Source organism: Paracoccus ravus (assembly GCF_004522175.1).
GTDB classification, from domain to species: domain Bacteria; phylum Pseudomonadota; class Alphaproteobacteria; order Rhodobacterales; family Rhodobacteraceae; genus Paracoccus; species Paracoccus ravus.
The window spans coordinates 53,415-109,638 of the sequence record NZ_SDEB01000012.1 but is presented as its reverse complement, the minus strand read 5'-3'; the positions used below and the strand labels follow the sequence as shown (position 1 = coordinate 109,638).

Sequence of the window (56,224 nt, the reverse complement as noted above, 5' to 3'; positions counted from 1 at the left end):
TGATCCGGTCCCAGCCCTCGGCGACCACCGGGTGGTCGTCGATGATCAGCACGCGCAACGGGGTTTTCTGCGGGACGAGAGATGTGCTCACGGGCATGCGATCCTGAATTCGGTGATGGTGCGGGCGCTTTCGCGCCGGGGCGGCAGCCAGAGCGCGCCCAAGGCGGCCGCGCGGTCGCGCATGCCCGTCTGGCCCAGCCCGCGCCGCGCTGCGCCCGAGGGACCGCGTCCATTGTCGCGAACTCGCGCGACAAGCGAGGTTTCATGGCGGGACAGTGTGACCTCGATCTCGGACGCGCCGGAATGGCGCAGCGCGTTCAGCACGCTTTCGCGGATGAAGCGATAGGTTGCGATCTGGCCGGCTGCGTCCGGCGCGGGCAGGCCTGCGGGCGCGTCGAGGCGAAACACCACTTCGGGCGCCATGTCCTGAAAGCCGATCAGCAATTCCTGGGCCATATCGGCAAGGCTCGTGCCCTCGGCAGGGCTGAGGCGCAGGTCGTCGATGGCGCTGCGCACCGATTTGCGAATGGCCGCGGAATGTCGGCCGATCGCCGCGAGGGCCTCGTCGAGTTCCTCTCCGGCCTCCTGTCGCTGGGCCTGTCCGACGGCGGCGTGAAGGGCGAAAAGCTGCGGACCGATCTCATCATGCAGATCCGAGGCGATGCGCGAGCGTTCGGTTTCTGCAAGGGTCATCATCCGGGCCTGCAAGCGGCGGATCTCGGCGCGCTCATGGCTCAGATGGGCGGCCAGGGCATTTACCCCTTCGGACAGTGCGTCAAGCTCGGACAGGCCGGTGCGATGCGCCCGGCAGTCGAGATCCCCCGCGCGCATCCGGTCAAGCGTGGCGGTCAACTGCTCGAGCCTTCGCAGCACCAGTCCGGATATCGCCATGGTCACGCCCAGAGCCGCCAGAGCCGAGACCGCCAGCAGCGGCAGCAGGATCTGAAGATCGTGCCAGATCTCGGCGATTTCGTCGCCCGGCTCGCTGCGGATTTCCAGGACACCGATCAGATTGGGATATTGTGTGATCGGCATGACGTCGCGCAGGGCCGTCGGCCGCAGCAGCGCTGCAAACCATTCCGGGGCAGGGCGGCGCGTGACCGGGCGCGGCGGCAAGTCGAGCGGCTCGCCCGCGGCATCCCGGATCTCGGCCGTGACATGGCGCTGGGCGCGGATGTCGATGGCCAGTGCCGTCGCCGCGGCCATGAGATCCTCGCGCTGGAACGCGGTCGGCAGACGCAGGGTGGCCGCGGCCTTGGCCAGCGCGAATGTCGAGGCAGTTTCTTCGCGGATCGAGACGCGCGCATTCGACAAAAGGACAGTGGCGACCATGACCAGCATCACCAGCCAGCCCAGCAGCGAGCCGCCAAGGACAAGCCGGCGCAGAGGCAGGCCGCGTCCCGGTGCCGCAATGCCATGCGTTACGCCCGCGGCGATCTGGCCGGTCGCGTTCATCTGCCTCCCCTTGCCGCCAAGGCGGCGCGCTCTCCCTGTGGAAAGACTAAGCCCGACCGCGCGGACGGGCAAGCGCCGCTAGGAATTCTTCCTGCGATCAGGCCGGCTTGCCCTCGGCTGCTGCGGTCGTCTTGCGGCCCAGAAGCCGCCAGACCAGGACGAAGAACAGCGGCACGAAGAGGATCCCCAAGAAGGTCGCCGAAAGCGTCCCGCCCAGAACCGTCGCGCCGATCGTATTGCGGCCATTCGCGCCCGCCCCGGCCGAGAGGACCAGCGGCAGAACTCCGAGCGAGAAGGCGACCGACGTCATGATGATCGGCCGGAAACGCTGCCGCGCGGCCTCGATCACCGCCTCGTAGAGGGGCTTGCCGTCCTGCTCGATCTGCTCGCGGGCGAATTCCACGATCAGGATCGCGTTCTTGCCGGTCAGGCCGATCACCGTGAGCAGTCCGACCTGGAAGAAGACGCCATTGTCGAAACCGCCGAGCCAGGCCCCGACCAGCGCGCCCAGCACCCCGATCGGCATGGCGAGCATGACGGCAAAGGGAATGGACCAGCTTTCGTAAAGCGCGGCCAGGCAGAGGAACACGACCGCCAGCGACAAGGCGTAAAGCAGCGTGGTCTGGTTGCCTGCCTCTTGTTCTTCCAGCGACAGGCCGGTCCAGGCGACCTCGTAGCCCTCGGGAAGCTGGCTGGCCAATTCCTCGATCGCCGCGATGCCCTCGCCGCTGGACAGGCCGGGGGCGGGGCTGCCCTGGATCTGCATCGCGGGCACACCGTTATAGCGGCTCAGCCCCTGCGCGCCGAATGTCCATTCCCCTTCGGAGAAGTTCGAAAACGGCACCAGTCCACCCGAGCTGTTTCGGATGCGCCATTTGTCGATATCGGTCGGGGCCGCGCGCGAGCCGGGCTCGCCTTGCACATAGACGCGTTTGATCCGGCCCCGGTCGATGAAGTCGTTGACATAGCGCCCCGCCCAGGCAACCGAGAGCAGGCTGCCGACATCGGTGGCGGATACTCCCATCGCCCCGGCCTTGCGCCAATCGATGTTGAGCCGGTATTGCGCCGCGTCCTCCAGCCCGTTCGGCCGGGCCGAGGCGATGCGCGGATCCTGCGCCGCCATGCCCAGAAGCTGGTTGCGCGCATCGAGCAATTGCTCGTGGTTCTGGCCGCCCCGCGCCTGCAGGTAGAAATCGAAGCCCGAGACATTGCCAAGCTCGATCACCGAGGGCGGCACGATCGGGAAAACCATGGCGTCGCGGATCTGCATCATCACCGGAAAGGCCCGCCCGGCAATGGCCTGCACCGATTGGTCGGGCCGGGTGCGGTCCTTCCAGTCCTTCAGCCGGACAAAGGCGATCCCCATGTTCTGGCCGCTGCCGGCGAAGCTGAAGCCCGAGACGCCGAACATGGAATCGACGTTCTCGGCCTCGGTCTTCAGGAAATGCTCCTGGATCTGGTCGATGACGGCCTCGGTGCGCGCGGTCGTGGCGCCGGTCGGGCCCTGGATCAGCACGAACATGATGCCCTGATCCTCGTCGGGCAGAAAGCCCGTCGGCGTGCGCAGGAACAGAAACACCATCGCGGCCCCGATCGCCAGATAGACCAGCATCATGCGCAGGGGACGCCGGATGATCCAACCGACGGACTTGCCATAGCCGCTCATGGTCCTGTCGAAGCCGCGGTTGAACAGGCCGAAGAAGCCGCGCGTCTTGTGGCCATGCTCATTGCGCAGGATGGTGGCGCAAAGCGCCGGCGTCAGGGTCAGCGCGACCACCACCGACAGGCCCATGGCAGAGGCGATGGTGATCGCGAATTGCTTGTAGATCACCCCGGTCGAGCCGCCGAAGAAGGCCATCGGCACGAAGACCGCCGACAGGACCAGCGCGATGCCGACCAGCGCGCCGGTGATCTGGCCCATGGATTTCCGCGTGGCCTCGAGCGGGGAGATATCCTCTTCCTCCATGATCCGCTCGACGTTCTCGACGACGACGATGGCGTCATCGACGAGAAGGCCGATGGCCAGCACCATGGCGAGCATGGTCAGCGTGTTGATGGTGAAGCCGAGCGCCGCGAGAATGCCGAATGTGCCGAGGATGACGACCGGGACCGCCAGCGTCGGGATCAGCGTCGCGCGCCAGTTCTGCAAGAAGACCAGCATCACCAGAAAGACCAGAACGATGGCCTCGACCAGCGTCTTGACCACTTCCTCGATCGAGATCAGCACGAAGGGCGTGGTGTCATAGGGGATGACGTAGCTGACGCCTTCGGGGAAGAACTTGGCGAACTCCGCCATCCGCTCCTTGACCCGGTCGGCGGTGTCGAGCGCGTTCGCACCCGAGGCGAGGCTGATCGCGATGCCGCCCGAAGGCTTGCCGTTGAACCGCGCATTGGTCGCATAGGTTTCCGCGCCGATCTCGACGCGGGCCACGTCCTTGAGCAGGATCAACCCGCCATCGGCCTCGGCGCGCAGCACGATCTGTTCGAAATCGGCGGGGGTCGAAAGCAGCGATTGCGCGGTGATCGTCGCGTTCAGCATCTGCCCCTCGGGGGCAGGCAGGGTTCCGAATGCGCCCGCCGAGATCTGCGCGTTTTCGGCCGAGACCGCCGATACCACATCGCCGGGCGTCAGCTCATAGGCCGCGAGCTTTGACGGATCGAGCCAGATCCGCATGGCATATTGCGCGCCGAAGACCTGCACCGAGCCCACGCCCTCGACACGGCTGAGATCGTTGACGAGGTTCGAGATCATGTAATCCGACAGATCGACCTGTTCGAGCGCGCCATCATCCGAGATCAGCGCGATCACCATCAGGAAGCCCGAGGAGGATTTCTCGACCGTCACGCCCTGACGCTGCACCGCCTCGGGAAGCAGATTGGTGGCCTGTGACAGCTTGTTCTGCACCTGCACCTGCGCGATGTCGGGATCGGTCCCCGTCTCGAAGGTCAGGGTGGTGGTCGAACTGCCGGCGGAACTGGAACTGGACGAGAAATAGCGCAGCCCGTCCAGGCCGGTCATCTGCTGCTCGATGATCTGCGTGACGGTATTGGCCACCGTATCGGCGGAAGCGCCGGGATAGGTCGCCTGGATCGTGACCGTGGGCGGCGCAATCTGCGGGTATTGCGCGACCGGCAGGGTCAGGACCGACAGCACGCCAAGCCCCATGATCAGGATCGAGATGACCCAGGCGAAAACCGGTCGGTCAATGAAAAAGCGCGCCATGTCAGGCTCCTGTGCTGCTTTCCTCGGACCGGATCAACCGTTCGAGCTGTCTGTTTTCGCCGCGCCTTCCGGTGGCTGCGGGCCTGGCGCCGCGGCGCCGCGTTCCTCGGGGGCGACGGTCATGCCGACGCCGATCTTTTGCAGGCCCTCGACGATCAGCCGGTCGCCCTCTTGCAGCCCTTCGCCGACGACCCAGTTATTGCCCATGTCCTGAAGAATGGTCAGGGGACGCTGCTCGACCTGATTTTCGGCATTCACCACCAGCGCGATGGGCTGGCCGCGGCGGTCGCGGGTGACCCCCTCCTGCGGGGCGAGGACCACATTCTGCGCCACGGCCTGCTGGACGACGGCCTGGACATACATCCCCGGCAGAAGCAGGCGGTCGGGATTGGCGAAGGACAGCCGCAGCGTGACCACGCCCGTTGTTTCGTTCACATAGGGTTCGGCCGCAGTCAGCTTGCCGGTGTGATCGTAATCGCTGCCATCGGCGAGTCGCAGCATGACCCGGCGGTCATCGTTCTGCGCCTCTGCCGCTTCCATCCGGCGCTTCCAGCGGATGATTTCGGCCGAGGATTGCGTGACATCGACATGCACCGGATCGAGCGTGCGGATCACGGCCAGAGGCGCGGCCTGGCTTGCCGTCACCAAGGCGCCCTGGCTGATCTGGGCCAGACCGATATCGCCGTCAAGCTCGGCCCGGATCGTGGTGCGCTCCAATTCGATCCGGGCGGTCTGAAGCTGTGCCTCGGCGACCTTGACCGCCGCCTCGGCGGCATCGCGGGTCGCGATCGCGCCCTCGCTCGTGCTTTCGCTCGCGACGCGGCGATCGCGCAATTCGCCGATGCGATCGGCCTCGCGGCGGGCGTTCTCGGCCTGCGCCCGGGCCTGAGCCACGGCCGCCTCGGCCTGCGCGACTTGCGCCTCATAGGTGGTCTGGTCGATGTGGAACAGAGGGTCGCCGACCTTCACCAGGCGACCTTCCTCGAACAGCCGCTCGGTGACGATGCCATTGACCTGGGGTCGGACCTCGGCCTCGGCCGAGGCGGTGACGCGGCCCGGCAGGGTCGTTGTCAGCGCGATATCCTCGGCATGCAGGGTGACGACCGTCACCGCGGGCGGTGGGGCCTGACCCGCGCCCGGTGCCTGGGCCCAAGCGACCGTGCCCGGCGCAAGCGAGAGGAAAAGGCAAACGGAAATCCGGCGCGAAAGCGCTGACATGATCTTGCTCCCCGGCATATGCTGAGGCGGTTATAACAACTCTTTGATGCGTCGGATCAATCCCAATTCGATGCGCCCGCCCAAGTTGTGGCCACGCAAGTGCAGGCGTCAGGCGGGATGAATGCAGAAAATGCACTTGCGGAAGCATCCTGCCAGATGCTATCCGAACGGCGCGCGGGTATGGTGAAATGGTATCACACGAGCTTCCCAAGCTCTTGGCGCGGGTTCGATTCCCGCTACCCGCTCCAGCAATCCCCTCGTAAATGAGCCGATAAATCAGCAGACAGACCCGCTGATCCTAGAGCAGTCCCATCTCGGCCAGCGCGCGCTGCATGTCGCTGGGAAGATCGGGCTCCTCGGCCCGGCCCACTGCCAGATCCCGTGGCGCATCCTCGGCGGCGAGGTAGCGCCAGCCCTGAAACGGGCGTCGGGGCAGGGCGGTGACCCGCACAAGTTCTGGATCGAGCACCAGCGCGCAGCGCCGGATGCCGTCCTCGCCCAGGGCTTCCTCCAGGGCAAGGATGCGCTGACGGGCCTGCATGACGCCCTTGAACACCCAGAAGATCGAGCCGCCGCCAAGGATCTCGGCCTCGCGCTTGGGCCACATGCGGGTGAGGTGACGCGCGGGGCCGCCCTGCCAGCGATGCCGCTGCCATTCGGCCAGTTCCGCCGGGCTGTCGCAGCCGACGCAGAGTTTCATCAGGTGAAGGGTCTTGCTCATGGGGCAGATATATCTCTCGCGCGGGAATGTGCAACGCGTGAGCCTTGCGCCACCCAAGCTACGGGCGTAGGCCGCTCTGGATTTTCATGACATACGAGGGGACCATGTCCGAACCGGCCGCAATGCCAGAACGCAGGCAATCCCAGTTCGAATTCGTCGCCATGCTGGCCGTCGTGCTGGCGGTGATCGCCTTTTCGATCGATTCGATGCTGCCCGCCCTGCCGGAGATCGCGCAGGAATTCAGTCCCGACAATGTGAACAAGGCGCAACTGGTGCTCACGGCATTCGTCGGCGGCATGGGCGTGGGGGTCTTTCTGGCCGGGCCGCTCTCGGATGCCTATGGGCGCAAGCCGATCATCACGCTGGGTTTTGGCATCTATGCGCTGGCGGCCATCGTCGCGATCTTTGCCAATTCGCTGGAAGTGCTTCTTGCCGCGCGATTCGTGCAGGGGCTGGGCGCGGCTGCGCCGCGGATCGTCTCGCAGGCCTTGGTGCGCGATCTTTACCAGGGCCGCGAGATGGCGCGGATCACCAGCTTCATCATGATGATCTTCATCCTCGTGCCGGCGGTGGCCCCCTCGCTCGGGGCGGTGGTGATCCACTTCGTCGGCTGGCACGGCATTTTCGGAGCGTTCGTCCTGCTGGCCCTGATCGGCTCGCTCTGGATCAACCTGCGCCAGCCCGAGACCCTTCCGGTCTCGCGGCGGCGTCCGCTGAACATCACCAACCTCGCCGCCTCGGCGCGCGAGGTGCTGGGCAACCGGCAGGTGCAGCTGGTCACGATCGTGATGACGCTGGGCTTTGGCCAGATGTTCGCGCTGCTGAGTTCCGCCCAGCAGCTTTTCTCAGAGACCTATCACAAGGGCGCGCAATTCCCCGTCTGGTTCGCCGCGATGGCGCTGCTTTCGGGCATGGGGACGGTGCTGAACGCGCGTTATGTCCTGCGGCTGGGGATGCGACGGATCGTGTCCTATGCCTATGCGATGCAGGTCGTGGTCTCTTCGGTCATGGCGGTGCTGGTGATCGGGGACCTCTTGCCCGAGTCCCTGCGCTTCCCGGCCTTTTTCATTTGGGCGGTCAGCGTGTTCTTCATGGCAGGCGTCACCTTCGGCAATCTGAATGCCATGGCCTTGCAGCGCATGGGCCATGTCGCGGGCATGGCGGCTTCGGTCATCGCCGCCGTCTCGACCATCGGGGCGGTCCTGATCGCCGCCCCGATCGGCCTGCTTTACGACGGCACCGCCCGACCGATCATCCTGGCGACATTGATCTGCTCGGGTCTGGCGCTGTGGATGATGCGAAAGATCGAGGATGTCTGAGACAGGGGGCGCTTCGGCGCCCCTTTTTCTCGCGGGCGGCAACATTCGCCAAGCCAGCAGGCACAGGCAAATCATGCCGGGCTGCGGGACGAACGGCCGGTCGCGCCGAGATATTTCAAAATCGCTTGGGGGAAGAAGTGGCAGCCCGTAGGGGAGTCGAACCCCTCTTTTCAGGTTGAAAACCTGACGTCCTAACCGATAGACGAACGGGCCACTTTCTGTTTCCGCTGGGCTCAACCCTGCGGCGTGGGGCGGTATCTAGGCCAGGTTCTTGGAACCCGCAAGGGCCGTTTTAACGGTTTCTGTGGGTAAGTCGGAATTTTTGAGGGGGACGCGCGATTTTCCGGTTTTTTGCCTTTTCCCAGAAAAGCGAGCGCCAGAAACGACAGCAAATCTGCCGTCGAAGGTCAGGAATGGAAAAGAAAAAACGCCGTGGATCATGGTGATCCCGGCGCGAAGTCCTGTCATGGACAGGTGAAGTGGCAGCCCGTAGGGGAGTCGAACCCCTCTTTTCAGGTTGAAAACCTGACGTCCTAACCGATAGACGAACGGGCCACTTTCTGTTCTCCGCCGGGCTATGCCCTGCGGCGTGGGGCGGTATTTAGGTCAGGTTCCGGAAGGCCGCAAGCGGAAAAAACACTTTCCATGAAAGTTTTTTCTGCCCGCCTCCCGAAGCCTCAACGCACCTCTCCGGCATCGTCCAAACGCAGGCGAACGCGCTCGCGCCCGCCCCATTGCGACAGTTCGAGCTTGCCCGCCAGATGGAAGCGTCGGCCCTTGGCTTCCAGAAGCGCGGGCCCCAGCGGGCCGGTCATCGCGCCCCAGGCCACGGCCTCGATCGGCTGGCTGCCCGCGCTGCGAAAGCGCAGCCGCAGATGGCTGTCGCCCATGGTCGAGACGCTTTCGACCAATTGGTCGGCAAAGGCGAAGCGCGGGGCAGGGGCGGCCTGTCCGAAGGGACCGGCCTTTTCCAGCATCTGCATCAACTCGATGGTCGCGCCTGCGGGATCGAGAAGTCCCGAAATACGCAACTCGCCCGCGCCGGGACGATCCTCCATCTCGCGCGAGAGCAACTCGGCAAGACGCGCCATCGCGGCAGGGATCTTGGCCTCCTCGACGGTCAGGCCCGCCGCCATGGCATGGCCGCCACCTTTGAGCAGCAGCCCCTCGGCGGCGAGGCGCTGGATGGCGCGACCCAGATCGACGCCGGGCACCGAGCGGGCCGATCCCTTGCCGATACCGTTCTCGACCCCGATCACGACCGAGGGCAGGTTCATCGCCTCCTTGACGCGGGCGGCGACGATGCCGACGACGCCCGGATGCCAGCCCTCTCCTGCCGCCCAAGCGATCACGCTGTCGCTGCCGCGGGCCTCGACCTGCGCCAAGGCGGCTTCGCGCACGGCGGCCTCGATGCTGCGGCGGTCGCGGTTCAATTCGTCAAGCTGGGCGGCCAGCCGTTCGGCCTGCGAGGGGTCGGTGCAGGACAGGCACAGGGCTCCCAGATCGGCCTTGCCGACGCGCCCGCCCGCGTTGATGCGCGGCCCGAGCAGGAAGCCCAGATGGAAGGCATTGGGGGCACTGTCGAGCCGCGCCACGTCGGACAGGGCGACAAGGCCGGGGCGCTCGCGCCGGGCCATGACGACCAGCCCCTGCCGCACGAAGGCGCGGTTCACGCCCAGCAGCGGCGCGACATCCGCGACGGTCGCAAGCGCCACGAGGTCGAGCAGCCCGATCAGGTCGGGCTGCGGGCGGCCCTGCTCGCGCAAAAGCCGATTGCATTGCACCAAGGTCAGGAACACCACACCCGCCGCGCAGAGATGCCCCAGCGCGCCATCCTCATCGGCGCGGTTGGGGTTCACCACGGCCAGGACCGGGGGCAGGGTCTCGCCGCCCTGATGGTGGTCCAGAACGATCACATCGCGGGGTGCGGCGGCGGCCAGAGCCTCATGGCTCAGCGTGCCGCAATCGACGCAGATGATCAGGTCGTGATTCTGCGCCAGCCCCGAGATCGCGGGAACGTTCGGGCCATAACCCTCGTCGATGCGGTCTGGGATATAGAGAGTCGCGGCCAGCCCCTGCTGGCGCAGCCAGTCGATCAACAGCGCGGCGGAGGAACCGCCATCGACATCGTAATCGGCGAAGATCGCAATCCGCTCGCGGCGCGTGACGGCGGCGACGATGCGATCTGCGGCCTTGGCCATATCGCGCATGGTCAAGGGATCGGGCATCAGGTCACGCAGCTTCGGGTCGAGGAAGCTCTGCGCCTCGGGCGCGTTGATGCCGCGCGCGGCAAGGATGCGCGTGACCGGCAAAGGCAGGCGGCTGTCTTGCGCCAAGGCCTCGGCGGCGCGGTCAAGCTGGGCATCAGGGCCGCGCCAGAAGCGGCCGGTGAGCGAAGATTCTACAGAAAGAAAGGCGGTCATGGGGTGTTGTCTCCCATGACCGCCCGCTGTTCAAGTGCGACCCGAGATTACTTGATCGGGTTGCGATAGATCATGCGGCGGACCGAGCCGGTTTTCGAGCGCATGAGGATCGTTTCGGTTTGCAGGAAGCCCGGCTCGCGCTTGACGCCCGCCACGATCGAACCGTTGGTGACGCCGGTCGCGGCGAAGATCACATCGGCGGTGACCAGCTCGTCACGCGAATAGATGCGGTCGAGATCGGTGATTCCGGCCTTGGCCGCGCGGCCTTTCTCGTCGTCATTGCGGAACAAGAGCTTGCCCCACATCTGGCCGCCCATGCATTTCAGCGCCGAGGCCGCCAGCACGCCCTCGGGGGCGCCGCCCGAACCCATATACATGTCGATGCCGGTCAGTTCGGCCTCGGCGCAATGGATGACTCCAGCCACGTCACCATCGGTGATCAGGCGGATCGCCGCGCCGGTCGAGCGCACTTCGGCGATCAGGTCCTCATGGCGCGGACGCTCGAGGATGCAGACGGTGATGTCGCTGTCCTTGACGCCGCGGGCCTTTGCCAGCGCACGGACGCGCTCGGCGGGCGACATCTCGAGGCTGACCACGTCCTTGGCATAGCCCGGACCGATCGCCAGCTTCTCCATATAGACATCGGGGGCGTGCAGCAGCGTGCCGCGCGGGGCCATGGCGATGACGGTCAGCGCGTTCGGCATGTCCTTGGCGGTCAGCGTGGTGCCTTCCAGCGGGTCGAGCGCGATATCGACCTCGGGGCCTTCGCCGCTGCCGACTTCCTCGCCGATATAGAGCATCGGCGCCTCGTCGCGCTCGCCTTCGCCGATGACGACGACGCCCTTGATGTCCAGCATGTTCAACTGCTCGCGCATGGCGTTGACGGCGGCCTGGTCGGCGGCCTTCTCGTCACCGCGGCCGATCAGCCGGGCCGAGGCATGGGCCGCGGCCTCGCTGACGCGGGCCAGGCCCAGCGACAGCATCCGATCGTTGAAATCCTTGGGCGGGGTCATGCTGAAAATCCTTCTGATTACGCTTGGCCGCTTCTACGCGGCGCATTGTAACGGCTGCAAGGCTGGGGGCGCTAACGGCTCAGCTTTCCGACAATTCCAGCGCCAGAGCGTGGATTCTGGGCACGATATCGCCAAGCGTGCGATGCACGAGGCGATGACGCGCAACGAGGCTCAGACCGGCAAAGCGCGGGCTGGCCATGCGGATCCGAAAATGCGACTCTCCACCCTCGCGATAGCCGCCATGGCCGCGATGTTGCTCGCTTTCATCGATTATCTCGAGCCGGGAGGGTTCGATCTCACATAGGCGTTCCCGCATCTCGTCGGCAATCATCCGTTATGCCCTTTCATGTCGCGTCAAATAATCTAAACTGCCCGCCTCGATCAGAACAAGGCAGGTAAATGAGCAACAGCGACCCCTTCGGCTTCGACATTTCCGCAGCCTCGGACAAGAAAAAGCGGTCCAAGGGGCGCCGTGGCATGTCCGGAGCCTTTGAGACTTCGACGCGTCGCTGCGATAAGGACGGCTGCAAGGAGCCGGGCCAGTATCGCGCGCCGAAATCGCCCCGCAACCTCGATGACTATTTCTGGTTCTGCAAGGACCATGTCCGCGAATACAACCTGAACTGGAATTATTTCCAGGGCCAGTCCGAGGCCGAGTTCCAGGAATTCCTAGACAATGCGACGGTCTGGGAGCGCCCGACCAAGCCTTTCGGCCGCTCGACGCAGGAACAGAAATGGGCCCGCCACGGCATCGACGATCCGCTGGAGATCCTCGGCGCGAACGGGACCAATCCCGAGGTCCGCACCAAGGCGACCCGCAAGCTGCCGCCCACCGAGCGTAAGGCGCTGGAAATCCTTGAAGCCAAGGACAGCTGGACCCGCGCCGAGATCCGCAAGCAATACAAGTCGCTGGTCAAGGATCTGCATCCCGACATGAATGGCGGCGACCGCTCTGACGAGGACCGCCTGCAGGAAGTGGTCTGGGCCTGGGATCAGATCAAGGACAGCCGCAGCTTCAAGGATTGAAGAGGGGGCTTTGCCCCCGCGCGTCCCGCGCTCCCCCAGGATATTTGAGCAAGAAAGAAGGCCCGAGGTGATCAAACCTCGGGCCTTGTTCTGTCAGACATGTCCTGCGGGTGAGGCTTGGCTGGACGGGGGCGCAAAGCCCCCGGTCCGGGGATTACAACTCGCGCTGCAGCGCCTCGGCAAGATCCGTGCGCTCCCAGGAGAAACCGCCATCGGCCTCGGGCGCGCGACCGAAATGGCCGTAAGCTGCCGTGCGGCGATAAATCGGGCGGCAGAGGTCCAAATGCTCGCGGATGCCTCGCGGCGTCAGATCCATCGCGCGGGCGATGGCGCGTTCGATCTCGGCCTCGGGGACCTCGCTCGTGCCGAAAGTATCGGCATAGATCGAGAGCGGCTTGGCCACGCCGATCGCGTAGCTGAGCTGGATCACGCATTTGCGCGCGAGTCCGGCGGCGACCACGTTCTTGGCGAGATAGCGCGCGGCATAGGCGGCCGAGCGGTCGACCTTGGTCGGATCCTTGCCGGAGAAGGCCCCGCCGCCGTGCGGCGCAGCCCCACCATAGGTGTCGACGATGATCTTGCGTCCGGTCAGGCCAGCGTCGCCATCGGGGCCCCCGATCACGAAAGTGCCGGTCGGGTTGACCCACCATTCGGTGTTTTCGGTCAGCCATTCGGCGGGCAGGACCTCGCGGATATAGGGCTCGACGATGGCGCGGATGTCGTCCGAGGTCTGGGCTTCGTCCTTGTGCTGATGCGACAGGACGAGGCTGGTGACTTCGACCGGCTTGCCATTTTCATAGCGCAGGCTGATCTGGGATTTGGCGTCGGGGCCCAGCATCGGCTCGGCACCGGATTTGCGGGCCTCGGCGAGGCGGCGCAGGATCGCATGCGAATATTGGATCGGGGCGGGCATCAGCTCGGGCGTCTCGTCGACGGCAAAGCCGAACATGATGCCCTGGTCGCCCGCGCCGTCGCGATCGACGCCCTGGCTGATATGGGCGGATTGCTCGTGCAGGTAATTGTGGACGTGGCAGGTGTTCCAGTGGAACTTTTCCTGCTCATAGCCGATGTCGCGGATCGTATCGCGGGCGATCTGGCTGATCCGGCCCATATATTCGCCCAGTTTCTTCTGGTCGGTCAGGCCGATCTCGCCGCCGATCACGACGGTGCCGGTGGTGGCGAAGGTTTCGCAGGCCACACGGGCAGCCGGATCCTCGGCCAGCAGCGCATCGAGCACCGCATCCGAGATCTGGTCGCACAATTTGTCGGGATGCCCCTCGGAGACCGATTCCGAGGTGAACACATAATTCTGTCTGGCCATTGAAATGCTCCGTTAGAGAAGACGCCGCCACGCCAGGAAGCCGTTGTGACGGTCAAGCGCGATCGTTAGTTCAGCGCCTCCGGGCAGTCAACATGCGATGCGACAGCGCGCCGGCAATGCATGCCAGTGCTGCAAGCACCGCAGGCCAATCGCCCCAGCGCGACCATGGCGTCGGCGGCAGGGCCGAGGGCAGGGCGGCGTCGATCCGGCCCGTGACGCCCAGACCAAGCTGCGCGCGGATGCGCCCATGCCCGTCCAACACGGCGGAGACGCCGGTATTCGCCGCGCGCATGAGCGGCAGGCCCGATTCGATCGCCCTGAGTTGCGCCTGCGCGAGATGTTGCCACGGTCCCGAGAGCTGACCGAACCAGCCGTCATTCGTGACCTGCAAGAGCCATTCGGGCCGGTTCGGTCCGGAAATGAGATGCCGCGAGAACACGGCCTCGTAGCAGATCAGGGGCTGCACCGGGGGCAATGCGGAAAAGCGCAGGATCCTGGGTGCGGGACCGGGAGAGTAGCCAAACCCATGCTGGGCGGCAAAGGCGCGGATGCCAAAGGCGGAGAGCTGATCTCCCCAAGGCGTGTATTCACCGAAGGGAACGAGGTGAAACTTGTCGTAGATCTCGCCGATGCCATTTCTGGAGAATTCGGTCAGGCTGTTGAAATAGCGCGATCCTTCGCCGCGCTGAATGCCCAGGATGACCGGCGCTCCGACATGGTTGGCGATGTCTTGAGGCGCGCTGCCCGATTGCTCGAGCAGGAAACTGACCGCGGTTTCGGGCCAGATCACCGCATCCGGACCGGGGCGGCCAGGATCGCGGGCGGCCGAGAGCTCGAGCAGGCGCCGGAAGAAGATCTCCGACCAATAGGGGTCCCATTTCAGCGCCTGTGTCGCATTGGGCTGGATCAGGCGAAGCTGGATGGGCCTGTCAGGCGGCACCGGCTGTGCCAGGCGCGCAAGCCCCGCGCTCCAGACCGTGGCGATCACCAGCGCCGAGAGGATCGCGCCGGGAAGAGCGGTGCGCGGCCCCCGATCCTGGCGCAGGAAAATCACCGGAAGAACCGCGGTAAGCATGGTCAGGGCGGAAAGTCCGATCGCGCCGAAAGAGGCGGCGAGCTGGTCTGCGGGGGTTCCGATCCAGATATGTCCGGTCAGGCTCCAGGGGAGGCCGGTAAAGATCCAGCCGCGCAGCCAGTCGGAAAGAACCATGAAAGCGGCGAAGGCGGCCCCGCGCGCCGCGAGACCCGATTCAAGACGGGCCGATAGCCAGCCGGGCAGGGCCCAGAACAGCGCGCCACCGCTCGCCGTAAGGACCAGCGCGAATGGCGCCATCCAGCCGTAACGCTCGGGTTCGACGAGGAAAGGCTCGACGATCCAGGACATGGCGATGGCGAACTGGCCGAAACCCGCGGCCAGGGCATGCCAGAATGCCTGGCGCGGATCTCGTGCCCGGGCGATGCGCCAGCACAGCAGAGCAAGCGCGGCTAGGGCAAGGAACCACAGATTCCACGGGGCCTGCCCCAAGGCGGCAAGCGCGCCGAGTGCGAGGTCAAATGCCAAGGACCGAAGCCGCGTCAGACGGCTTCGGTCCCTGGAGGTCGTCGGTGCCGTGACAGGCATGACCGGTGATCAGGCCTCGGCGGCGGAATCATCCGCGACCACGGCCGGAGTCTCGGTCGCGCTGTCGGTTGCCGGGGCGCTGTCCTGGGCCGTCTTGGTCTTGCGGCTGCGCGAGGCGGCGGGCTTTGCCGCGGTCTTGCGCGCCGTGGTCTTGCGCTTGGGTTTTTCGGCCACGGCTTCGGGGACCGCGACGGGCTCCGCGCTGTCCGAAGGCGCGGCCTCGGCAGGGGCTTCAGCAGTTACGGCTTCGGCCTTGGGCTTAGTGGTCCGGGGCTTGCGGCTGCGCGTCGGTTTTTTCGCGGGCGCTGCCTCTGCGGCGGATGCGACGACCGTCTCGGCGGCAATCTCTGCCGCGGGGGCTTGAGCGGGTGCTTCGGCCTCGGCAATCGCGGCTTGCGCCGGCTCGGCTTCGGTCACCGGCGCGACCGGCGCTTTCGCGGCTGTCTTGCGCGAACGGCTGCGCTTGGGCTTGGGCGTCGGCTCGGCAGAGCCGGGCTCGACCGAGCTGGGTTCGGCGGAGATCGGCGCGGCGACAGAGGCGGGCGCAGCGATAGACGAGACGGCAGGCGCGGCGTCATGCGCGCCATGCTCCGGCCGGGCAGGAGCCTTGGCCGGTGCGGGCTGGGATGCCGAAGCGGTGTCCTCGTGAAGCTCGCGGAACGAAGGGCGGAAACTGCGGGTCAGGAATTCGGGGACGTGATCGCCCATGCCCATGACGGGATGGCGGTCGCCACGGCGATCCTCGCGCCTTTCGCCGCTGCGATGATCATGGCCACGGTGATCATTGCCACGCTGATCGTGGCCGCGTTCCCGCCTTTCGTCACGACGTTCTTCACGGCGCTCCTCCCGACGATCTTCCCGGCGATCATCTCGGGGGCTGGTTTCGACCGGCTTGGCGTCGGGCTGCTGGCTGCGCTGCTCGCTGTCATCGCGGCGGCCATGGCGGCTGCGGTCGCGGCTGCGTTCGCGCCGGCCATTCTCGCGCGGCGGGCGTGGGGCGTCCTTGGCAGCGGCCGACAAGGCGAATCCCTCGGGCGTTTCGGCACGCGGCAGGCTTTGCTTGACCAGCGTTTCAATGGCAGTGAGGTATTTTTCGTCCATGGGTGTCGCAAGCGAAATGGCCGTGCCAAGACGTCCCGCCCGACCGGTGCGGCCGATGCGGTGAACGTAATCCTCGGCGTGAGAGGGCAGGTCGAAGTTGAAGACATGGCTGACCGCGGGGATATCGAGCCCGCGGGCGGCCACGTCCGAGGCCACGAGGAAGCGCAGCTTGCCCTCGCGGAAATCGTCCAGCGTCGCCATGCGGTGGCGCTGATCCAGATCCCCGTGGATGGGCGCCGCGTCGAAACCATGCGCTTTCAGGGATTTGGCGACGATATCCACATCGGTCTTGCGGTTGCAGAAGATGATCGCGTTTTTCAGATCCTCGCCCTCGGCCCGGATCACCGCGCGCAGCAGCTCACGCTTCTGCTTGGCGGTCTGGTCCTTGCGGGTCGGGGTGATCTCGACCAGCCTTTGGGTGATCGTCTCGCTGGTGGTGGCCTGACGCGCGACCTCGATGCGCTCGGGTGCGTGCAGGAAGGTGTCGGTGATGCGCTCGATCTCGGGGGCCATGGTGGCCGAGAAGAACAGCGTCTGACGGGTAAAGGGCGTCAGTTGGAAGATGCGCTCGATATCCGGGATGAACCCCATGTCGAGCATCCGGTCAGCCTCATCGACGACCATGATCTGAACGCCGGTCAGCAGAAGCTTGCCGCGCTCGAAATGGTCGAGCAGGCGACCGGGGGTCGCGATCAGCACATCGACGCCGCGGTCGATCAGCTTGTCCTGCTCATTGAAGCTGACGCCGCCGATCAAGAGCGCCTTGGTCAGTTTGGTATGCTTGGCATAGATGTCGAAATTCTCGGCGACCTGTGCGGCCAGTTCGCGCGTCGGGCACAGCACGAGGCTGCGCGGCATCCGCGCACGCGCCCGGCCACGCCCCAGAAGCGTGATCATCGGCAAAGTGAAGCTGGCGGTCTTGCCGGTTCCGGTCTGAGCGATGCCCAGCACGTCACGCCCCTCGAGCGCGGGGGGAATCGCGCCCGCCTGAATCGGCGTTGGGGTTTCGTACCCCGCCTCGGCGATGGCTTTCAGAACCTTGGGGTCCAGTTTCAGGTCGGTAAATTTGGTCATCAGGGACTTTCGTTTATTCGCGCAGAATCACTGCTGCGCTGGTCTTGCGTCGATCGCCGTGACCGGGCCTGCCATTCGGTTCAAAGGGCCGGAAACGGCGGTTCGGGACGCAATCGCCGCACGCCCCTCGCCTTGCCTGCCGGATGCAGACGGAGAGGGGCCTAACCGAAAACATGCACCGCGTCAATCTGATCGCGAAATTTAGCGTTTCCGCCAGAAGCCGGCCCCGCAGCCCAAGACCCCAGCCGATGCCCCAAGCCAGGACCGCCGCCCGGGCACGGGCGCTGCGCATTTGCCGGTGACCTGCCGCGCGGAATGGGTGGCAATTTCATCACGCTGCGGGCCGCCAGAATTTCCGTGACTGTCCGGGGCTGGCAGAACATTCTGACACATATGGCCCGCAGGGTGCGTGACGGCGAGGGTGATCTATCGTGAATGAATTTGGCGGGCTTGGCCCGATGGAGGCTTTTGCAATCGTCGGCGTCGCGGGCATCGGCGCGCAATGGCTGGCATGGCGTTTTCGGATGCCCGGCATCGTCCTGATGCTGATCGCGGGGCTGCTGCTCGGCCCGGTGACGGGCATATTCGTCCCGGGACGCGAACTCGGCCCATTGCTTGAGCCGCTGATCTCATTGGCGGTGGCGATCATTCTGTTCGAGGGCGGCCTCACGCTGAATTTTCGCGAATTGCGCGATGCGCGGGCGGCGGTCAAGCGGCTGGTCTATATCGGTGCGCCGCTGGGCTGGGCCCTCTCGGCCTTGGCGCTGAACCTGGTCGCCGGGCTGGAATGGCCGGCGGCGATCGTCTTTGGCGGGATCATGATCGTGACCGGCCCGACCGTCATCGCGCCTTTGCTGCGGCAGGCGCGGCTGCGCTCGCGCCCGGCCCAAGCCCTGCAATGGGAGGCCATCGTCAACGACCCGCTGGGCGCGCTTGCGGGGGTTCTGGCCCTGCTCGTCGTGATGGTCCGTTTCCAGAATATGGGCACGATCGAGGCGGTCTGGCACCTGCTGTTCGGCCTTGCCTTTGCGCTGGTTCTGGGCGTGGCGGTCGGGGCGGGAATCGTGGCCGCGTTTCGCCGCAATCTGGTGCCGGAATACATGAAGGTACCGCTGCTTTTCGTCACGGTGCTTGGGGTTTTCACCTCGGCCAATGCCGTGCTGCATGAAAGCGGGCTGCTCACGGTGACGGTGATGGGGCTCTTGATCGCGAATGCCAAGCTGCCGAGCTATGCCGAGATCCACCGTTTCAAGGAAACCGCGACCATCCTTCTGGTGTCCGGGGTCTTTATCCTGCTCGGAGCCGATTTCCGCTTCGAGACATTGTCGATGCTGGACTGGCGGGCAGTTGCCTTCGTTCTCTCGGTCGTGCTGATCGTGCGGCCGCTGACGGTCTTTGTGTCGCTTCTGGGCACCGATCTGCCTTGGCAGGAAAAATTCCTGATCGCCTTTACCGGACCGCGCGGCGTGGTGCTGGTCGCGGTCTCGGGGATCTTTGCGGAGCGGCTCGTCAGCGAGGGGATCTCGGACGGGGCGCTGCTGGTGCCTCTGGCTTTCGTGCTGGTGGTGGCGACGGTGGTGCTGCATGGTTTCACCCTCGCGCCCATGGCGCAGGCGCTCGGCCTGACCTCGGGCGAGAAGCCGGGGCTTCTGATCGTGGGTGGCTCGGAATTCGCGACGGGGCTCGCCAAGGCGATGGAAAAGGCGGGGGTGCGCGTGCTGATCGCCGATCCGAACCGCGTCCATCTGCGATCGGCCCGGGCCGAGGGGATTCCCTGCTACGATGGCGACATCCTGTCCGAAGGGGCGGAACTCAATGTCGAGTTCATCGACTATAACACGCTGCTCGCCGCTTCGGATAATGATGCCTATAACACGCTGGTCGCGACCGATCTGGCCCCGGATTTCGGCAGGAACGCGATCTGGCAGGTCACCCGCCACAAAGAAGAGGTCGCGCGCTACGCGCTGCCCAGCCAGCTTGGGGGCAGGGGGATCGGCGGCAGCCGGACGCTGACGCAGTATCTCGATCTGCTGGAACGGGGCTGGCGTTTCAGCACCACGCGCCTGAGCAGCGAATACACGCTGGAGGATTGGCGCGACGGCCGCGCGGACGCCATTCCTCTGGCGGTGGTCGATCGCGGCAGGATGAGTTTCGTCGCCGATCCGGCGAAGTTCGAGGCCCGGCCCGACAGCCGGATCATCTCGCTCGTGCCGCCCGATGCGCAGGCCCAGCCCGAGCCTGCCGAGAGCGAAGAGGAGGATAGCCGACCGAGCCGTCTAGAGGACGCGGACCATGCCGTGATGCTTCGGCCCGGAGTGTTTCCGCCGCGCCGGCTGCATTGATGCCTGCGGCCATTCACCTCGATCGCCACAGTTGACCTTTCCCAAGCGCAGGCGTTATCCCGCCACCGACCTTAGGATGGAAGCCATGAACCTCTTTTCGGATATCCGCGCGCTGGTGATCGATGCGCTGGCCCAGATGGAACAGGCGGGTGAACTGCCTGCAGGACTGGAAACCTCGGCCGTGACCGTCGAGCCGCCGCGCGACGCCGCGCATGGCGACATGGCGACCAATGCCGCGATGGTGCTGGCCAAGCCCGCCGGAAAGAAGCCGCGCGAGATCGCCGAGGCGCTGGCCGCCCGCCTTGCCGCCGATCCGCGCATCACGGCCGCTGATGTGGCGGGGCCGGGCTTTCTGAACCTGCGTCTGGCACCCGGCCAATGGCAGGGCGTCGTCCGTGCCGCGCTGGCGGGCGGGGCGGAATTCGGCCGCTCGGTCATGGGCGAGGGCACCAAGATCAATGTCGAATTCGTCAGCGCCAACCCGACCGGGCCGATGCATGTCGGCCATACCCGGGGCGCGGTCTTTGGCGATGCGCTGGCAGCACTTCTGGATTTCGCGGGCTATGACGTCACGCGCGAATATTACATCAATGACGGCGGTGCGCAGGTCGATGTGCTGGCCCGCTCGGCCTATGAGCGCTACCGCGAGGCGAACGGGCTTGAGCCCGAGATCCGCGAGGGTCTTTATCCCGGCGATTACCTGATCCCGGTCGGCGAGGCGCTTAAGGCGAAATACGGCGCGAGCCTGCTCGACAAGCCGGAATCCGACTGGCTGGAAGAGGTCCGCGACTTCGCGACCGCGGCGATGATGGAGATGATCCGTGAGGATCTGGCGCTGCTCAACGTCCATATGGATGTGTTTTCCAGCGAAAAGGCGCTCTACGGCACCGGCCGGATCGAGGCCGCCATCGACCGCCTGCGCGCCGCCGGTCTGATCTATGAAGGTGTGCTCGAGCCGCCCAAGGGCAAGACCCCCGAGGATTGGGAGCCGCGCGAACAGACCCTGTTCCGTTCGAGCGCGCATGGCGACGACGTGGATCGGCCGGTCAAGAAATCCGACGGAGCCTGGACCTATTTCGCGCCCGACATCGCCTATCACTGGGACAAGATCGACCGCGGCTTCGACCAGTTGATCGACGTCTTCGGCGCGGATCACGGCGGTTATGTCAAGCGCATGACCGCTGCCGTCTCTGCCCTGTCGAATGGCCGCGTGCCGCTGGACGTCAAGCTGATCCAGCTGGTCAAGCTGTTCAAGAACGGCGAGCCCTTCAAAATGTCGAAGCGCGCCGGGACCTTCGTCACGCTGCGCGACGTGGTCGAGCAGGCGGGGGCCGATGTCACCCGCTTCCACATGCTGACCCGCAAGAACGACGCGGCGCTGGATTTCGACTTTGACAAGGTGCTGGAACAGTCCAAGGACAATCCGGTCTGGTACGTCCAATATGCCAGTGCCCGGATCAATTCGGTCCTCAAGAAGGCGGCCGAAACCGGCGTTGCGGTCGATGACGCGACGCTTGGCGATGCCGATCTCACGCTTCTCGCCCATCCGGCCGAACTTGCCATGGCGCAAAAAGTTGCCGAATGGCCACGCATCGTCGAGATCGCCGCCCGCGCCCATGAACCGCACAGGATTGCGTTCTATCTCTATGATATCGCGTCTGAACTGCATTCGCTGTGGAATCGTGGCAATGACGAGTTGTCGCTGCGCTTCGTGCAGGATGGCGATCCTGCCGCAACGTCGGCGAAAATCGCGCTGGCGCGGTCCGTTGGCGTTGTCATTTCGGCGGGGCTTGCTATCTTGGGCGTGACCCCGGCCAAAGAGATGCGCTGAAAACAGCGCCCTGCCGGTGTCGAGCAGTGCAACGGCAGACACCGGTCGAACCGGCAGGCAGGCAGGAATGGCAATCGTAGACTTCCGCTCTGGCGGGTTTCAGGACGCGCAGTCGACTCGACATGCGCAGGATTATTCCTATGGGCGTGCAGGCTCCGAGTCCCATGATGACTGGAGCACGGATGACTGGGACGAGCAGCGTTATGATCAGGCCGACGGCTATGCCAATGCCGGGCCGGTTCCCTTGCTGGTCAGGCTTTCGCGCCTGACACATTATTTCGGCGCGCTGGTTTCGGTCGGGCTGGTGGTCATCTTGATGGTCTGGGGCTTCAAGCTGGTGGTGCGGGATGTCTCGGGGGTTCCGGTCATCCGCGCCGTTCAGGGCGATGCCCGGACTGCCCCCGCCGATCCGGGCGGCGAGCTGACTGACCGGATGGGCCTGGCCGTGAATTCGGTCGCTGCCGGCAATTCCGCCAGAGTGGCCGATGAGATCGCCATTGCGCCGAAGCCGGTCCAGCTGGATGACGCTCAGGATGTGCCGATGGGGGATCTGGGCGCGGTCGCGCAGGCCCCGGCCCATCCGATCGACCTGCCGCTGATCGACGAAACCGCGCCTGTCCTGCCGCTTTCGGACAATGAGGCCGCAGCGCTGGCAGCGGCCGCCATGGAAACCAGCGTCGAGCCGGACAGCGTCGTTGAGGCGATCGCGGATGCGCCGGCCGCCGAGGCTCCGGTGAACGAGGCTCTGACCGATCTGCAGGGCCGCGAGGCGCAGAACGACGCGATCAATCTTGCCTTGGCCGAGGCCCAATTGGCGGCCGCAGCGCCGACCCTTCAGGCCGCACGTCCGGCGCCCCGACCGCAGCGCCGCGTGGCTGCGGCGCAGAATGTCGCCAGCGACGCCGCCCCCGCAACGCCGGCCGGCCGCCCCGCCGCCGCGCCTGCGGAACCCGCACCGGCCAAGGTCGCATCGGGCTCTGCCATGGTCCAGATCGGGGCCTTTGACAGCGACGCCATCGCCAAGAGCGAATGGGCCCGCGTCTCGGGCAAGTTCGGCGGTCTTTTCGACGGCAAGTCTCGCGTCGTGCAAGAGGCCGAGAGCGGCGGGCGGACCTTCTGGCGGCTGCGGGCCGCAGGCTTTGGATCCCGCGACGAGGCGCGCAAATTCTGCGCTGCGCTGATTGCCGGCGGCATCGACTGCATTCCCGCGACGGCGAAATAATCCATGATCAATGCGACGATTCTGGGCGGCATTGCCGGTCCCGATCTTTCGGCCGATGAGAAGGCCTTTTTCCGTGCCGCCGATCCTTGGGGCTTCATCTTGTTCGGGCGCAATATCGACACGCCCGAGCGTCTGCACCGGCTGACCTCGGATCTGCGCGAGGCGATTGGCCGGGACGCTCCGGTGCTGATCGACCAAGAGGGGGGGCGGGTCCAGCGGATGCGCGCCCCGCATTGGACGGACTGGCCCGCGCCGCTGGATCAGGCGGCGAATGGCGAGCGGGCGATCTGGCTGCATCACCACCTGATGGGCTGCGAACTGCGCGAGATGGGGGTGGACGCGGATTGCGCGCCGGTCCTTGATATCGCGCGCGCGGATACCCATCCCTTCCTGCGCAATCGTTGCCTTGGCACGGATGCGGAAAGCGTGATCCGACTGGGCCGGATCGCCGCAGACGCCCTGCTGGCGGCTGGCGTGCTGCCGGTCATCAAGCATCTGCCGGGTCATGGCCGGGCGCGGGTGGACAGCCACAAGGATCTGCCCGTGGTCGAGGCCACGATCGAGGAACTCGACCGGACCGATTTCGCGCCCTTCCGCGCGCTTTCGGACCTGCCGATGGCGATGACCGCGCATATCCGCTTTACCGCCATTGATGACGCCCCGGCCACCGCCTCGGCCCCGGTCATCGCCATTATCCGGCAACGGATCGGCTTTGACGGGTTGCTGATGTCGGACGATATCGGCATGGAGGCGCTGTCGGGGACACCTGCCGAGCGGGCCGCCGCCACCATCGCGGCGGGATGCGATCTGGTGCTCTCCTGCAACGAGACGCTGGCGCAGATGGAAGGCATCGTCGCAGCCGCAGGCCCGGCCTCGGCCGAGACCCTGCGCCGCGGCGCGCGGGCGCTCGCGCTGCGCCGCCCCGCCGAGCCGGTCGAAACCGCCGAATTGCGGGCCGAGCTGCGCGCCTTGGGCGGGCTTGCCGCATAAGATTGACTTGCCGGCCCCCATGCAGGATTCTTGGCCGGTCCAACCGGCCCGAGTGACGATGACCAAGGTTCCCTATCTGACACCCGTCGCCGCCGACGAGACGCAAGCCTCGTTCGGCACCGCCGACGTTTCCCCAGAGGTTTCTCCGGAACTCTCCCCGGAGGTGACCGGGGATGTCGCCCAGCGGCAGGCCGACGAGATGCTCCGCGTGGACGTCTCAGGGTTCGAGGGGCCGCTCGACCTTTTGCTCACGCTGTCGCGGATGCAGAAGGTGGATCTGATGCAGGTCTCGGTCCTGGATCTGGCCGACCAGTATCTGGCCTTTGTCGAGCAAGCGCGGGCCCTCAGGATCGAGTTGGCCGCAGATTACCTTGTCATGGCGGCATGGCTCGCCTTCCTGAAATCCCGCCTGCTGCTGCCGCCCGATCCCGAAACCGAGGGCCCCTCGGCCGAGGACATGGCCGCGCATCTGGCGTTTCAACTCGAACGGCTTCAGGCCATGCGCGATGCCGCGGCGCGGCTCATGGCGCGCGACCGGCTGGGGCATCAGCGCTTTGCGCGCGGCGCGCCGGAAGCCATCACGCGCAACCGCAAGGTGGCATGGCGGTCGAGCCTGATCGACCTGATGCGGGCCTATGCAAGGCTGCGCACCCGCGAGGAATTTCGGCCCTATGCCTTTGACCGCAAGGATGTCTTCACCATGGAGCAGGCGTTGGAGCGTGTCCGAGGCATGATCGGCTATGCCGGAGACTGGACCATGCTCGCGACCTTCCTGCCCGAGGGCTGGGACGGCGATCCCTCGCGGCTGCGCTCGGCCACGGCGGCGACCTTTGCCGCAACGCTGGAACTGGCGCGTCAGGGCCGGATCGAATTGCGCCAGACCGAGACCTTCGCCCCCATCACCATCCGCAGGCGCAAAGAATGACGACCCCCGATACCCTCGCCCCGCTTTCGCTTTCCGCCACCGAGCGCATGATCGAGGCCGTGCTTTTCGCCAGCGCCGAGCCGCTGGGCCTGCGCGAGATCGCCGCGCGCCTGCCCGAGGGCTGCAATGTGACCGAGGCGCTGGAAAGCCTGCGCGCCCGCTACGAGGGACGGGGCGTACAACTTTCGCGTATGGGTGAGGGCTGGGCCTTCCGCACCTCGCCGGATCTGGCCTTCCTGATGAAGGAATCCACCGTCGAGAATCGCGGGTTGTCGCGCGCCGCGACCGAGACCCTGGCGATCATCGCCTATCACCAGCCCGTCACCCGCACCGAGATCGAGGAAATCCGTGGCGTCGCCGTCAGCCGCGGCACATTGGATCACCTGATCGAATTGGATTGGGTGCGGGTCGGCCGCCGGCGGCAGACACCGGGCCGCCCGGTGACTTTCGTCGTGACCGAGACCTTCCTCGATCATTTCGGGCTGGAATCGGCCCGCGATCTGCCGGGGCTGGCCGAGTTGCGCGCGGCGGGGCTGCTTGATTCGCGTCCTCCGGCCGAGGCCGCGCCCTTGCCGCTTATGGATGAGGATGAGCCAGAGGAAGAAAGCGCCAGCACCGTCCCCGAAGCACTCTTCGAGGATGAATAGGGAGTAAGAGCATGAGCCTGAACCAGTTCTTCAACATGCTGAGCCGCATGGTGACCAACCGGCTGATGAATTGGGGGATCAACAAGGGCATCCGCCAGATGAACTCGACCGGCGGCAAGCAGACGGCGCAGCAGCGCCAGCGCGAGAAATCGGCGCGGCAGATGGTGAAGCGCGCCCGTCAGGCGGCGCGCATCACCCGTCGCTTGGGGCGTTAATCCGTCCGGAACTGCTTGGCCAGTTTCAGGCCTTGTCCCTGATAATTCGAGGCGATGCCCGTGCCGTAAAGCCGCTCGGGCCGCGCCGCCATGCGTTCATAGACGAGGCGGCCGACGACCTGCCCATGTTCGAGCGCAAAGGGGGCCTCGTGGCAGCGCACTTCCAGCACGCCGCGCGCGCCATGGCCCGCCGAACCATGGCCGAAGCCGGGGTCGAAGAAGCCCGCGTAATGCACCCGGAACTCGCCGACCATGGCGAGATAGGGGGCCATCTCGGCGGCGTAATCGGGCGGGATTGCCACCGCTTCGCGGCTGACAAGGATATAGAAGGCGCCGGGATCGAGAATCAGCTGCCCCTCGCGGGTGCGCAATTCATCCCAGAAATCCGAGGCGTGATAGGCCCCGATCCGGTCGAGATCGATGACCCCGCTATGCGGTCGGGCGCGGTAGCCGACCAGATCGCCGGTCTCGGGCCGCAGATCGACCGAGAAGCCCAGGCCCTCGTCGATCAGCGCCTCGTCTGTGACCAGTGGCTCGCGGGCATGCAGGGCACGCAGGTCGTCATCGGACAGCACGGCCTGTCCCTCGCGCAGCCGCAGTTGGTTGAGCCGCATCCCGGGCCGCACCAGGACCGAGAAGCTGCGGGGGCAAATCTCGGCATAGATCGGGCCGTCATAGCCCTCGGGCAGGCGGTCAAATTCCGTGCCCTCATCGGTCACAAGGCGGGTCAGCAGGTCCAGCCGCCCGGTCGAGCTTTTCGCATTGGCGACGGCATCGAGGCCCATCGGCAGGGACAGACGTTCCATCAGCGGCACGAGATAGACGCAGCCCTTCTCCAGCACCGCGCCTTCGGTCAGGTCCATGCGATGCATCTCGAAATCGGCGAGGCGCTCGCTGACCTTGCGGCCGCGCCCGGCAAGGAAGGAGGCGCGCAGACGCCATGCCGTGGTGCCAAGGCGCAGATCGAGGCTGGCGGGTTGGACCTGTTCGGGGAGGATCGGACGCTCGGCCGAAATGGCCCCCGTCTCGATCAGCTGGCGCAGGGCAAGGTCGGGCAGAACACCGTTCAAGGAAAAATTCCTCTAGAAAAGGGGAAACGCCCATCTCTGGAAAGAGATGGGCGTTTTCGGAATGGTCGGGCCGGAGAGATTCGAACTCTCGGCCTTCCGCCCCCCAGACGGACGCGCTAACCAGGCTGCGCCACGGCCCGACGAGGGGCATATAGAGGGAAGCGCGAGTCGAGCGCAAGGGGGCAGGGCAGAAAAAATGCCATTTAAGTCAATCGGGGGATGACGCCGGTCACCAAGGCGAAAATCGCGTGGTTTCAAACCGCTGCAAGGGCACGGCCAAGCCGCAGATGCAAGGCCGCAAGGCCCTCGGCGGGGGCCGCGCCGGTGTCTTCCATCTGACGCAGCGCCGCAGCGAGCGATGCCAGCCGGGCGAACCAAGGATCGGGTGCGGCACCTGCCTCGGGCGGTGTGAAAACCGGGCCCGATTCGGCTCGGGGCAGAGGCTCTGTGCTGCTTTCGACGGCAGCGGCCGGCAATGTCGGGGTCTCGTCGCGAGGGTTCAGATGTTCACCCATCGCATCGCCCAGCCGTGTCTCGCCGATGCGGCGCAGGGACAGGCCGCGATCCGCTGAAATCATGCGCTTGGCGCCGCGTATGCTCAGCCCTTCCTCGCGCATGACCTGACACAGGCCGGCGACGAGGCGGACGTCATCGGGGCGGTAATAGCGCCGACCATCCCCGCGCTTGACGGGGGAAAGCTGAGTGAACTGGGTCTCCCAATAGCGCAGGACATGGGGCGCGACGCCGACCAGACGGGCCACCTCACCAATGGACCTGAACGCATCGGGGGACTTGTCCATCAGCTACCGGGTTTGTTGCCTGCGGCGACCCGGTCCTTCATCAGATGTGACGGACGAAAGGACAGCACGCGCCGCGGCGTGATCGGAACTTCTTCGCCGGTCTTGGGATTGCGACCGACGCGCTCGTTCTTGCTGCGCACCGAGAAGGTGCCAAAGGACGAAATCTTGACCTGCTCGCCGCGCACCAGCGCATCCGAGATATGGCTCAGAACGCTTTCGACCAGCTGGGCGGATTCGTGGCGGGATAGGCCCACCTCACGGAACACGGCCTCGGCCAGGTCCATGCGGGTCAGGGTGGAGTCGCTCATCGGGGTAACCTCGCTCATGTTCCGAAGGATGATTTTTTTGTTAACTGCTGTCAACCAGCACGGCGGCTTGCGGGTTCCAGAGAATTGATTTCCCGCCGGATATTCGCGCGGTATCATTGACGGGACAGGGGCAGCGCAAGGAGAAAGGGTGATGGCCGGAGGCTGGACGCGCGACGATGCGGTGAATGACCAGATCGATGTCTCGACCCGAGAGGCGATCGAGCGGATGCGGGCACGCAATGCCCGCCGCTCGGATGCGGAAAGCGCAGAATTTTGCGATGAATGCGGCGAAGACATTCCCGCGCGGCGACGTGTTGCGATCCCCGGCGTGCGACTTTGCGTCACCTGCCAGTCGCAGCACGACAAGCGGTTCCGGCCAAGCGCCGGGATCAACCGTCGTGGATCGAAGGATTCGCAGCTGCGCTGATTACCAGCGCAGCACCACCGAACCCCAGGCCAGGCCGCCGCCGATGGCCTCGGCAACGAGGACCTGACCGGGCTGGAACTTGCCTTGCCCATTCGCCACCGACAGCGCCAGCGGGATCGAGGCCGCCGACGTATTGCCGTGATCGGCAACGGTCAGCACGACTTTTTCCATCGGAAGTTGCATGCGCTTGGCCGTGGCCTCGATAATGCGCAGATTGGCCTGATGCGGGACCAGCCAATCGACATCTTCGGGCGTCAGCCCGGCCTTGTCGATCGCGTGATGCGCGGTATTGGCGAGTTTCTCGACCGCGTGGCGGAAGACGAGATTGCCTTGCATCCGAAGATGGCCCGCCGTGCCGGTCGAGGCGACGCCGCCATCGACATATAGCAATTCGCGATATTTGCCGTCGCTGTTCAGATCGGTGGCAAGAATGCCGCGATCATCGCTCGTGCCCTCGCCCTCGACCGCTTCCAGTACCAGCGCGCCCGCCCCGTCACCGAACAGCACGCAGGTGCCGCGATCGGTCCAGTCCATGATGCGGCTGAAGGTTTCGGCCCCGATCACCAGAACGCGCTCGGCCTGACCGGAGCGGATCATCGCATCGGCATTGGCCAGGGCAAAGACGAAACCGGCACAGACGGCCTGCACGTCAAAGGCAAAGCCCCGCGTCATGCCGATCCCGGCCTGGATCATCGTCGCAACCGAGGGAAAGGTGAAATCCGGCGTCGAGGTCGCCACGATCACCGCGTCGATCTGATCGGCGGTGAATCCGGCATTGTCGAGCGCGGCTTGGGCGGCGGCGATGCCCAGATCGCTGGTGCGTTGCTCTTCGGCCGCGAAATGGCGGCGTTCGATGCCCGTGCGGGTGCGGATCCATTCATCAGAGGTCTCGACCCGGCCTTCGAACCAGCTGTTCTCGACCACGCGCTCGGGCAGGTAATGACCCGTGCCCCGGACTACCGCACGCCGCATCAGGACGTCCCCTTGTGTATTGCGCCGGCCGTGCCGGCAGATTCCGGCGCAAGCGACTGCGCCACGCGCGCCGCGAGGCGGTCGTGGAAGCCCGATTGCGCAAGTTGGAAGGCAAGCTTGATCGCGGCGGATACGCCGGTCTCGTCGGCCGAGCCGTGGGATTTCACCACGATGCCGTTCAGGCCCAGAAAGACCCCGCCATTGACGCGGCGCGGGTCGATCCGCTTCTGCAGGCGCTTGAGCGAGGTCATCGCCAAAAGCGCCGCGAATTTCGACATGATGGAATTGCCGAAGGCTTCCTTGAGGAAATCGCCGACCAGCTTGGCGGTGCCTTCGCCGGTCTTCAGCGCGATATTGCCGGTGAAGCCGTCGGTCACGATGACATCGACGCGCGCCGAGGGCAGATCGCCGCCTTCGACGAAACCGACATAGTCGAATTGTCCGGCATCGGCCTTCTCGCCGATCAGCTCATGCGCCTGCTTGAGTTCGGCGCGGCCCTTGTGCTCTTCGGTGCCCACGTTCAAGAGCCCCACCCGCGGACGGGCAAGGCCAAGCCCGTTGCGGGCATAGGATGCGCCCATGAGCGCATAGGTCAACAGGTCTTGCGCATCGGCGCGGATATCGGCGCCGACGTCGAGCATGACGTTGAAACCCTGCGGATTGCGCGAGGGCCAGAGGCAGGCGATGGCGGGACGGTTGACGCCGGGCAGCTTGCGCAGACGCAGCATCGACAACGCCATGAGCGCGCCGGTATTGCCGCAAGAGACGGCAACGGTCGCTTCGCCCTTGCGGACCGATTCCACGGCAGACCACATCGAGGTGCCTTCGCCCTTGCGAAGCACCTGGCTGGGCTTGTCCTCCATCGTGACGATTCCGGCCGCGTCGCGAATGTCGCAACGCGGAGCCAGCCCGCTTTTCAGCGAGATCAGCCGATCGAGTTCAGCCTTGGGGCCGTGGACGATGAAACGGATGTCGGGATTTTTCTCGGCGCTTTGCGCAATCCCCGCGACGACAGCGGATGGGCCGCGGTCGCCGCCCATCGCGTCAACGGAAATCACCACGCCGCCCTTGAAGTCCGGGCCGTGCGCGATGACCGAATTATCCGCCGAAGTCATGTCCTCGGTCGGTCCGTTCAGGCCGCGTCGTCGTCCAGATCGACTTCGTTGGCCTGCGCCACGACCTCGCGGTCGGCGTAATGGCCGCAGGACGGGCAGACGTGATGCGGGCGCTTCAGCTCGCCGCAGTTCGAGCATTCGTTCGGGTTGCCGGCAACCAGTGCATCATGCGAGCGACGCATGTTGCGGCGGGACCGGGTAACTCGGTTCTGAGGGACGGCCATGTCACAACCTCAAGTGGTTCGGGGGGCGGCCTCACGGCGGCCCCGGATTCTGATATCGGGTCTGGGCGGGGCATAGGCCAATGACGCGTCTTCCGCAAGGCGCGATCCGAAGTTTCACGCAGGGGAGCTCGGTCTGGGTCTCCCCCGCCGGTCGAATGAACGCGGCAAAATAGCGATTTCGCGTGATTGCGCAAGTCCGAACTTGCCGGGGGCGAAAAAATCCCCGCCGAGCCCGCGCGCCGGCTCCCTAGCGCCCCAGCTTGACGTGAACTTCCTCGATATCGACGGCCGATTTTGGGAACTTGTTGTCGGGATCGTCGAAGTCATATTTGAACAGCTGGAAATCCTTCTTGTAGATCTCCCAGACCAGATGGCGCGACAGATCGTCGAAATAGTCGCTGACCTTGTGCTTGCGCTTCGGGCCGTGACCTTCCGATTCGTTGAACTTGGGGACGTCGGCCAGGTTCAGCTTGTGGGTGACCGGTGCCGCGTCCAGCACCTTCTGCATCCCCTCGTCGAATTTCTCGGTGAAGAAAATCTGGTCATAGCGCCCTCCATTCACGATGAAGGTGGCGATATGGCCGGACATGGCCGACCAGTGGATGTCGGGCTCCATCGGGCGACGCCAGCGGATGGTGTCGCGGGCAAAGAGCAAAAAGCGCCTGAAACTGGCGATCTGGTCGAAATCGAAATCATTCTCGGGGCTGCCGACATCAATGCCATAACGCTGGATCAGCTGCGGCACGAGATTGCCGCGATAGCGCTTGCCGTTGCGCTGGATGCCCGCGATCTTGTCAAAGAACGACGACAGGATGCGCGAATAGGGGTTGCGCACGCAGGTAAAGGTCAATGCGCCGTGGTTTTTGACCTTCTCCTCGATCACGCGCTGGCTGGCATCCTGATTCCACTTGTGCAGCCCGCTGGTCGAATCATGGATGTCGCCGTCGAAATAACGCCCATGATCGGAATAAAACATGATCTGGCCGATTGTTGAGCAGGCGCATTTCGGGACGACGCGATAGACCATGCTTTCGCTTTCCGTCATCCAGGTTCCGGGAAATCCCATTGCCACATTTCCTTGTTCGAGGCGCGGCCGGGTTGCCGACCTTGCCAAAATCGTTAGACACAGAATGCAAATCGTTTCGAGACTTTCAACCGCGTGCAGGTTTCGCCAAGGGCGATGGATGGATTGAACACATAAATGGCGCGAATTGCCTTTATTCTGCTCTGCCACAAGGATCCTCAGGGAATTATCGCCCAGGCCCGCCGCCTGGCAGCTTCGGGGGATTACGTATCGATCCATTTCGATGCGCGGGCGAGTCAGCGCGATTACGACGTGATCCGTACCGAACTCGGCGACAATCCGGCCGTGGTCTTTGCCGCGCGCCGCTGGAAATGCGGCTGGGGCGAATGGACGCTTGTCGCGGCGACCCTCGAGGCGGTCCGGGCGGCGGTGGCGGCCTTTCCTGCGGCCAGCCATTTCTACATGCTTTCAGGCGATTGCATGCCGATCAAATCGGCCGAATATGCCCATGCCTTTCTGGATGCCGAGGATTGTGACTACATCGAATCATTCGATTTCTTCAAATCCGACTGGATCAAGACGGGGATGCGCGAAGAGCGGCTGATCTACCGCCACTGGTTCAACGAGCGGACCCAGCCCAAGCGATTCTATGCCAGCTATGCGTTGCAAAGGCGCTTCCGTCTGACCCGCAGGATTCCTGCGGATATTCAGGTGATGATTGGCTCGCAATGGTGGTGCCTGCGCCGCCAGACCATCGAGCGGGTGCTGGAATTCTGCGATTCGCGCCCGGATGTGATGCGGTTTTTCGCGACGACCTGGATCCCGGATGAAACCTTTTTCCAGACCGTTGTGCGCCATGTCGTGCCGCGCAAGCAATTGCGCACCCGCACTCTGACCTATCTGGTCTTTACCGATTACGGCATGCCGCTGACCTTCTATAACGATCATTACGATCTGCTGATGGGCCAGAACTATCTCTTTGCCCGCAAGATCAGCCCCGAGGCGCTGCGCCTGCGCGAGCGCCTCGGCGCGCTTTGGGCCGCGACCGGGGTGCATTTCCCGATCTCGAACGAGGGCACCGGGCTATTCAAGTTCCTGACCGCGCGCGGACGCGTCGGCCGCCGATTCGCGCCACGCTTCTGGCTGACCGAGGGAAGCCTGGGTCGTGAGAATTCGCTGCGCGTGGTCGTGGCCAAGAAATGGCATGTCGCCAAGCGCCTGACCGAGGCGATTCGCAAGAATACCGACATCCCGGCCGTCGATTACCTGTTCAACGAGCGTGAGGCGGGGCTTCCCGATCTCGGCGGGGTCGAGACCACGGTCGCCAAGCGCGAGCGCCACCGACGCGCCCTGCTGCGCCTGCTTTTCGAGCAGTTCGAATCGAACCGGCTGGTGATCTGCCTTGATCCCTCGGCCCTGGACCTGATCCAGGACCTGCTGGGCGACAAGGCGGACACCCGGATCCTGCTGATCGACGCGCAATTCGACGATGAGTATGTACGCGGGCATATCGGCCGCGTCGGCCTGGCCGGGCCGCAAACTCCGCCCGAGGTCATCGACCGGCTGATCTCGACCGTCCGGGCCGATCTCGAGCACGAGGCCGAGCGCCTGCGCGATCTCGAGCTTGCGCATTTCCATTCGATCGCGCCCTGGCGCAGCGTCGAGGACAATGCCGTGCAGATCGCCGGATTCCTCGACATCATGCCGCAGCAGGCCAAGCGGCTCGCGGCGATCGAACATCTCTTCAGCGACTAGACGACAGGAGGGGCTGATGCCGGCCTATGACGACACGAATATCTTTGCGCGGATCCTGCGGGGCGAGATTCCGAATCGCACGGTTCTGGAAACCGAGCACACATTGGCTTTTCACGACATCATGCCGAAAGCGCCGGTTCATGTGCTGCTGATCCCCAAGGGCGCCTATGTCAGCTATGACGATTTCGCGGCCAATGCCTCGGATGCCGAGATCCTCGACTTCACCCGTGCAGTGGCCCGGCTGACCCGCGAACTGGGCGTCGATCTGGACAAGGGGCAGGGCTACCGCGCGATCACCAATGCCGGGGAACATGGTGTGCAGGAAGTGCCGCATTTCCACCTGCACATTCTGGGTGGCCGCAATATCGGCCGCATGGTCGAGCCGGCCTAAGCCCTAGCGGGGGGCGGGGCGCGAGGTCAGCTGGACAAAGACGTCCTCCAGATCCGGCGCTTCGACCGCCACATCGCGGATCGCCAGCCCCTCGGCCCGGATGGCGTCGATCAGGGCGTCGGTCGGCACGCGTGACGGAGGGTAGCTCATCGCCAGACGTCCGTCGGCGCGCCGCTGGGCCTGGACGCCCTGGGGCAGGGCCGGGATGGCGCGGGCAGGGCCGGTATCCACCACCAAGGTCTTGGAATCCGCCCGACACAGCAGCGCGGCGGTATCTTCGCAAAGCAGCAGTTCGCCCCGGTCGATGATCGCGATCCGGTCGCACATCTGCTCGGCTTCCTCCAGATAATGCGTGGTCAGGATGATCGTCATGCCCTGCTCGTTCAGCCGTCGCACATTGCGCCACAGCATCTCGCGCAGCTGGATGTCCACGCCCGCCGTCGGTTCGTCGAGGACAAGGATCTGCGGGCGGTGGACCAGCGCCTTGGCCAGCAACAACCGCCGCTTCATGCCGCCCGAAAGGTGGCGGGCATAGCTTTCGGCCTGATCGGTCAGGCCGACCAGTTCCAGAAGCTCGTCGGTCCAGCGCTCGCGGCGGGGGACGCCGTAAAGCCCGGCCTGCACCTCGAGGCTGGCGCGCGGCGACAGGAAGGGGTCGATGTTCAGTTCCTGCGGCATCACCCCGATCGCGGCGCGGGACTGGCGCGGATTGACGTCCTGGTCGAAGCCCCAGATCGTGACCTTGCCCGCACTCTTGCGCACCAGCCCGGCCAGAATATTGATCGTCGTCGATTTGCCCGCGCCATTCGGCCCCAGCAGGCCAAAGACCGAGCCGGCGGGAATCGCCAGATCCAGCCCCTTGAGGGCCTGTTTCGGCGCGGCCTGACCAGAGGCGGCATAGGTCTTGGTCAGTCCGCTGATCTCGATTGCGTTTCCGGCGCCGTTCGGCTCTTGGGGGGCTGGCATCGCCTTGCTCCAGACATTATGATCCGTACCGCTTTAAACCCTACCGTCGTCAAAGCTCAAGGAAACGCCATGACACTTCCGGCCCCCGAGACCCAGATCGTCACCTCCTGGAAGGTCGCCTGCGAAGGGGATGAATCGCTGGGCCTTGGCCATCCCCGCGTCTGGCTGGCGATCCCGCATGACAGCGGCGAGGTCGAATGCGGCTATTGTGACAAGCGCTTCGTGATCGACCGCGACCACGCCCACGACGACCACTGACGCGCGGTCCCGGCCGCAGTTAGTTCCCCGCCCGGTCTTGGCCCCCGGCTGCCTTCGTGGCAGAAGGGAGGCCAGAATTTGCGCGAGACGGGGGCATATATGACTGAGGCATTCGGCAAGGGCCACCATCTGCATCTGATCGATGGGTCCGCCTTCATCTTCCGGGCCTATCACGCGCTGCCGCCGCTGACGCGCAAATCCGACGGTCTGCCGATCGGCGCGGTGGCGGGCTTTTGCAACATGCTGTGGAAATACATCCAGGGCGGCAAACCCTCGGACCAGCCGACCCATGTCGCGGTGATCTTTGACCATTCGTCCAAGACCTTCCGCAATGACATCTACCCGCTCTACAAGGCGAACCGCCCACCGCCGCCCGAGGATCTGCGCCCGCAATTCCCGCTGACCCGCGAGGCGACGCGGGCCTATAACATCGCCTGCATCGAGACCGAGGGTTTCGAGGCCGATGACATCATCGCCGCGCTGTCCTGCAAGGCAAGGGACGCGGGCGGCCGTGTCACCATCATCAGTTCCGACAAGGATCTGATGCAGCTTGTCGGCAATGGCGTCGAGATGATGGACCCGATCAAGGGCAAGCAAATTGGCCCCGATGAGGTTTTCGAGAAATTCGGCGTCGGTCCCGACCGCGTGGTGGACGTGCAGGCTCTGGCCGGGGATTCGGTCGACAACGTGCCCGGCGCACCTGGAATCGGCATCAAGACCGCCGCGCAACTCATTCAGGAATATGGCGATCTTGAAGCGCTTCTGGAACGCGCCGCCGAGATCAAGCAGCCCAAGCGCCGCCAGACCCTGATCGATTTCGCCGAGCAGATCCGCATCTCGAAACGGCTGGTCGAACTGGATTGCGACACGCCGATCGATTTCGGGCTGGAAACGCTGGAGGTGCGTGCACCCGATTCCGACGCGCTGCTCGAGTTTCTGACCCGGATGGAGTTCCGCACCCTGACGCAGCGCGTCGCCGAGCGTTTCGGCACCGAAGCGCCGGTGATCGCCGAGGCGGCCTCGGTCGCGCCAGCCGCGCTTGCCGGACGCGCTCTGGTCGAACTGCCGCCGATCGACCGCAGTTCCTATGTCATCATTCGCGACGAGGCCACGCTGGCCGAATGGCTGGCCGAAATCTCGGAAAAGGGGGTCGTCGCCTTTGACACCGAGACGACCGGCCTTGACGATATGCGGGCGGAACTGGTCGGCATCTCGCTCTGCACCGGCCCGGGTCGCGCGGCCTATCTGCCGCTTGCCCATGTCGGCGAGGGGGCGGCGGGAGACCTTTTTGGCGGGCCGGTTTTGGCCGCAGGTCAGATGCCCTTGGGCCGCGCGCTCGATCTGCTCAAGCCCATGCTCGAGGATGACGCCGTTCTGAAGATCGGCCAGAACGTCAAATATGATTGCAAGATCATGGCGCGACTGGGCATTCGCGTGGCTCCGGTCGATGACACGATGCTGATGTCCTATGCCCTGAACGCGGGCGCGCATAATCACGGCATGGATGAGCTTGCCGAAACCTATCTGGGCCATAAATGCGTGCCGATCAAGGATCTGATTGGCTCGGGCAAGACTCAGATTGGCTTCGCCCAGGTGCCGGTCGAGAAGGCGGCGGAATATGCCGCCGAGGATGCCGAGGTGACCTGGCGGCTCTGGCATCATTTCCGCCCACTTCTGGGCCGCGAGCATGTCGCGACGGCCTATGAACTGCTGGAGCGCCCGATGGTCCCGGTTCTGGCTGGGATGGAGATGGCGGGCATCCGCATCGACGCCGACCACCTGCGCCGCATGTCGAGCGCCTTTGCCCAGAAGATGGCCGCGCTGGAAGAGGAAATCCACGGCCTTGCCGGCGGTCCCTTCAATGTCGGCAGCCCCAAGCAGCTTGGCGAGATCCTGTTCGAGCGGATGGGCCTCTCGGGCGGCAAGCAGGGCAAGACCGGGGCCTTCTCGACCAATGCCGAGGTGCTCGAAGACCTCGCCGCCGAAGGCCATGACCTGCCCGCGCGGGTGCTGGACTGGCGCGGCATCTCGAAGCTGAAATCGACCTATACCGATGCGCTGCCGACCCATGTGAATGCCGAGACGGGCCGCGTCCATACCTGCTATTCCATCGCGGGCGCGCAGACCGGGCGTCTGGCCTCGACCGAGCCTAACCTGCAGAACATTCCCGTCCGCACCGATGAGGGCCGCCGCATCCGCGAGGCGTTCGTCGCGGGGCCGGGGATGCGGATCGTCAGCCTCGATTACAGCCAGATCGAGCTGCGCATCTTGGCCCATGTCGCCGCGATCCCGGCGCTGAAACAGGCCTTCCGCGACGGCATCGACATTCACGCCATGACCGCAAGCCAGATGTTCGGCGTCCCGGTCGAAGGCATGGACCCGATGATCCGCCGCCGCGCCAAGGCGATCAATTTCGGCGTGATCTATGGCATTTCGGGCTTCGGCCTTGCGCGCAACCTGCGCATCCCGCGCGCCGAGGCCCAGGCCTTCATCGACACCTATTTCGAGCGTTTTCCCGAGATTCGCGCCTATATGGACCGCACCGTCGCAGAGGCGAAGCAGGACGGTTTCGTGCGCACGCTCTTCGGTCGGCGCATCAAGACGCCGGGGATCAATCAAAGCGGTCCCGCTGCAGGGGGCGCGCGCCGCGCGGCGATCAATGCCCCGATCCAAGGGGCAGCCGCCGACATTATCCGCCGCGCCATGATCCGGATGCCCGAAGCGATCCGCGACCTGCCTGCCAAGATGCTCTTGCAGGTGCATGACGAACTGGTCTTCGAGGTCGAGGAAAGCGCGGTGGAGGATCTGATCCGCAGCGCCCGTCAAGTGATGGAGAATGCGGCCGAACCCGCGATCAGGCTGGACGTGCCGCTGATCGTCGACGCGGGCGTGGGTGCGAACTGGGCCGAGGCGCACTGAGCCTTTCCTTGCCGCGGGTTTCGTGAAACGAAGAAGCGGGCAGGTTTCTGCCCGCTTCTTCCGTATCAGGCAGGGGGTCACATGGCGCATCATCACCACGATCACGGCGGGCATGGTCACAGCCATCTGCCCGCAGGGGCGGGGGATGGCACGATCATCGCGGCGGTGGCAATCAATTTCGCCCTGACTGTCGCGCAGGTCGCAGGGGGCTATCTGGCCGATTCGACGGCGCTCATCGCGGATGGGGTGCATAACCTGTCGGATGCGCTCGCGCTGGTCCTGGCCTTTGGGGCGCGCAGGCTTGCGCGGCGACCGCCCAGCCCCGAGATGAGCTTCGGTTGGAGTCGGGCCGAGATCGTCGCGGCCTTCGTCAATTACATCGCCCTGATCGCGGTTTCGGTCTGGCTGGCGATCGAAGCCCTGGGCCGTCTTGTCGAGCCGCCGCAGGTGCAGGCGGGGCTGGTCATGGCCCTGGCGGCGCTGGCCCTTGTGATCGACCTCGCGACGGCGGCGCTGGTCTGGCGCGCGGCGCGCAACAGCGTGAATATCCGTGCGGCCTTTTTGCACAATCTCGCCGATGCAGGCGTCTCGGTCGCGGTCATCCTGGGCGGTCTGATGATCTGGGCCTTTGGCTGGAACATCGCGGACCCGATCCTGACGCTGCTCATATCGGGGGTGATCCTGTGGCATGTCGTGCGCGAGATCAGCCCGATCATGCGGATGCTGATGCTGGGCGCTCCGCCGGGCACGGATCACGGCGCGGTCGAGGCAGCCCTGCGCGGCGTCTCGGGCGTCGAGGATGTCCATCACATCCATCTGTGGCAGATCGACGAGCATCGCATCGCGCTTTCCGCGCATCTGGTCATGCGTCCCCAGTCAGACGCATCCGCCGCCATTCGCGGGGCCAAGGCGATGTTGCGGCGCGAATTTTCGGTGGATCACGTCACGATCGAAAGCGAATGGCTGGGCGAGCCCTGCGGCGATCTATGCCATGAGCACGGCCATTAAACCTTAGATCGCCGAGGAATGGCCCGATGCCGCCATTTCATAGGCATCGAATCTTTGCGCCACCATCCGGGTCAGCGCCCGGCAATGCGGCGGGATGCGCAGCCCCTGCGCATCATGTTCGACCATATCTCCGAATTCGCGGGCGACAGGGGCCAGCAACGCCGCGAGCCCGGACGGCGTGAACCCATGTTCTTCGATGAATTCCTTGGCCCGGATCTCGAAATCGCACATCAGCGCCTCGATCATGCGGGCGCGCCAATGATCCTCGGGCGAGAAGGCATGACCGCGCATGGTCGAGAAGCGCCCGTCGCGGATCGCCGCGACATGGGCCCCGGTCGCGGGCGTGTTCTGCGCATAGCCCTGCGGGAAACGCGAGATCGACGAGGCGCCCAGCCCGATCAAGACGCCCGCCTGATCGTCGGTATAGCCTTGGAAATTGCGCCTCAGGCGCCCCTCGGACTGGGCGCGGGCGAGCCCGTCGCAGGGACGGGCGAAATGATCTATCCCGATCTCGGCATAGCCTTCGGCGGTGAACATGTCGCGCGCGACCTCGAACAGCCTCAGCCGTTCCTGCGGGCCGGGCAGCTTTTCCTCGGGGATCATGACCTGACGCTTGGCCATCCAGGGCACATGCGCATAGCCGTAAAGCGCGACGCGGTCGGGATCGAGTGTGATCAACTGCCCGACGGTGCGGGCGATTCGGTCCGGATCCTGATCGGGCAGGCCATAAAGGATATCGGCATTGAGGCTGGCAATGCCGCGATCTCGGATCATGTCCACGGCGCGGCGGGTAAGCTCATAGCTCTGCTCGCGGCCGATCACGCGCTGAATATCGGGATCGAAATCCTGTACCCCGATTGAGGCGCGGTTCAGCCCTGCCTCGGCCAGAGCATCCATGCGCGGCACGTCGATTTCATTGGGGTCGATCTCGACCGAGAATTCGCCGCCCTCGGCCAGGGGAAAGGCCGAGAACACCGCTTCCGCAACCCTGCGGATCGTCTCGGCGGGCATCAAGGTCGGGGTGCCTCCGCCCCAATGCAGGCGCGACAGCCGCACGCCCGGCGCGATGGCGGTTTTCAGCAAGGCGATCTCATCCAGGATCGTCTGCGCATAAGCCCGGACCGGATCTTCAGACTGCGTGCCCTGGGTGCGGCAGGCGCAGAACCAGCACAGCCTGCGACAGAATGGCACATGGATGTAAAGCGAGATCGCGTCCCCCGCGGGGATCGCGGAAATCCAGTCGCGGAAATGCGAAGGCCCGATATTCCTGGTGAATTGCGGTGCCGTCGGGTAGCTGGTGTATCGGGGCACACGGGCGTCGAACAATCCGAGCCGCCGAAGTTGCGATTGCTGTTCCATGTGATTATTCTTAACGGCACCCCTCGTTTCCTACCTTGATGCAGATCAACACATGCCGCACGAAATGGCTCACCTGTCGTCGCAGCAGGCCTGCGATGTTTGCCCGATCCGCACGCGGGCGGTTTGCGCGCATTGCGAAACCGACGAGCTGGCCGAGCTTGAGGGCATCAAATATTACCGCAGCTTCGAGGCAGGGCAGGTGATCGTCTGGGCTGGCGATCAGATGGATTTCGTGGGCTCGGTCGTCTCGGGCATGGCCGGGCTGACGCAGCAGCTCGAGGACGGGCGCACACAGATGGTGGGCCTGCTCTTGCCAAGCGATTTTCTGGGCCGTCCGGGACGTCGCGTCGCAGCCTATACCGTCACCGCCACCAGCGAGATCGTGCTGTGCTGCTTTCGGCGCAAGCCGTTCGAGGCCTTGCTGGCGCAATCGCCGCATCTGTCGGGGCGCTTGCTGGAAATGACGCTGGACGAGCTTGATGCCGCGCGGGACTGGCTGCTTTTGCTGGGCCGCAAATCCGCCCGCGAAAAGATCGCGTCGCTCCTGGTGATTCTGGCGCGCCGCGAGGCGGCCCTGTCCCGACAGCGCCCCAAGGGACGTTTTGCGATTGCCCTGCCGCTCACGCGCGAGGCCATGGCCGATTACCTTGGTCTGACGCTGGAAACGGTGAGCCGACAGATCAACGCGCTCAATCGCGAAGGGGTAATCACGCTGGAAGGCAAACGCCGGGTCATCATCCCCGATTTCGAGGCGCTGGTCCTTGAAAGCGGCGATGACAGCGACGGTGGCTTGCCCGCCTGACTCCGCGACGTGCTCTAGCGCGCCATAAAGATTGGCATCGATGCCTTTTCCAGCATGTTCCGCGTGGCCCCGCCCAGAATCGCCTGGCGGAAGCGGGAATGCCCATAGGCCCCCATCACGATCATATCCGCGCCGATCTCGGTCGCGCGGCGGTTGATGATATCGCTGATCTGGGGAAGGGTGCGGGCCAGGACGGCGATCTCGGCCCTGACGCCCTGACGCGTCAGCATCTGGCACAGCGCGCCGCCGGGATCCGAGCGTTCGGGACCGTTCGGGGAGGGATCGACCACGGTGATCTCGACCTGATCGGCGGCTTGCAGCAAGGGCATCGCACGGCGGACGGCGACCATCGCCTCGCTGGACTGGTTCCATGCGATCAGGATCTTGCGACCAAAGGGTTCATGCAGTGTTCCCGGCACGATCAGCAAGGGGGCAGAGCCCTCGAACAGCGCGGCCTCGGTGATCGCTTCGGCATCGGGCGGCGCACCCTTGCCATAGGGCTGGCCCATGACCACGAGGTCCGAATAACGCGCCCGCATCCCGACCAATGTCGAGAGCCCGCCCATCTGGGCCACCGCCGAATCGACGCCCCAGCGGATATCCTCGGCATGAAGCCGGTCGCGGATGCTGTTTTCCAGATCGGCCGCCGCGGCCATCGCCTGGTCGATCGATTCCTGGAACACATAGGCCGAAGCCCCGGCGTAATAATATCCGCTTTGGGTATGGTCGATGCCAAGGCAGAACACATCAAGATGCCCTTCCTCGCGGCGTGTCATGGCGATGGCGGATTCCAGTTGCTCGTGCTGGCTGTCGCTGGTGATGACGGTCAAGATGGATTTATACGGCATGGTCGCTCTTTACCTCCGCGGATGACGTTGCGTTCGGTCGGGCCGGGCCGGTGTTCCCTTCCGGAAATCCTGTCCGGCATTTCTCCAAGTTTACACGGCTTTGTCCGGAGCAAGGTTGACGCAGATCAAAGAGCCGTGAGAGCCTTTGCAGGTAGCCTTATTCCGTCAGGCCCGTCGGAAGAACGCAAGAGCGCGTGCAATGGACGCCCCTGACCAAGCAGGAAGGGACACGATTCGCATGTTGGACTCCATCAAGCTTATAATGTTGGGAGTGATTGCGGTACTGGCCGCCATCGCCGCCAACTGGGCGCGCCCGGATGATCCGGCCTATACGGTCAATGCCGTGATCATCATGCTGGTTGCAGGGTTCATGTTCATCCGCGTGCTGCGGCAGATGGGCAATGAACAGCCCGCGCTGGAGCCCCATCCCGAGACGGAATATTTCGACGGCGTGGTTCGGGCCGGGGTGATCGCCACGGCCTTCTGGGGGGTCGTCGGTTTTCTGGTCGGCGTGGTCATTGCCTTTCAGCTGGCATTCCCGGCGCTGAACCTGAGCGAAGTGACGCAGGGCTACACGAACTTCGGCAAGCTGCGCCCGCTTCATACCTCGGCCGTCATCTTCGCCTTCGGCGGCAACGCCCTGATCGCCACCTCGTTCTATGTCGTGCAGCGCACCTCGGCGGCGCGGCTCTGGGGCGGCAATCTGGGTTGGTTCGTGTTCTGGGGTTACCAGCTTTTCATCGTGCTGGCGGCGACAGGTTATATTCTGGGCGCGACGCAATCCAAGGAGTATGCCGAGCCGGAATGGTATGTGGACTGGTGGCTGACGCTGGTCTGGGTCGCCTATCTGGCCGTGTTCCTGGGCACGATCCTGAAACGGAAAGAGCCCCATATCTATGTCGCGAACTGGTTCTACCTTTCGTTCATCGTGACGATCGCCATGCTGCATATCGTCAACAACCTGTCGGTTCCGGTCAGTTTCCTCGGTTCGAAATCGGTGCAGCTTTTTTCGGGCGTGCAGGATGCGATGACGCAATGGTGGTATGGGCATAATGCGGTCGGTTTCTTCCTGACCGCCGGGTTCCTTGGGATGATGTATTACTTCATCCCGAAACAGGCCGAGCGCCCGGTCTATAGCTACAAGCTGTCGATCATCCATTTCTGGGCGCTGATCTTCCTGTATATCTGGGCGGGTCCGCACCATCTGCATTATACGGCGCTGCCCGACTGGGCATCGACGCTGGGTATGGTGTTTTCGATCATGCTGTGGATGCCCTCATGGGGCGGCATGATCAACGGGCTCATGACGCTCTCGGGGGCATGGGACAAGCTGCGCACGGACCCGGTGCTGCGCATGATGGTCGTGGCCGTGGGCTTCTATGGCATGGCGACCTTCGAGGGGCCGATGATGTCGATCAAGGCCGTCAACTCGCTGTCGCATTACACCGACTGGACCATCGGCCATGTGCATTCCGGCGCGCTGGGCTGGAACGGCATGATCACCTTTGGCGCGCTTTACTACCTGACGCCACGACTTTGGGGTCGTGACCGGCTTTATTCGAACGCGCTGGTGAGCTGGCATTTCTGGCTCGCGACCATTGGCCTGGTTCTCTACGCCGCCTCGATGTGGGTGTCGGGGATCATGGAGGGGCTGATGTGGCGCGAGGTCGATGCCCAGGGCTTCCTGGTCAACGCCTTCGCCGACACCGTCGCGGCGAAATTCCCGATGAACGTGGTGCGCGCACTGGGAGGTGTCCTCTACCTGACCGGCGGGGTGATCATGTGCTACAACCTTTGGGCCACGGTCAACCGTCAGCCCAAGACGCAGGCGACGACCATCGCCGTCCCCGCCGAGTGAGGAGCGATCATGGCAATCCTTGAGAAACACAAGATCCTTGAGAAAAACGCCACGCTTCTGCTGGTCTTTTCCTTCGTCGTGGTCACGATCGGCGGCATCGTCGAGATCGCGCCGCTGTTCTACCTTCAGAATACGATCGAAAAGGTCGAGGGCGTGCGCCCCTACACCCCCTTGGAACTGAAAGGCCGCGACATCTATGTCCGCGAGGGCTGCTATGTCTGCCACAGCCAGATGATCCGCCCGATGCGCGACGAGGTCGAGCGCTACGGCCATTACAGCCTTGCCGCCGAGTCGATGTATGACCATCCGTTCCAATGGGGGTCGAAACGCACCGGGCCGGATCTGGCGCGGGTCGGCGGTCGCTATTCCGACGAATGGCATATCGACCACCTGACCAATCCGCAGGCCGTCGTCCCGGAATCGATCATGCCGGCCTATGGCTTCCTGCATGACCGTCGGATCGATCCGTCGAACATGAGCGACCGACTTGCGACGGATGCGATCGTCGGCGTGCCCTATTCCGAAGAAATGGTCGAGGCCGCGATCACCGATTTCCGTGCCCAGGCGGATCCCGATGCCGATGCCACGGGGCTGGAAGAACGCTATCCCGGCGCGCAGCAGCGCAATTTCGACCGCCGACCCGGCGTGTCCGAGATGGACGCCCTGATCGCCTATCTTCAGGTTCTGGGCACGATGGTCGATTTCTCGACCTTCGAGCCGGATGCAAAGCGGTAGGGCGGCGCAATGGACCGCTATTCATTCCTTCGGGAACTCGCGGACAGCTGGGTCCTGCTGACGCTGGTGCTGTTCTTTGTGGGCACCATCATCTTTGCCTGGCGTCCGGGATCGCGTCCGCTGCATCGCGACGCCGCCGAAAGCATCTTCCGAAACGAGAAACGCCCGGCAACCCAGGGTGAAGAGGAGGTCGAGTGATGGCCGACGAGAAAGACGAGCACACGAGCCCCCAGAACCCCGACAACAGGATCGAGTTGGAACGCATGGCCGCGGATGAGGAAAACAAGGCCCAGATCCTTGCCCACCCCCCCGAAGGCCCCGATGGCGAGCCGCTGCACAAGCCGGGCAGCACCCGTGTGGTGCGCGACCGCAAGGGGCTGCGGCATGTGGTCGAGGTGCCCTCGACCGGGCATAGCTGGGACGGGATCGAGGAATATGATAATCCGCTGCCGCGCTGGTGGCTCTGGACCTTCTACGCTACCGTCATCTGGGCGGTTGGCTATGTCATCGCCTATCCCGCCATTCCCCTGATCGGACAGGCGACCCAGGGGCTGCTGGGCACGAATTACCGCTCCGAGGTCGCGCAAGAGATCCGCAGCTTTGCCGAGGCCAATGCGCCTATCCAGGCAAAGCTTGTGGAAACCCCGTTGGACCAGATCGCCGCGGATCCGGAACTCGCCAACTACACCGCCAATGCCGGGGGCGCGATCTTTCGGACATGGTGCGCGCAATGCCACGGATCGGGGGCGGGCGGGGCCGTCGGTTATCCCTCGCTTCTGGACAATGACTGGCTCTGGGGCGGTTCACTGGACGAGATCCACACCACCGTTCAACACGGCATCCGCGACCCCAAGGACAGCGAGACCCGCTATTCCGAGATGCCGCGCTTCGGCACGGACGAGCTGCTCGACAATGGCCAGATCCGGCAGATCGTGAACCACGTTCTCGCGCTGCGCGACAAGCCGCATGACCCGGCGCTGGCCTCGGAAGGCGCGACATTATTTGCCGACAATTGCTCTTCCTGCCATGCCGAGGACGGCACGGGCGACCGCGCGCAGGGCGCACCGGACCTGACCGACGCGGTCTGGCTCTACGGCTCGGACGCCGCGACAATTACCCGCATTGTCCATGACGGCCCGTATGGCGTCATGCCGGCATGGGCCGACCGTCTGTCAGAAGCCGATATCCGCGCCGTGGCCGCCTATGTCCACGCCTTGGGCGGCGGCGAGTGAACACCGACCCCCGCCTCCTTGGCGGGGAGACACCGGCCCCGGCATCACGCGCTTCATCCCGGGGTCGGTGTCGAAACCGAAACTGCTGCGCCCGGCCGGGCGCGGATCACGGCGAGCCAAGCGGGGCAGGTCCCGAACGGCCCGCCACAGGAGCCAGACATGTCGCAATCCGACATTGACCCGCCACGCCTCTATGCCGCCCGCGAACCGATCTTTCCCCGGCGCGTCCAAGGCTGGTTCCGCAATCTGAAATGGATCATCATGGCGGTGACGCTGGGGATCTATTACGTCACGCCCTGGATCAGATGGGATCGCGGCCCCAGCCTGCCGGATCAGGCGGTTCTGGTGGATCTGGCGAACCGCCGCTTTTTCTTTTTCTGGATCGAGATCTGGCCGCATGAATTCTATTTCGTGGCCGGCCTTCTCGTCATGGCGGGGCTTGGTCTTTTCCTCTTCACATCCGCATTCGGCCGGGTCTGGTGCGGCTATACCTGTCCGCAGACTGTCTGGACCGATCTTTTCATCCTGACCGAACGCTGGGTGGACGGCGACCGCAATGCCCGCATCCGCCTGTGGAACGCGCCCTGGGACGCGCGCAAGCTGCGCCTGAGGCTGACCAAATGGACAGTCTGGCTGCTGATCGCGGTGATGACCGGGGGCGCGTGGATATTCTACTTCACCGATGCGCCGACGCTGCTGCGCAACCTCTTCACGGGTCAGGCCCATCCCGTCGCCTATATCACCATGGCGGTGATGACGGCGACGACCTTCATCTTTGGCGGCTTCGCCCGCGAGCAGATCTGCATCTATGCCTGCCCCTGGCCGCGCATCCAGGCCGCGATGATGGACGAGGACACGCTGACCGTCGCCTATCGCGACTGGCGCGGCGAACCGCGCGGCAAGATCCGCAAGGATGAGCCGACACGCTCGGATGGCGGGGAAAAGGGCGATTGCATCGACTGCCTCGCCTGCGTGAATGTCTGTCCGATGGGCATCGACATCCGCGAGGGCCAGCAGATGGAATGCATCACCTGCGCGCTTTGCATTGATGCCTGCGACGATGTCATGGCCAAGATCGGCAAGCCCCGCGGCCTGATCGACTATATGGCGCTGAAGGACGAGACGGCCGAACGCGCGGGCGAAAAGCCGAAACCGGTCATCCGTCACATGCTGCGGCCCAGGACCTTGCTTTACTTCACGCTCTGGGCCGGGATCGGCATCGCAATGATTTTTGCGCTGTTCATGCGCTCGCCCTTTGATCTGAACGTGACGCCGGTCCGCAACCCGCTTTTCGTGACCATGTCGGATGGGGCAATCCGCAATACCTATGAATTGCGGCTGCGCAACAAGCAGGGGGATCGACACGAGTTCCGCCTCCGGGTCACCGATTCCACGGGCGCAGTCCTTCCCGGCACGGAATTGCAACTCGAAGGGGTGGCGACGACCACGATCCCGGTGGCGGCCGATGCGACCCACGGCCAGAGGCTTTACGTGACGGCCGCCCCGGATTCCGTCCTGGCGCAGGGCGGGCAGGCGGAACTGATCCTCTGGGTCGAGGATCTCGGGGATGGCGTGACCGCGCAGATTGAAACCGTTTTCCACGGAAGGGGCGAGTGATGCGCGGACAACTCAGAGGCAGGCATGTGCTGGCGATCACGCTGACCGCCTTTGGAACGATCATCGCCGTCAACCTCTTCATGGCGATCAAGGCTGTGGGCACCTTTCCCGGCCTCGAAACGGCCAACAGCTATGTCGCCTCGCAGCGTTTCGACCGCGACAGACAGTCCCAGCAGGCGCTCGGCTGGCGGGTCGATGCAAGCTATGACGGTGCCGAAATGACCCTTGCGATTCGCGATGCACAGGGCTTTCCCGTCCGGGTCAGGTCGCTTGACGTGACCGTGGGACGGCCGACTTATGTCCGCGACGATCTGCATCCCGAATTCGTCGCTCGCGGCGGGCTGTTCGTCACAGCCCTTGATCTCGCGCCCGGGGTCTGGAACATCCATCTGCGCGCGACGGCGCTGGACGGGACCGAGTTCCGGCAGCGCATAGATCATTATCACGGCAGCCGGGTGAAATGAGATGAGCGACGCGAGCCTGCATGATGCCCGCCTCTCGGCTTGCCCGGCCTGTGACGCGGCCCCTCTGGCGCAAAGGATCGCCGAAAAGACGGGACCAGCGGATCTGATCCTGTCCTTGCCGACGATCCATTGCGCGACCTGCATCTCGGATGTCGAGCGCGCGCTGACGGCCCATCCGGGGGTGCGCCATGCCCGGGTGAACCTGACGCTGCGCCGCGCCCTGATTGACGCGCCCGGACTCGCGGCCCAGGACCTGATCCCGGTGGTCGAGGCGGTAGGCTACGAGGCGCATGAGCTCGACCCGGCAGCGTTGGCCGCCTCGACCAGCGACCGGCAGGGCCGCGATATCCTGATGCGGATCGGCGTGTCGGGCTTTGCCATGATGAATATCATGATCCTCTCGGTCGCCGTGTGGTCCGGGGCCGAGCATGCCACGCGCGACCTTTTTCACCTCATTTCCGGCGCGATCGCCCTGCCCACCGTCGCTTTCGCGGGCCAGCCCTTTTTCGCCAGCGCATGGCGGGCACTGCGGGCGGGACGGTTGGGCATGGATGTCCCGATCTCGCTGGCTTTGCTGCTGGCGAGTGCGATCTCGGTTTATGAGACGCTGCATTCCGGGCAGCATGCCTATTTCGATGCGGCGGTCATGTTGTGCTTCTTTCTGCTGGTCGGCCGCTATCTGGACTATCGGACCCGCGCCGTGGCGCGCTCTGCCGCCGAAGAACTGACCGCGCTGGAGGTGCCACGGGCTTTTCGCCTGACGCAAGGCGCGGATGAGGTCGTGCCGGTCGCAGAGCTTCTCCCCGGCGATCTGATCCGGATCCGGCCCGGCGCGCGCGTTCCCGCCGATGGCGAGATCGCCGTGGGCGAAAGCGAGATCGACCGCGGCCTTCTGACCGGGGAAAGCCTGCCGGTCGCGGTCCGGCCCGGCATTGCGCTTTCGACCGGAGAGGTGAACCTGACCGGACCGCTGGTGCTGCGGGTGACTGCTGCGGGTCGGGACAGCTCCCTCGCGCGGCTCGCCGCGCTGGTGGCCGCGGCGGAATCGGCACGGGGGCGATATACTTCCTTGGCCGAAAGGGCGTCGCGGCTTTACTCGCCCGCGGTCCATCTGCTGGCACTCTCCAGCTTTCTGGGATGGTTCTGGGCCAGCGGCGACCTGCGCCATGCGGTGAATATCGCGGCGGCGGTTCTGATCATCACCTGCCCCTGCGCCCTGGGTCTGGCGGTTCCGGCCGTCATTACCGCAGCCTCGGGACGGCTGTTTCGCCGGGGCATGTTGATCAAGGACGGCACGGCACTCGAGCGGCTGGCAGAGGTCGATACGGTCGTTTTCGACAAGACCGGCACGCTGACGCAGGGACTTCCGCAACTGGTGTCGCTGGACCCTCTGCCCGAGGCATGGCGTCCCATGGCGCTGGGGCTGGCGCAGGCATCGTCCCATCCGCTCGCCCAGGCCCTGGCGCGCGCGCTTGGTGATGCCGGGGTCCTGCCGGCGGCGGTTGCCGAGATCGCGGAACGTCCGGGGCTGGGCATCGAGGGCAGATTCGCGCATCGCCGGCTTCGTCTGGGGCGAGCCGAATGGAGCGGCGGCGAGGATGGCGCGACCGCGCGCTCGGCGAGCTGGTTCCGGCTGGGTGCCGGCGCGCCGGTCCGGCTGGAATTCACCGACCGGTTGCGGCCCGGCGCAGAGGAATGCGTCGCCGCGATCCGCGAGTCCGGACGCCGCGTCCTGCTGCTTTCCGGCGACCGCGCGTCCGTCGTGGCCGATATCGCCGCAAGACTGGGCATCGAGGAATGGCAGGCTGGGATGCGGCCCGAGGACAAGGCCGCGCGGGTGGAGGATTTGTCGCAAGGCGTCTCGCGGGTGCTGATGGTCGGAGATGGCCTCAATGACACCGCGGCGCTCAGCATGGCGCATGTCTCGATCTCGCCTGCCTCGGCTCTGGATGCGGCCCGTGTCGCATCGGATATCGTGATGCTCGGCAGCGGCCTTGGTCCGGTTAGCGAGGCGCTGGAGCTGTCCCGCAAGGCGCGCCGCCGGATCAAGGAGAATTTCGCCATCTCGATTGTTTACAATATCGTCGCGGTGCCCTTTGCGATCGCGGGCTTTGCGACACCGCTGATGGCGGCGCTGGCCATGTCGCTGAGTTCAGTCAGCGTCACGCTGAACGCGCTGCGCCTGCGATAGGAGGAGATGATGGAGATACTCGCGATCCTCATTCCTGTTTCGCTGGGCCTGGGGGCTCTTGGGCTGGGGGCGTTTCTATGGGCCTTGCGCGGGCGGCAGTTCGAGGATCCCAAGGGTGATGCGGAACGCATCCTCAGCAAGGATTGGGATGACCGACCCCGGCCCTGAAAGCGCATGGCTTGGCCTAACGGCCGGGATAGCCCTGCGGCTTGTGCTGAATCTCCGCGGAAATCAGGGCGTATCGACCGTGCAGCTCAGATGACGCGCGGCGAGCCGGTCACAGGCGATCCGCGCCATTTCCGGCGAAAGCCCGGCGAAACGCGCCTCATATCCCTGGCGCGTCTCGTCGATATGGCTGGCCGCGTGACCCAGAGAGGCGCTTTCCTGCAGACCCGCGCGCAGCAGCACCTGCTCGGCCTCCGTGCGCGAGGCAAAGCGACCGAGAGAAATCGCGTGATCGGCCCCGCCGGTTGCATCCCGGCGAATGACGCGCATCGCCTCGGGCGTGGCCGGATCATCGGCATCCGCAGTGGTCAGGATAATGCCGTTTTCACTGGCGGGCGGCGCCGCGCTCAAAAGAAAGAGCGATGCGGTCGCGGGCCTGGCCAGGCTGGCCGACTGATCGCGACGGGGCGCCGGCACCGGCCGGGAGACCGATCCGGTATCGCTTGCCGCGTCCCCCTCGGGGCGGGTCGCGGGGCGGGTGCTCGGGCTTCCCAGATCGTCGCTGCCCTTGGTCGAGGCCGTGGTCAGCGGCACGCCGGGTTTGCGGATCGGGCGCGCGCCCGTGTCGCTACCGGACTGGCGGGCGGTGGCCTGCGCCTTGGTGACCGCGGCGGCAATCGCTGCAGGCGTGACCAGAACCGTCGCGCTGGAGGCGCGGCTGACCGGCCGGGCCGAGGTCGAAAGCTGCGCCGCCGAAGCGGCGGCGGGCACAACCTTTTCGCTTCGCGCCACCTGGACGCGGCGGGCCACCTGACGATCGACCATCAGCAGATCCGGCGTCGCAGGTCTGACCTCGCGGACATTCTTGGGCGCGCTGCCGAAGCCGGCATCGAGAAGCTGCGCCATCACGCTATTGCGATGCGCGGTCGAAGTCCCGCCAAGGACAGTCGCGATGATGCGTTTCGAACCGCGTTTCGCCGAGGCCGTCAGGTTGAAGCCTGCCGCGCGGGTATAACCGGTCTTGATCCCGTCCGCGCCCTCATAGGCGTCGAGAAAGCGCTTGTTCGTGCTGGAGACCGTTGCAATCCCGGCATCGGCCGAGCGGCGGGAAAAGATCGAGTAATATTGCGGGAAATCATAGAACAGCCTGCGGCCCAGCAGGCTCATGTCGCGGGCGCTGGAATAATGCCCCTCGGCGGTCAGGCCATTGGCATTGCGGAAATTCGTGTTGCGCATCCCCAATGCGCGGGCCATCGCGGTCATCTGCGCCGCGAATTTGGGCTCTGAGCCGGCAAGCCCCTCACCGATGGCGGTAGCGGCGTCATTGGCGGATTTCACGGCTGCAGCGCGGATCAGGTAGCGCAGTTCGATCCTCTGACCCGGCTTCAGCCCCAGTTTAGAGGGCGGCTGGCCCGCGGCATGATTGGTGACGGTGAATTTGGAATCGAGCCGCACCTGGCCCCGCTCGATCGCGGTGAAGGCCATATAGAGCGTCATCATCTTGGTCAGCGAGGCAGGATGCAGGCGCGTATCCGCGTTCTGCGCATAGATTTCCTTACCGCTGCGCGCGTCCATTACGAAAGCGGCAAAGGGGGCCGCAGCAACCGACATGGGAAGCGCCCATGCCAATAGCACGATCAGTCCGAGTCGGACTCGATTTGTGATTCTGCTCACTGTCCCGGTCTCTTCTGCCTGTAACGGTCGGTTCAGCTTGCCGACCTTTGATTAACAACCGGACAATATCACGCCTGTCACAGTGAGAAAACCTTAACTTTAGGGCGATTCCGGCGACTGCCTGCACGCTGGGCAGGTTTCGCATTGCGAACTGGGGCTTACATCGGCCAGGAAATTTCCTATATTCGGGATCTGATCCGAACCACCCCGTTTGCAGCCGAAGTGACAGATCCGTTCATGTCCAATCTTCCCCATGACCGTGAGGATGTCGATCTTGCGGTCAAGACAAAGCCGCGCACGCAGCGCCCTCCGATGTATAAGGTGCTGCTGCTGAACGATGATTTCACCCCGATGGAGTTCGTCGTTCATGTGCTCGAACGGCTTTTCAACATGACCCACGCCCAGGCGATCGAGATCATGCTGACCGTGCATCGCAAGGGGGTGGCCGTTGTCGGTGTCTTCTCGCATGAAATCGCCGAAACCAAGGTGGCGCAAGTGATGGAGCTTGCCCGCCGCCAGCAGCATCCGCTGCAATGTACCATGGAAAAAGAGTAGAACGTGGCAGGTTCCCGACTGGAGCTCGTGTTCGGCGGCGTGCCGCCCGAGGGCCGTCTGTTGCTGATTGGCGCAGGCGCGACGAGCGATTTGAATTTTCTTGATCCGGCGCGTGTGCAGGCCGTGCAGCGCTTGTATCCCGATGTCGTGGCGCTGAAGGCGCAGGGCTTTGCGCCGGTGACCGAGGTCGAGGGCCAGTTCGATCTGGGTCTCGTCTTCCTGCCCCGCGCCAAGGCCGAGGCGCATGCCCGGATCGCCGAGGCGGCGGCGCATCTGCCGTCCGGGGCCTCGCTCTGGATCGACGGACAAAAGACCGACGGTATCGATGCGATCCTGAAGGAATTGCGCGCCTTGGCCCCGGTCGATGAGGTGCAATCCCGCGCGCATGGCAAGATCTTTCGCGTGACCCTGCCCGATGCGGGCTGGGTTCCGGAAAACTGGGCGGCACGTGACATCGAGGCCGCGCCCGGATTCGTGACCCGCGCGGGCGTGTTTTCGGCGGATGGCCCCGATCCTGCCTCGCAGGCCCTGGCCGCGCATTTGCCTGAAAAGCTGCCGAGCCGCGTGGTGGATCTCGGCGCGGGCTGGGGCTGGCTTTCGGCCCAGATCCTGCAACGTCCGGGCGTCGGTGTCCTGCATCTGGTCGAGGCCGATGCCGTCGCGCTGGATTGCGCGCGGCGCAACGTCACCGATCCGCGCGCCCAGTTCCATTGGGCTGATGCTCGCGACTTCAAGCTGCCCGAGCCGGTGAATGGAGTGGTGATGAATCCGCCCTTCCATGAGGGGCGGGCCGCAGATCCGCGCCTTGGTGCGGATTTTATCCGTGCCGCCGCACGCCTGCTGACGGGGGCAGGGCGGCTCTGGATGGTGGCAAACCGCCATCTTCCCTATGAGCAGACCCTGCGCGAAGTCTTTGCCGATGTGGCCGAGCTGGGCGGCGATTCCCGCTTCAAGATCCTGACCGCGACCGGGGCGCAGCGTCCTGGCGCGCGCAAACCCATGCCAAGGGGACGCAAGAGATGAGCCTTTCCGTTCAGGGAAAGACGGCGATCGTGACCGGTGCGGGGCGTGGTCTTGGCCTCGCCATTGCCCGCCATCTGGCCGCAGCCGGGGCGAATGTCATGTTCGCCGACAGTGACGAGGCCGCGCTCGAGGCCGAGCTGGGCGACGAGTCGCGCTCGGATGGGCCGATACGTGCCTTTGCCGGAGATCTGTCACAGAAACTGACACATGCAAATCTGGTTTCGGCGACGATCGACGCCTTTGATCGGATCGACGTGTTGGTGAACGCCCATCGTGTCGTGCAATCCTGTGATCCGCTTGCGGTGGATGACGAATTGCTGGGCGCGATGATGCGCGAAAACATGACCGCGGGCCTGAAGCTGTCGCAAATGGTCGCAAAACGCATGGTGGCGCAGGCCGAGAGCGAATCGGATGCGCAGGCCTTGCAGAACGGTGCCATCATCAACCTCACCTCGCTGGTCACGGATCTGGCGCAGCCGCAAATGCTGGCCTATTCGATTGCCAGCGCCGCACAGGCGCAGGCGACCAGATCTCTTGCCATGGCGTTGGCGCATAAGCGCATCCGGGTGAATGGCGTGGCTTTTGGCTCGATCATGTCGAATCATCTGCAATTGAACCTGCGCGAAGACCCCAAGCTGCGCGACAAGCTGGTCGCGGCGACCCCTCTGGGCCGGATCGCGGGCGTGGACGAGTTGGGCGCGACGGTGCAATTTCTCGCCAGCGAAGGCGCGGCCTTCATCACCGGCCAGATCCTGCGCGTCGATGGCGGACGCAGCCTGGGGGATCCGATGGCGCCGGGGGTGTTCTAGCCTTCCTCGGGATAGGCGGCCTTGCAGGCATCGACCGCCTGTCGGGCCGAGGCGGTCAACGCGCGTTTGCGCTCGGCCAGATTGTCCCTTTTGCGCTCTTCGGCGGCCGGGTCGATCGGAACACGGTAGCGTTCGGTATCGGTCACATCGCGCAGGCATGGCCGATACGAGATGTAACGGTCTCCATCGCGGTCATAGACGACATAGCGGCAGTCGGTCCAGATCGTATGCGTGACCTCGCGTTCTGCCCAGGCATAGCCGCGGGCGAGATTGCCCTCGACCTCGGCCAAAAGACTAGATACCGCCCGGTATTCGCTGGTGTTGCGGCTGATGCAGCGCTCCTGGGGGGTGCCACAGGCCGCAAGCGCCAGCGCAGGTAGCAGGCCAAGGATCAGGTTGCGAGACATGGGGTCTATCTCTAGTTGTTTGCAGCAAGGATATGGCCGGGCAGGAAATCCGGCAACTCACGAATGCAAGGAAATCGGGCGATGCAGATGCAGGCGGAACGTGACATGGCGGCCTCGTGGTTTCGGGCATTGCGCGATCGGATCGTCACGGCCTTTGAGTCGCTGGAAGAACGCGCCCCGGGTGACGCCGCGCCCGGCCGCTTCGAGATCCGCGAGACCAGCCGCGCCGAAGGCGGTGGCGGAGGGCTGATGTCAGTCATGCGCGAGGGCCGCGCCTTTGAAAAGGTAGGGGTGAACTGGTCGGCGGTTCACGGCGAATTGGCGCCCCCGGCCCGGGCGGCGATGGCCGCTCGCGGTGTGCCGGGGATTGACGAGGATCCGCGCTTCTGGGCCTCGGGGGTCAGCCTTGTGGCGCATATGCGCAACCCGCATGCGCCGGCGGTTCATATGAACACGCGGATGTTCTGGACGCCGGGCGCGTGGTGGTTCGGGGGTGGAACCGACCTGAACCCTTGCCTTGAATATGCTGAGGATACTCAATATTTCCACGCCACGCTTCGCGATTGCTGCGCGCCGCACGGGGCCGATTACTATGATCGTTTCAAGGCTTGGGCGGATGAGTATTTCTTTATCCCGCATCGTGGCCGCGCGCGGGGCGTGGGCGGGATCTTTTACGATGACCTGAACAGCGGTGACTGGCAGGCGGATTTTGCCTTTACCAAAGCGGTGGGTGAGGCGTTCCTGCCCGCGTTCCTGCCGCTGGCCGAGCGTCGGATGGCGCAGGGCTGGAGCCCCGCCGAGCGCGAGGCGCAGCTGATCCATCGCGGTCTCTATGCCGAATATAATCTCGTTTATGATCGCGGAACGAAATTCGGACTGGCAACCGGCCATGACCCCGAGGCTGTGCTGATGAGCCTGCCGCCGCTGGCGAAATGGGCGTAACGAGAAAAGCCGCGCCCGGAATCCCGGCGCGGCAAAGGCTTATTCGGCCTGCTTGACGATGCGGGCCGGGTTTCCGGCGACCGTGGCTCCCGGCGGAACGTCATGGGTCACGACCGAGCCCGCGCCGATGATCGCGCCATTTCCGACGGTGATGCCGGGCAGGATGATCGCGCCGCCGCCGACCCAGACATCGTCTCCGATCGTGATGGGCGCGCCATATTCGATCCCGCGCCGACGCTTGTCCGCGTCACGCGGATGATCGGGCGTCAGAACCTGGACCATCGGTCCGAACTGGCAGCGCGCGCCGATGCGGATTTCGCAGACATCGAGAAAGACGCAGCCGTAATTCACAAAGCAGTCGGGTCCGAAATGGATATGCTTGCCGTAGTCAACCGCAAACGGCACGCGGATGACCGCGCCATTCCAGGTTCCCAGAAGCTGGGTCAGCGTGCGCGCCCGGGTCTTGTCGCCGACAATGGTCTGATTGTAATCCCGCATCAGCCCCTGCGCAGTCTTGCGCATGGTGACCAACTCACCATCGCCGGGCTCATAGGGATGCCCGGCCAGCATATCCTCGCGCGCGGTCAAATGAATCCAAGCTCCAGCCGCGCTTCGTCGG

Annotated in this window: 52 protein-coding genes, 4 tRNA genes, 1 pseudogene and 1 riboswitch (2 of these 58 only partly in view); of the genes and pseudogenes, 29 read left to right on the top strand and 28 right to left on the bottom strand. The window is 64.8% G+C overall.

The features are described from left to right. The 4 genes from ESZ60_RS11675 to ESZ60_RS11660 form a co-directional block, all read right to left on the bottom strand. A protein-coding gene (locus ESZ60_RS11675; RefSeq protein WP_245155673.1) for a response regulator transcription factor crosses the window boundary here: on the bottom strand, positions 1–91 show its 5' end (the start). It extends 584 nt beyond the left edge of the window; only the first 91 of its 675 coding nucleotides appear in the window; its start codon is at positions 89–91; its stop codon lies beyond the left edge, outside the window. Next, the gene (locus ESZ60_RS11670) at positions 88–1,455 is read right to left on the bottom strand and encodes a LapD/MoxY N-terminal periplasmic domain-containing protein (protein WP_134680757.1); all 1,368 of its coding nucleotides are present in this window, start codon (positions 1,453–1,455) and stop codon (positions 88–90) included. Before ESZ60_RS11670 ends, ESZ60_RS11675 begins: the two co-directional genes overlap by 4 nt. Positions 1,456–1,552: 97 nt before the next feature. Next, positions 1,553–4,678, bottom strand: coding sequence for an efflux RND transporter permease subunit (locus tag ESZ60_RS11665; RefSeq protein WP_134680756.1), 3,126 nt, complete (start codon positions 4,676–4,678; stop codon positions 1,553–1,555). A 33-nt stretch (positions 4,679–4,711) separates the two neighbouring features. Next, positions 4,712–5,896, bottom strand: a complete 1,185-nt coding sequence (locus ESZ60_RS11660) for an efflux RND transporter periplasmic adaptor subunit (protein WP_134680755.1) — start codon at positions 5,894–5,896, stop codon at positions 4,712–4,714. 174 nt (positions 5,897–6,070) lie between these two features. Here ESZ60_RS11660 and ESZ60_RS11655 point away from each other — a divergent pair. Then, positions 6,071–6,144 (top strand) — tRNA-Gly (locus ESZ60_RS11655). Positions 6,145–6,194: 50 nt separating this feature from the next. On the opposite strand, the gene ESZ60_RS11650 is transcribed toward ESZ60_RS11655, so the two are convergent. After that, positions 6,195–6,617, bottom strand: coding sequence for a DUF1489 family protein (locus ESZ60_RS11650; protein ID WP_134680754.1), 423 nt, complete (start codon positions 6,615–6,617; stop codon positions 6,195–6,197). 104 nt (positions 6,618–6,721) lie between these two features. Between ESZ60_RS11650 and ESZ60_RS11645 the strand changes: the two genes are divergently transcribed. Further along, positions 6,722–7,936, top strand: coding sequence for a multidrug effflux MFS transporter (locus ESZ60_RS11645; protein ID WP_134680753.1), 1,215 nt, complete (start codon positions 6,722–6,724; stop codon positions 7,934–7,936). 138 nt (positions 7,937–8,074) lie between these two features. Here ESZ60_RS11645 and ESZ60_RS11640 read toward each other — a convergent pair. From ESZ60_RS11640 to ESZ60_RS11620, 5 genes are all read right to left on the bottom strand, one after another. Next, positions 8,075–8,149 (bottom strand) — tRNA-Glu (locus ESZ60_RS11640). 267 nt (positions 8,150–8,416) lie between these two features. Further along, positions 8,417–8,491 (bottom strand) — tRNA-Glu (locus ESZ60_RS11635). A 122-nt stretch (positions 8,492–8,613) separates the two neighbouring features. Then, positions 8,614–10,359 carry a single-stranded-DNA-specific exonuclease RecJ gene (recJ, locus tag ESZ60_RS11630; RefSeq protein ID WP_134680752.1) on the bottom strand — a complete coding sequence of 582 codons (1,746 nt, stop codon included), beginning with the start codon at positions 10,357–10,359 and terminating at the stop codon, positions 8,614–8,616. A gap of 47 nt (positions 10,360–10,406) precedes the next feature. After that, positions 10,407–11,372: a class II fructose-bisphosphatase gene (glpX, locus tag ESZ60_RS11625; protein WP_134680751.1), complete on the bottom strand. Its 966-nt coding sequence runs from the start codon at positions 11,370–11,372 to the stop codon at positions 10,407–10,409. 79 nt (positions 11,373–11,451) lie between these two features. After that, complete coding sequence (locus ESZ60_RS11620) at positions 11,452–11,703, bottom strand: BolA family protein (RefSeq protein ID WP_134680750.1); 252 nt, start codon at positions 11,701–11,703, stop codon at positions 11,452–11,454. Positions 11,704–11,771: 68 nt separating this feature from the next. On the opposite strand from ESZ60_RS11620, the gene ESZ60_RS11615 reads away from it, so the two are divergent. Beyond that, complete coding sequence (locus tag ESZ60_RS11615) at positions 11,772–12,398, top strand: J domain-containing protein (protein ID WP_134680749.1); 627 nt, start codon at positions 11,772–11,774, stop codon at positions 12,396–12,398. Between the two features lie 154 nt (positions 12,399–12,552). Here the strand turns inward: ESZ60_RS11615 and metK are convergent, their stop codons facing one another. The 3 genes and pseudogenes from metK to ESZ60_RS11600 all read right to left on the bottom strand — a co-directional run. Next, positions 12,553–13,719: a methionine adenosyltransferase gene (gene metK / locus ESZ60_RS11610; RefSeq protein WP_134680748.1), complete on the bottom strand. Its 1,167-nt coding sequence runs from the start codon at positions 13,717–13,719 to the stop codon at positions 12,553–12,555. A gap of 5 nt (positions 13,720–13,724) precedes the next feature. Then, positions 13,725–13,774, bottom strand: a riboswitch (SAM-SAH riboswitch). 15 nt (positions 13,775–13,789) lie between these two features. Continuing rightward, the gene (gene lnt, locus ESZ60_RS11605; protein ID WP_245155672.1) at positions 13,790–15,280 is read right to left on the bottom strand and encodes an apolipoprotein N-acyltransferase; all 1,491 of its coding nucleotides are present in this window, start codon (positions 15,278–15,280) and stop codon (positions 13,790–13,792) included. A 699-nt stretch (positions 15,281–15,979) separates the two neighbouring features. Continuing rightward, positions 15,980–17,515, bottom strand: a pseudogene (locus tag ESZ60_RS11600) (DEAD/DEAH box helicase); the annotation flags it as partial. Between the two features lie 431 nt (positions 17,516–17,946). On the opposite strand from ESZ60_RS11600, the gene ESZ60_RS11595 reads away from it, so the two are divergent. From ESZ60_RS11595 to ESZ60_RS11565, 7 genes are all read left to right on the top strand, one after another. Further along, on the top strand, positions 17,947–19,857 hold the full coding sequence (locus tag ESZ60_RS11595; protein ID WP_245155671.1) for a cation:proton antiporter: 1,911 nt from the start codon (positions 17,947–17,949) through the stop codon (positions 19,855–19,857). A gap of 85 nt (positions 19,858–19,942) precedes the next feature. Further along, the gene (gene argS, locus ESZ60_RS11590; protein ID WP_134680745.1) at positions 19,943–21,688 is read left to right on the top strand and encodes an arginine--tRNA ligase; all 1,746 of its coding nucleotides are present in this window, start codon (positions 19,943–19,945) and stop codon (positions 21,686–21,688) included. A gap of 67 nt (positions 21,689–21,755) precedes the next feature. After that, positions 21,756–22,910 (top strand): SPOR domain-containing protein, encoded by a 1,155-nt coding sequence (locus ESZ60_RS11585; protein ID WP_134680744.1) that lies wholly within the window; start codon positions 21,756–21,758, stop codon positions 22,908–22,910. Between the two features lie 3 nt (positions 22,911–22,913). Continuing rightward, positions 22,914–23,900, top strand: a complete 987-nt coding sequence (locus tag ESZ60_RS11580; RefSeq protein ID WP_134680743.1) for a glycoside hydrolase family 3 N-terminal domain-containing protein — start codon at positions 22,914–22,916, stop codon at positions 23,898–23,900. A gap of 199 nt (positions 23,901–24,099) precedes the next feature. Next, positions 24,100–24,825, top strand: coding sequence for a segregation and condensation protein A (locus tag ESZ60_RS11575; RefSeq protein WP_245155675.1), 726 nt, complete (start codon positions 24,100–24,102; stop codon positions 24,823–24,825). Continuing rightward, a complete protein-coding gene (scpB, locus tag ESZ60_RS11570) occupies positions 24,822–25,472 on the top strand; it encodes an SMC-Scp complex subunit ScpB (protein WP_245155670.1) in 651 nt (216 codons plus the stop codon). The genes ESZ60_RS11575 and scpB overlap by 4 nt, the downstream gene beginning before the upstream one ends. 11 nt (positions 25,473–25,483) lie before the next feature. After that, a complete protein-coding gene (locus ESZ60_RS11565) occupies positions 25,484–25,687 on the top strand; it encodes a hypothetical protein (RefSeq protein WP_134680741.1) in 204 nt (67 codons plus the stop codon). Here ESZ60_RS11565 and ESZ60_RS11560 read toward each other — a convergent pair. The 4 genes from ESZ60_RS11560 to ihfA all read right to left on the bottom strand — a co-directional run bounded on the left by ESZ60_RS11560 (position 25,684) and on the right by ihfA (position 27,865). Further along, positions 25,684–26,757: a 2'-deoxycytidine 5'-triphosphate deaminase gene (locus ESZ60_RS11560; protein WP_134680740.1), complete on the bottom strand. Its 1,074-nt coding sequence runs from the start codon at positions 26,755–26,757 to the stop codon at positions 25,684–25,686. The genes ESZ60_RS11565 and ESZ60_RS11560 overlap by 4 nt on opposite strands. Before the next feature lie 62 nt (positions 26,758–26,819). Beyond that, a tRNA-Pro gene (locus ESZ60_RS11555) sits at positions 26,820–26,897 on the bottom strand. Positions 26,898–27,011: 114 nt separating this feature from the next. Beyond that, positions 27,012–27,557 (bottom strand): MerR family transcriptional regulator, encoded by a 546-nt coding sequence (locus ESZ60_RS11550; protein ID WP_134680739.1) that lies wholly within the window; start codon positions 27,555–27,557, stop codon positions 27,012–27,014. Continuing rightward, positions 27,557–27,865 (bottom strand): integration host factor subunit alpha, encoded by a 309-nt coding sequence (gene ihfA, locus ESZ60_RS11545; RefSeq protein ID WP_134680738.1) that lies wholly within the window; start codon positions 27,863–27,865, stop codon positions 27,557–27,559. The genes ESZ60_RS11550 and ihfA overlap by 1 nt, the downstream gene beginning before the upstream one ends. Positions 27,866–28,016: 151 nt before the next feature. On the opposite strand from ihfA, the gene ESZ60_RS11540 reads away from it, so the two are divergent. Further along, the gene (locus ESZ60_RS11540) at positions 28,017–28,292 is read left to right on the top strand and encodes a DksA/TraR family C4-type zinc finger protein (RefSeq protein WP_134680737.1); all 276 of its coding nucleotides are present in this window, start codon (positions 28,017–28,019) and stop codon (positions 28,290–28,292) included. Here the strand turns inward: ESZ60_RS11540 and ESZ60_RS11535 are convergent, their stop codons facing one another. From ESZ60_RS11535 to ESZ60_RS11520, 4 genes are all read right to left on the bottom strand, one after another. Beyond that, positions 28,293–29,264: a beta-ketoacyl-ACP synthase III gene (locus ESZ60_RS11535; protein ID WP_134680736.1), complete on the bottom strand. Its 972-nt coding sequence runs from the start codon at positions 29,262–29,264 to the stop codon at positions 28,293–28,295. Continuing rightward, entirely contained in the window at positions 29,264–30,379 is a 1,116-nt protein-coding gene (gene plsX / locus ESZ60_RS11530; protein WP_134680735.1) for a phosphate acyltransferase PlsX, read from the bottom strand. The genes ESZ60_RS11535 and plsX overlap by 1 nt, the downstream gene beginning before the upstream one ends. A gap of 17 nt (positions 30,380–30,396) precedes the next feature. Further along, positions 30,397–30,603: a 50S ribosomal protein L32 gene (gene rpmF / locus ESZ60_RS11525; RefSeq protein WP_134680734.1), complete on the bottom strand. Its 207-nt coding sequence runs from the start codon at positions 30,601–30,603 to the stop codon at positions 30,397–30,399. 247 nt (positions 30,604–30,850) lie between these two features. Next, positions 30,851–31,669, bottom strand: a complete 819-nt coding sequence (locus ESZ60_RS11520; protein WP_134680733.1) for a sulfotransferase family protein — start codon at positions 31,667–31,669, stop codon at positions 30,851–30,853. A 135-nt stretch (positions 31,670–31,804) separates the two neighbouring features. Between ESZ60_RS11520 and ESZ60_RS11515 the strand changes: the two genes are divergently transcribed. After that, positions 31,805–33,382 (top strand): DUF5928 domain-containing protein, encoded by a 1,578-nt coding sequence (locus ESZ60_RS11515; RefSeq protein WP_134680732.1) that lies wholly within the window; start codon positions 31,805–31,807, stop codon positions 33,380–33,382. Between the two features lie 16 nt (positions 33,383–33,398). Further along, positions 33,399–33,773: a histidine triad nucleotide-binding protein gene (locus ESZ60_RS11510; RefSeq protein ID WP_134680731.1), complete on the top strand. Its 375-nt coding sequence runs from the start codon at positions 33,399–33,401 to the stop codon at positions 33,771–33,773. Between the two features lie 3 nt (positions 33,774–33,776). Here the strand turns inward: ESZ60_RS11510 and ESZ60_RS11505 are convergent, their stop codons facing one another. Continuing rightward, complete coding sequence (locus ESZ60_RS11505; protein WP_134680730.1) at positions 33,777–34,739, bottom strand: ABC transporter ATP-binding protein; 963 nt, start codon at positions 34,737–34,739, stop codon at positions 33,777–33,779. Positions 34,740–34,808: 69 nt separating this feature from the next. Here ESZ60_RS11505 and ESZ60_RS11500 point away from each other — a divergent pair, with 69 nt between their 5' ends. The 3 genes from ESZ60_RS11500 (at position 34,809) to ESZ60_RS11490 (ending at position 38,924) form a co-directional block, all read left to right on the top strand. After that, positions 34,809–34,997 (top strand): zinc-finger domain-containing protein, encoded by a 189-nt coding sequence (locus ESZ60_RS11500; RefSeq protein ID WP_134680729.1) that lies wholly within the window; start codon positions 34,809–34,811, stop codon positions 34,995–34,997. Between the two features lie 99 nt (positions 34,998–35,096). After that, on the top strand, positions 35,097–37,916 hold the full coding sequence (polA, locus tag ESZ60_RS11495) for a DNA polymerase I (RefSeq protein ID WP_134680728.1): 2,820 nt from the start codon (positions 35,097–35,099) through the stop codon (positions 37,914–37,916). A gap of 81 nt (positions 37,917–37,997) precedes the next feature. After that, complete coding sequence (locus tag ESZ60_RS11490) at positions 37,998–38,924, top strand: cation diffusion facilitator family transporter (RefSeq protein WP_134680727.1); 927 nt, start codon at positions 37,998–38,000, stop codon at positions 38,922–38,924. A 3-nt stretch (positions 38,925–38,927) separates the two neighbouring features. On the opposite strand, the gene hemN is transcribed toward ESZ60_RS11490, so the two are convergent. Next, entirely contained in the window at positions 38,928–40,283 is a 1,356-nt protein-coding gene (gene hemN, locus ESZ60_RS11485; protein WP_134680726.1) for an oxygen-independent coproporphyrinogen III oxidase, read from the bottom strand. A 52-nt stretch (positions 40,284–40,335) separates the two neighbouring features. Between hemN and fnrL the strand changes: the two genes are divergently transcribed. Then, positions 40,336–41,085, top strand: coding sequence for a transcriptional regulator FnrL (fnrL, locus tag ESZ60_RS11480; RefSeq protein WP_134680725.1), 750 nt, complete (start codon positions 40,336–40,338; stop codon positions 41,083–41,085). A gap of 14 nt (positions 41,086–41,099) precedes the next feature. On the opposite strand, the gene ESZ60_RS11475 is transcribed toward fnrL, so the two are convergent. Then, a complete protein-coding gene (locus tag ESZ60_RS11475) occupies positions 41,100–41,933 on the bottom strand; it encodes a universal stress protein (RefSeq protein WP_134680724.1) in 834 nt (277 codons plus the stop codon). A gap of 238 nt (positions 41,934–42,171) precedes the next feature. Between ESZ60_RS11475 and ccoN the strand changes: the two genes are divergently transcribed. From ccoN to ccoS, 8 genes are all read left to right on the top strand, one after another. After that, positions 42,172–43,791, top strand: a complete 1,620-nt coding sequence (ccoN, locus tag ESZ60_RS11470) for a cytochrome-c oxidase, cbb3-type subunit I (RefSeq protein ID WP_134680723.1) — start codon at positions 42,172–42,174, stop codon at positions 43,789–43,791. Between the two features lie 9 nt (positions 43,792–43,800). Then, positions 43,801–44,526 (top strand): cytochrome-c oxidase, cbb3-type subunit II, encoded by a 726-nt coding sequence (gene ccoO / locus ESZ60_RS11465; RefSeq protein WP_134680722.1) that lies wholly within the window; start codon positions 43,801–43,803, stop codon positions 44,524–44,526. Positions 44,527–44,535: 9 nt separating this feature from the next. Next, positions 44,536–44,724 (top strand): cbb3-type cytochrome c oxidase subunit 3, encoded by a 189-nt coding sequence (locus ESZ60_RS11460; RefSeq protein WP_134680721.1) that lies wholly within the window; start codon positions 44,536–44,538, stop codon positions 44,722–44,724. Continuing rightward, positions 44,724–45,758 carry a cytochrome-c oxidase, cbb3-type subunit III gene (gene ccoP / locus ESZ60_RS11455; RefSeq protein ID WP_209021290.1) on the top strand — a complete coding sequence of 345 codons (1,035 nt, stop codon included), beginning with the start codon at positions 44,724–44,726 and terminating at the stop codon, positions 45,756–45,758. Before ESZ60_RS11460 ends, ccoP begins: the two co-directional genes overlap by 1 nt. A 159-nt stretch (positions 45,759–45,917) precedes the next feature. After that, the gene (ccoG, locus tag ESZ60_RS11450; RefSeq protein WP_134680720.1) at positions 45,918–47,375 is read left to right on the top strand and encodes a cytochrome c oxidase accessory protein CcoG; all 1,458 of its coding nucleotides are present in this window, start codon (positions 45,918–45,920) and stop codon (positions 47,373–47,375) included. After that, positions 47,375–47,839 (top strand): FixH family protein, encoded by a 465-nt coding sequence (locus ESZ60_RS11445; protein ID WP_134680719.1) that lies wholly within the window; start codon positions 47,375–47,377, stop codon positions 47,837–47,839. Before ccoG ends, ESZ60_RS11445 begins: the two co-directional genes overlap by 1 nt. A gap of 1 nt (position 47,840) precedes the next feature. Beyond that, entirely contained in the window at positions 47,841–50,030 is a 2,190-nt protein-coding gene (locus tag ESZ60_RS11440; protein ID WP_134680718.1) for a heavy metal translocating P-type ATPase, read from the top strand. A gap of 9 nt (positions 50,031–50,039) precedes the next feature. Next, positions 50,040–50,198 (top strand): cbb3-type cytochrome oxidase assembly protein CcoS, encoded by a 159-nt coding sequence (gene ccoS / locus ESZ60_RS11435; RefSeq protein ID WP_134680778.1) that lies wholly within the window; start codon positions 50,040–50,042, stop codon positions 50,196–50,198. Between the two features lie 63 nt (positions 50,199–50,261). Here ccoS and ESZ60_RS11430 read toward each other — a convergent pair whose 3' ends face one another. Next, positions 50,262–51,806: a D-alanyl-D-alanine carboxypeptidase family protein gene (locus ESZ60_RS11430; RefSeq protein ID WP_134680717.1), complete on the bottom strand. Its 1,545-nt coding sequence runs from the start codon at positions 51,804–51,806 to the stop codon at positions 50,262–50,264. Positions 51,807–52,106: 300 nt separating this feature from the next. Here ESZ60_RS11430 and clpS point away from each other — a divergent pair, with 300 nt between their 5' ends. Genes clpS through ESZ60_RS11415 form a run of 3 tightly spaced genes read left to right on the top strand, consistent with a single transcriptional unit; the run spans position 52,107 to position 54,256 of the window. Beyond that, entirely contained in the window at positions 52,107–52,424 is a 318-nt protein-coding gene (clpS, locus tag ESZ60_RS11425) for an ATP-dependent Clp protease adapter ClpS (RefSeq protein ID WP_134680716.1), read from the top strand. Positions 52,425–52,427: 3 nt separating this feature from the next. Beyond that, positions 52,428–53,447: a class I SAM-dependent methyltransferase gene (locus ESZ60_RS11420; protein WP_134680715.1), complete on the top strand. Its 1,020-nt coding sequence runs from the start codon at positions 52,428–52,430 to the stop codon at positions 53,445–53,447. Further along, positions 53,444–54,256 (top strand): SDR family NAD(P)-dependent oxidoreductase, encoded by an 813-nt coding sequence (locus ESZ60_RS11415; protein WP_134680714.1) that lies wholly within the window; start codon positions 53,444–53,446, stop codon positions 54,254–54,256. The genes ESZ60_RS11420 and ESZ60_RS11415 overlap by 4 nt, the downstream gene beginning before the upstream one ends. Here the strand turns inward: ESZ60_RS11415 and ESZ60_RS11410 are convergent. Continuing rightward, a complete protein-coding gene (locus ESZ60_RS11410; protein ID WP_134680713.1) occupies positions 54,253–54,663 on the bottom strand; it encodes a hypothetical protein in 411 nt (136 codons plus the stop codon). The two genes, ESZ60_RS11415 and ESZ60_RS11410, sit on opposite strands and share 4 nt — an antisense overlap. Positions 54,664–54,744: 81 nt before the next feature. Between ESZ60_RS11410 and hemF the strand changes: the two genes are divergently transcribed. After that, on the top strand, positions 54,745–55,605 hold the full coding sequence (hemF, locus tag ESZ60_RS11405) for an oxygen-dependent coproporphyrinogen oxidase (protein ID WP_134680712.1): 861 nt from the start codon (positions 54,745–54,747) through the stop codon (positions 55,603–55,605). A gap of 39 nt (positions 55,606–55,644) precedes the next feature. On the opposite strand, the gene ESZ60_RS11400 is transcribed toward hemF, so the two are convergent. After that, positions 55,645–56,193: a sugar O-acetyltransferase gene (locus ESZ60_RS11400; RefSeq protein WP_209021289.1), complete on the bottom strand. Its 549-nt coding sequence runs from the start codon at positions 56,191–56,193 to the stop codon at positions 55,645–55,647. Continuing rightward, a protein-coding gene (locus tag ESZ60_RS11395) for an SUF system Fe-S cluster assembly protein (protein WP_134680711.1) crosses the window boundary here: on the bottom strand, positions 56,190–56,224 show its end. 325 nt of this gene lie beyond the right edge of the window; 35 of the gene's 360 nt are visible here — the last part of the coding sequence; its start codon lies off the right edge, out of view; the stop codon is at positions 56,190–56,192. The genes ESZ60_RS11400 and ESZ60_RS11395 overlap by 4 nt, the downstream gene beginning before the upstream one ends.

Coding starts and splice junctions, on each gene's coding strand:
- ESZ60_RS11670 (WP_134680757.1), bottom strand. CDS start 1,455: ATGAACGCGACCGGCCAGATCGCCGCGGGCGTAACGCATGGCATTGCG.
- ESZ60_RS11490 (WP_134680727.1), top strand. CDS start 37,998: ATGGCGCATCATCACCACGATCACGGCGGGCATGGTCACAGCCATCTG.
- ihfA (WP_134680738.1), bottom strand. CDS start 27,865: ATGAGCGACTCCACCCTGACCCGCATGGACCTGGCCGAGGCCGTGTTC.
- clpS (WP_134680716.1), top strand. CDS start 52,107: ATGTCCAATCTTCCCCATGACCGTGAGGATGTCGATCTTGCGGTCAAG.
- recJ (WP_134680752.1), bottom strand. CDS start 10,359: ATGACCGCCTTTCTTTCTGTAGAATCTTCGCTCACCGGCCGCTTCTGG.
- argS (WP_134680745.1), top strand. CDS start 19,943: ATGAACCTCTTTTCGGATATCCGCGCGCTGGTGATCGATGCGCTGGCC.
- hemN (WP_134680726.1), bottom strand. CDS start 40,283: ATGGAACAGCAATCGCAACTTCGGCGGCTCGGATTGTTCGACGCCCGT.
- hemF (WP_134680712.1), top strand. CDS start 54,745: ATGCAGATGCAGGCGGAACGTGACATGGCGGCCTCGTGGTTTCGGGCA.
- ESZ60_RS11410 (WP_134680713.1), bottom strand. CDS start 54,663: ATGTCTCGCAACCTGATCCTTGGCCTGCTACCTGCGCTGGCGCTTGCG.
- polA (WP_134680728.1), top strand. CDS start 35,097: ATGACTGAGGCATTCGGCAAGGGCCACCATCTGCATCTGATCGATGGG.
- glpX (WP_134680751.1), bottom strand. CDS start 11,372: ATGACCCCGCCCAAGGATTTCAACGATCGGATGCTGTCGCTGGGCCTG.
- ESZ60_RS11565 (WP_134680741.1), top strand. CDS start 25,484: ATGAGCCTGAACCAGTTCTTCAACATGCTGAGCCGCATGGTGACCAAC.
- ESZ60_RS11415 (WP_134680714.1), top strand. CDS start 53,444: ATGAGCCTTTCCGTTCAGGGAAAGACGGCGATCGTGACCGGTGCGGGG.
- ESZ60_RS11665 (WP_134680756.1), bottom strand. CDS start 4,678: ATGGCGCGCTTTTTCATTGACCGACCGGTTTTCGCCTGGGTCATCTCG.
- fnrL (WP_134680725.1), top strand. CDS start 40,336: ATGCCGCACGAAATGGCTCACCTGTCGTCGCAGCAGGCCTGCGATGTT.
- ESZ60_RS11550 (WP_134680739.1), bottom strand. CDS start 27,557: ATGGACAAGTCCCCCGATGCGTTCAGGTCCATTGGTGAGGTGGCCCGT.
- ESZ60_RS11535 (WP_134680736.1), bottom strand. CDS start 29,264: ATGCGGCGTGCGGTAGTCCGGGGCACGGGTCATTACCTGCCCGAGCGC.
- scpB (WP_245155670.1), top strand. CDS start 24,822: ATGACGACCCCCGATACCCTCGCCCCGCTTTCGCTTTCCGCCACCGAG.
- plsX (WP_134680735.1), bottom strand. CDS start 30,379: ATGACTTCGGCGGATAATTCGGTCATCGCGCACGGCCCGGACTTCAAG.
- ESZ60_RS11430 (WP_134680717.1), bottom strand. CDS start 51,806: ATGTCGGTTGCTGCGGCCCCCTTTGCCGCTTTCGTAATGGACGCGCGC.
- ESZ60_RS11515 (WP_134680732.1), top strand. CDS start 31,805: ATGGCGCGAATTGCCTTTATTCTGCTCTGCCACAAGGATCCTCAGGGA.
- ESZ60_RS11475 (WP_134680724.1), bottom strand. CDS start 41,933: ATGCCGTATAAATCCATCTTGACCGTCATCACCAGCGACAGCCAGCAC.
- ESZ60_RS11540 (WP_134680737.1), top strand. CDS start 28,017: ATGGCCGGAGGCTGGACGCGCGACGATGCGGTGAATGACCAGATCGAT.
- ESZ60_RS11620 (WP_134680750.1), bottom strand. CDS start 11,703: ATGATTGCCGACGAGATGCGGGAACGCCTATGTGAGATCGAACCCTCC.
- ESZ60_RS11520 (WP_134680733.1), bottom strand. CDS start 31,669: ATGGGATTTCCCGGAACCTGGATGACGGAAAGCGAAAGCATGGTCTAT.
- ESZ60_RS11615 (WP_134680749.1), top strand. CDS start 11,772: ATGAGCAACAGCGACCCCTTCGGCTTCGACATTTCCGCAGCCTCGGAC.
- ESZ60_RS11660 (WP_134680755.1), bottom strand. CDS start 5,896: ATGTCAGCGCTTTCGCGCCGGATTTCCGTTTGCCTTTTCCTCTCGCTT.
- ESZ60_RS11580 (WP_134680743.1), top strand. CDS start 22,914: ATGATCAATGCGACGATTCTGGGCGGCATTGCCGGTCCCGATCTTTCG.
- ccoO (WP_134680722.1), top strand. CDS start 43,801: ATGGCAATCCTTGAGAAACACAAGATCCTTGAGAAAAACGCCACGCTT.
- rpmF (WP_134680734.1), bottom strand. CDS start 30,603: ATGGCCGTCCCTCAGAACCGAGTTACCCGGTCCCGCCGCAACATGCGT.
- metK (WP_134680748.1), bottom strand. CDS start 13,719: ATGGCCAGACAGAATTATGTGTTCACCTCGGAATCGGTCTCCGAGGGG.
- ccoN (WP_134680723.1), top strand. CDS start 42,172: ATGTTGGACTCCATCAAGCTTATAATGTTGGGAGTGATTGCGGTACTG.
- ESZ60_RS11510 (WP_134680731.1), top strand. CDS start 33,399: ATGCCGGCCTATGACGACACGAATATCTTTGCGCGGATCCTGCGGGGC.
- ccoG (WP_134680720.1), top strand. CDS start 45,918: ATGTCGCAATCCGACATTGACCCGCCACGCCTCTATGCCGCCCGCGAA.
- ESZ60_RS11500 (WP_134680729.1), top strand. CDS start 34,809: ATGACACTTCCGGCCCCCGAGACCCAGATCGTCACCTCCTGGAAGGTC.
- ESZ60_RS11645 (WP_134680753.1), top strand. CDS start 6,722: ATGTCCGAACCGGCCGCAATGCCAGAACGCAGGCAATCCCAGTTCGAA.
- ccoS (WP_134680778.1), top strand. CDS start 50,040: ATGGAGATACTCGCGATCCTCATTCCTGTTTCGCTGGGCCTGGGGGCT.
- ESZ60_RS11585 (WP_134680744.1), top strand. CDS start 21,756: ATGGCAATCGTAGACTTCCGCTCTGGCGGGTTTCAGGACGCGCAGTCG.
- ESZ60_RS11575 (WP_245155675.1), top strand. CDS start 24,100: ATGCTCCGCGTGGACGTCTCAGGGTTCGAGGGGCCGCTCGACCTTTTG.
- ccoP (WP_209021290.1), top strand. CDS start 44,724: ATGGCCGACGAGAAAGACGAGCACACGAGCCCCCAGAACCCCGACAAC.
- ESZ60_RS11440 (WP_134680718.1), top strand. CDS start 47,841: ATGAGCGACGCGAGCCTGCATGATGCCCGCCTCTCGGCTTGCCCGGCC.
- ESZ60_RS11445 (WP_134680719.1), top strand. CDS start 47,375: ATGCGCGGACAACTCAGAGGCAGGCATGTGCTGGCGATCACGCTGACC.
- ESZ60_RS11650 (WP_134680754.1), bottom strand. CDS start 6,617: ATGAGCAAGACCCTTCACCTGATGAAACTCTGCGTCGGCTGCGACAGC.
- ESZ60_RS11505 (WP_134680730.1), bottom strand. CDS start 34,739: ATGCCAGCCCCCCAAGAGCCGAACGGCGCCGGAAACGCAATCGAGATC.
- ESZ60_RS11460 (WP_134680721.1), top strand. CDS start 44,536: ATGGACCGCTATTCATTCCTTCGGGAACTCGCGGACAGCTGGGTCCTG.